Source organism: Pseudomonas vanderleydeniana (genome assembly GCF_014268755.2).
GTDB lineage: Bacteria > Pseudomonadota > Gammaproteobacteria > Pseudomonadales > Pseudomonadaceae > Aquipseudomonas > Aquipseudomonas vanderleydeniana.
In genome coordinates this window covers 5,674,658-5,729,915 of sequence record NZ_CP077093.1, presented here as the reverse complement: position 1 = coordinate 5,729,915, position 55,258 = coordinate 5,674,658, and the positions used below count along the sequence as shown (strand labels likewise).

At 63.2% G+C, this 55,258-nt stretch carries 53 protein-coding genes, 4 tRNA genes and 1 riboswitch (1 of these 58 only partly in view); of the genes, 36 read left to right on the top strand and 21 right to left on the bottom strand.

The window, feature by feature from the left end:
• Positions 1–220 precede the first annotated feature (220 nt).
• The 3 genes from HU752_RS25700 to HU752_RS25690 all read left to right on the top strand — a co-directional run bounded on the left by HU752_RS25700 (position 221) and on the right by HU752_RS25690 (position 2,316).
• Positions 221–856, top strand: coding sequence for a C40 family peptidase (locus tag HU752_RS25700; protein WP_026144897.1), 636 nt, complete (start codon positions 221–223; stop codon positions 854–856).
• Between the two features lie 233 nt (positions 857–1,089).
• The gene (locus tag HU752_RS25695; protein ID WP_186685173.1) at positions 1,090–1,626 is read left to right on the top strand and encodes a C40 family peptidase; all 537 of its coding nucleotides are present in this window, start codon (positions 1,090–1,092) and stop codon (positions 1,624–1,626) included.
• Positions 1,627–1,653: 27 nt separating this feature from the next.
• Complete coding sequence (locus tag HU752_RS25690) at positions 1,654–2,316, top strand: class I SAM-dependent methyltransferase (protein WP_186685175.1); 663 nt, start codon at positions 1,654–1,656, stop codon at positions 2,314–2,316.
• Here HU752_RS25690 and HU752_RS25685 read toward each other — a convergent pair.
• The 3 genes from HU752_RS25685 to HU752_RS25675 all read right to left on the bottom strand — a co-directional run bounded on the left by HU752_RS25685 (position 2,313) and on the right by HU752_RS25675 (position 5,540).
• The gene (locus HU752_RS25685) at positions 2,313–3,629 is read right to left on the bottom strand and encodes a PQQ-dependent sugar dehydrogenase (RefSeq protein ID WP_186685177.1); all 1,317 of its coding nucleotides are present in this window, start codon (positions 3,627–3,629) and stop codon (positions 2,313–2,315) included. The two genes, HU752_RS25690 and HU752_RS25685, sit on opposite strands and share 4 nt — an antisense overlap.
• A gap of 70 nt (positions 3,630–3,699) precedes the next feature.
• On the bottom strand, positions 3,700–4,551 hold the full coding sequence (locus HU752_RS25680) for a LysR family transcriptional regulator (RefSeq protein ID WP_186685179.1): 852 nt from the start codon (positions 4,549–4,551) through the stop codon (positions 3,700–3,702).
• 95 nt (positions 4,552–4,646) lie between these two features.
• Complete coding sequence (locus HU752_RS25675; RefSeq protein WP_186685181.1) at positions 4,647–5,540, bottom strand: DMT family transporter; 894 nt, start codon at positions 5,538–5,540, stop codon at positions 4,647–4,649.
• A gap of 173 nt (positions 5,541–5,713) precedes the next feature.
• Positions 5,714–5,933, top strand: a riboswitch (cobalamin riboswitch).
• An 83-nt stretch (positions 5,934–6,016) separates the two neighbouring features.
• Between HU752_RS25675 and cobO the strand changes: the two genes are divergently transcribed.
• From cobO to HU752_RS25610, 14 genes are all read left to right on the top strand, one after another.
• Positions 6,017–6,628, top strand: a complete 612-nt coding sequence (gene cobO, locus HU752_RS25670; RefSeq protein ID WP_186685183.1) for a cob(I)yrinic acid a,c-diamide adenosyltransferase — start codon at positions 6,017–6,019, stop codon at positions 6,626–6,628.
• The gene (locus tag HU752_RS25665; RefSeq protein WP_186685185.1) at positions 6,625–7,986 is read left to right on the top strand and encodes a cobyrinic acid a,c-diamide synthase CobB; all 1,362 of its coding nucleotides are present in this window, start codon (positions 6,625–6,627) and stop codon (positions 7,984–7,986) included. Before cobO ends, HU752_RS25665 begins: the two co-directional genes overlap by 4 nt.
• Before the next feature lie 5 nt (positions 7,987–7,991).
• On the top strand, positions 7,992–8,642 hold the full coding sequence (bluB, locus tag HU752_RS25660) for a 5,6-dimethylbenzimidazole synthase (RefSeq protein WP_186685192.1): 651 nt from the start codon (positions 7,992–7,994) through the stop codon (positions 8,640–8,642).
• Positions 8,639–9,547 (top strand): adenosylcobinamide-phosphate synthase CbiB, encoded by a 909-nt coding sequence (cbiB, locus tag HU752_RS25655; protein ID WP_186685194.1) that lies wholly within the window; start codon positions 8,639–8,641, stop codon positions 9,545–9,547. Before bluB ends, cbiB begins: the two co-directional genes overlap by 4 nt.
• Positions 9,540–10,532 (top strand): threonine-phosphate decarboxylase CobD, encoded by a 993-nt coding sequence (gene cobD / locus HU752_RS25650; protein ID WP_186685196.1) that lies wholly within the window; start codon positions 9,540–9,542, stop codon positions 10,530–10,532. Before cbiB ends, cobD begins: the two co-directional genes overlap by 8 nt.
• Complete coding sequence (locus HU752_RS25645; protein ID WP_186685198.1) at positions 10,529–11,983, top strand: cobyric acid synthase; 1,455 nt, start codon at positions 10,529–10,531, stop codon at positions 11,981–11,983. The genes cobD and HU752_RS25645 overlap by 4 nt, the downstream gene beginning before the upstream one ends.
• Positions 11,984–11,998: 15 nt before the next feature.
• Positions 11,999–12,520 (top strand): bifunctional adenosylcobinamide kinase/adenosylcobinamide-phosphate guanylyltransferase, encoded by a 522-nt coding sequence (gene cobU / locus HU752_RS25640; RefSeq protein ID WP_186685206.1) that lies wholly within the window; start codon positions 11,999–12,001, stop codon positions 12,518–12,520.
• Positions 12,517–13,572, top strand: coding sequence for a nicotinate-nucleotide--dimethylbenzimidazole phosphoribosyltransferase (cobT, locus tag HU752_RS25635; protein ID WP_186685208.1), 1,056 nt, complete (start codon positions 12,517–12,519; stop codon positions 13,570–13,572). Before cobU ends, cobT begins: the two co-directional genes overlap by 4 nt.
• Entirely contained in the window at positions 13,569–14,147 is a 579-nt protein-coding gene (cobC, locus tag HU752_RS25630; RefSeq protein WP_186685209.1) for an alpha-ribazole phosphatase family protein, read from the top strand. The genes cobT and cobC overlap by 4 nt, the downstream gene beginning before the upstream one ends.
• A 2-nt stretch (positions 14,148–14,149) precedes the next feature.
• Positions 14,150–14,881 carry an adenosylcobinamide-GDP ribazoletransferase gene (locus HU752_RS25625; RefSeq protein WP_186685281.1) on the top strand — a complete coding sequence of 244 codons (732 nt, stop codon included), beginning with the start codon at positions 14,150–14,152 and terminating at the stop codon, positions 14,879–14,881.
• 171 nt (positions 14,882–15,052) lie between these two features.
• Positions 15,053–15,466, top strand: coding sequence for a MarR family winged helix-turn-helix transcriptional regulator (locus HU752_RS25620; protein ID WP_186685211.1), 414 nt, complete (start codon positions 15,053–15,055; stop codon positions 15,464–15,466).
• 51 nt (positions 15,467–15,517) lie between these two features.
• Entirely contained in the window at positions 15,518–16,726 is a 1,209-nt protein-coding gene (locus HU752_RS25615) for an MFS transporter (RefSeq protein ID WP_186685213.1), read from the top strand.
• A complete protein-coding gene (locus tag HU752_RS31935) occupies positions 16,723–16,845 on the top strand; it encodes a hypothetical protein (protein WP_264083983.1) in 123 nt (40 codons plus the stop codon). Before HU752_RS25615 ends, HU752_RS31935 begins: the two co-directional genes overlap by 4 nt.
• A gap of 69 nt (positions 16,846–16,914) precedes the next feature.
• On the top strand, positions 16,915–17,466 hold the full coding sequence (locus HU752_RS25610; RefSeq protein ID WP_186685215.1) for a glutathione peroxidase: 552 nt from the start codon (positions 16,915–16,917) through the stop codon (positions 17,464–17,466).
• Between the two features lie 76 nt (positions 17,467–17,542).
• Here HU752_RS25610 and HU752_RS25605 read toward each other — a convergent pair whose 3' ends face one another.
• From HU752_RS25605 to HU752_RS25595, 3 genes are all read right to left on the bottom strand, one after another.
• The gene (locus HU752_RS25605; RefSeq protein ID WP_186685224.1) at positions 17,543–18,823 is read right to left on the bottom strand and encodes an OmpP1/FadL family transporter; all 1,281 of its coding nucleotides are present in this window, start codon (positions 18,821–18,823) and stop codon (positions 17,543–17,545) included.
• A 144-nt stretch (positions 18,824–18,967) separates the two neighbouring features.
• Positions 18,968–19,450 carry a hypothetical protein gene (locus tag HU752_RS25600; protein WP_186685226.1) on the bottom strand — a complete coding sequence of 161 codons (483 nt, stop codon included), beginning with the start codon at positions 19,448–19,450 and terminating at the stop codon, positions 18,968–18,970.
• A gap of 281 nt (positions 19,451–19,731) precedes the next feature.
• The gene (locus HU752_RS25595; protein WP_186685228.1) at positions 19,732–19,956 is read right to left on the bottom strand and encodes a hypothetical protein; all 225 of its coding nucleotides are present in this window, start codon (positions 19,954–19,956) and stop codon (positions 19,732–19,734) included.
• 939 nt (positions 19,957–20,895) lie between these two features.
• Here HU752_RS25595 and HU752_RS25590 point away from each other — a divergent pair.
• Positions 20,896–21,219, top strand: coding sequence for an SEL1-like repeat protein (locus tag HU752_RS25590; protein ID WP_186685230.1), 324 nt, complete (start codon positions 20,896–20,898; stop codon positions 21,217–21,219).
• A gap of 177 nt (positions 21,220–21,396) precedes the next feature.
• Positions 21,397–22,761: a DNA recombination protein RmuC gene (locus HU752_RS25585; protein ID WP_186685288.1), complete on the top strand. Its 1,365-nt coding sequence runs from the start codon at positions 21,397–21,399 to the stop codon at positions 22,759–22,761.
• 122 nt (positions 22,762–22,883) lie between these two features.
• Here HU752_RS25585 and HU752_RS25580 read toward each other — a convergent pair whose 3' ends face one another.
• Entirely contained in the window at positions 22,884–26,354 is a 3,471-nt protein-coding gene (locus HU752_RS25580; RefSeq protein ID WP_186685237.1) for a hybrid sensor histidine kinase/response regulator, read from the bottom strand.
• 121 nt (positions 26,355–26,475) lie between these two features.
• Entirely contained in the window at positions 26,476–27,024 is a 549-nt protein-coding gene (locus tag HU752_RS25575) for a TetR/AcrR family transcriptional regulator (protein ID WP_186685239.1), read from the bottom strand.
• Positions 27,025–27,115: 91 nt separating this feature from the next.
• Here HU752_RS25575 and HU752_RS25570 point away from each other — a divergent pair, with 91 nt between their 5' ends.
• Both HU752_RS25570 and HU752_RS25565 read left to right on the top strand, forming a co-directional pair.
• Positions 27,116–28,312: an MFS transporter gene (locus tag HU752_RS25570; RefSeq protein WP_186685241.1), complete on the top strand. Its 1,197-nt coding sequence runs from the start codon at positions 27,116–27,118 to the stop codon at positions 28,310–28,312.
• A gap of 121 nt (positions 28,313–28,433) precedes the next feature.
• Positions 28,434–29,174 carry a hypothetical protein gene (locus HU752_RS25565; RefSeq protein ID WP_186685243.1) on the top strand — a complete coding sequence of 247 codons (741 nt, stop codon included), beginning with the start codon at positions 28,434–28,436 and terminating at the stop codon, positions 29,172–29,174.
• Between the two features lies 1 nt (position 29,175).
• On the opposite strand, the gene HU752_RS25560 is transcribed toward HU752_RS25565, so the two are convergent.
• The gene (locus HU752_RS25560) at positions 29,176–30,132 is read right to left on the bottom strand and encodes a helix-turn-helix domain-containing protein (RefSeq protein WP_186685245.1); all 957 of its coding nucleotides are present in this window, start codon (positions 30,130–30,132) and stop codon (positions 29,176–29,178) included.
• Positions 30,133–30,254: 122 nt separating this feature from the next.
• On the opposite strand from HU752_RS25560, the gene HU752_RS25555 reads away from it, so the two are divergent.
• From HU752_RS25555 to HU752_RS25540, 4 genes are all read left to right on the top strand, one after another.
• Positions 30,255–30,881: a cysteine hydrolase family protein gene (locus tag HU752_RS25555; RefSeq protein ID WP_186685247.1), complete on the top strand. Its 627-nt coding sequence runs from the start codon at positions 30,255–30,257 to the stop codon at positions 30,879–30,881.
• Positions 30,878–31,189, top strand: coding sequence for a cupin domain-containing protein (locus HU752_RS25550; RefSeq protein WP_186685254.1), 312 nt, complete (start codon positions 30,878–30,880; stop codon positions 31,187–31,189). The genes HU752_RS25555 and HU752_RS25550 overlap by 4 nt, the downstream gene beginning before the upstream one ends.
• Before the next feature lie 104 nt (positions 31,190–31,293).
• Entirely contained in the window at positions 31,294–32,448 is a 1,155-nt protein-coding gene (locus HU752_RS25545) for a TDT family transporter (RefSeq protein ID WP_186685256.1), read from the top strand.
• A 90-nt stretch (positions 32,449–32,538) separates the two neighbouring features.
• Positions 32,539–34,416 (top strand): MFS transporter, encoded by a 1,878-nt coding sequence (locus HU752_RS25540; RefSeq protein WP_186685258.1) that lies wholly within the window; start codon positions 32,539–32,541, stop codon positions 34,414–34,416.
• Positions 34,417–34,548: 132 nt separating this feature from the next.
• On the opposite strand, the gene sugE is transcribed toward HU752_RS25540, so the two are convergent.
• The 3 genes from sugE to HU752_RS25525 form a co-directional block, all read right to left on the bottom strand.
• Complete coding sequence (gene sugE / locus HU752_RS25535; protein ID WP_017902200.1) at positions 34,549–34,866, bottom strand: quaternary ammonium compound efflux SMR transporter SugE; 318 nt, start codon at positions 34,864–34,866, stop codon at positions 34,549–34,551.
• 117 nt (positions 34,867–34,983) lie between these two features.
• On the bottom strand, positions 34,984–35,934 hold the full coding sequence (locus tag HU752_RS25530) for a bile acid:sodium symporter family protein (protein WP_186685260.1): 951 nt from the start codon (positions 35,932–35,934) through the stop codon (positions 34,984–34,986).
• 150 nt (positions 35,935–36,084) lie between these two features.
• Positions 36,085–37,347, bottom strand: coding sequence for an epoxide hydrolase family protein (locus HU752_RS25525; protein ID WP_186685262.1), 1,263 nt, complete (start codon positions 37,345–37,347; stop codon positions 36,085–36,087).
• 114 nt (positions 37,348–37,461) lie between these two features.
• Here HU752_RS25525 and HU752_RS25520 point away from each other — a divergent pair, with 114 nt between their 5' ends.
• A complete protein-coding gene (locus tag HU752_RS25520; protein WP_186685264.1) occupies positions 37,462–38,049 on the top strand; it encodes a TetR/AcrR family transcriptional regulator in 588 nt (195 codons plus the stop codon).
• A 41-nt stretch (positions 38,050–38,090) separates the two neighbouring features.
• Here the strand turns inward: HU752_RS25520 and rdgC are convergent, their stop codons facing one another.
• A complete protein-coding gene (rdgC, locus tag HU752_RS25515; protein ID WP_186685265.1) occupies positions 38,091–39,011 on the bottom strand; it encodes a recombination-associated protein RdgC in 921 nt (306 codons plus the stop codon).
• A 160-nt stretch (positions 39,012–39,171) separates the two neighbouring features.
• On the opposite strand from rdgC, the gene HU752_RS25510 reads away from it, so the two are divergent.
• The 4 genes from HU752_RS25510 (at position 39,172) to HU752_RS25495 (ending at position 39,679) form a co-directional block, all read left to right on the top strand.
• Positions 39,172–39,247: transfer RNA gene (locus HU752_RS25510), tRNA-Val, on the top strand.
• Positions 39,248–39,266: 19 nt separating this feature from the next.
• A tRNA-Asp gene (locus HU752_RS25505) sits at positions 39,267–39,343 on the top strand.
• 165 nt (positions 39,344–39,508) lie between these two features.
• Positions 39,509–39,584, top strand: a tRNA-Val gene (locus tag HU752_RS25500).
• Between the two features lie 18 nt (positions 39,585–39,602).
• A tRNA-Asp gene (locus HU752_RS25495) sits at positions 39,603–39,679 on the top strand.
• Positions 39,680–39,999: 320 nt separating this feature from the next.
• Here HU752_RS25495 and HU752_RS25490 read toward each other — a convergent pair.
• Both HU752_RS25490 and HU752_RS25485 read right to left on the bottom strand, forming a co-directional pair.
• Positions 40,000–41,136 carry a catalase family protein gene (locus tag HU752_RS25490; RefSeq protein WP_186682181.1) on the bottom strand — a complete coding sequence of 379 codons (1,137 nt, stop codon included), beginning with the start codon at positions 41,134–41,136 and terminating at the stop codon, positions 40,000–40,002.
• A 37-nt stretch (positions 41,137–41,173) separates the two neighbouring features.
• Positions 41,174–42,982, bottom strand: coding sequence for a di-heme-cytochrome C peroxidase (locus tag HU752_RS25485; protein ID WP_186682182.1), 1,809 nt, complete (start codon positions 42,980–42,982; stop codon positions 41,174–41,176).
• A gap of 267 nt (positions 42,983–43,249) precedes the next feature.
• Here HU752_RS25485 and bamJ point away from each other — a divergent pair, with 267 nt between their 5' ends.
• The 4 genes from bamJ to HU752_RS25465 all read left to right on the top strand — a co-directional run bounded on the left by bamJ (position 43,250) and on the right by HU752_RS25465 (position 45,588).
• Positions 43,250–44,011, top strand: coding sequence for a BamJ family beta-barrel-assembly machinery protein (gene bamJ, locus HU752_RS25480; RefSeq protein WP_186682184.1), 762 nt, complete (start codon positions 43,250–43,252; stop codon positions 44,009–44,011).
• Positions 44,012–44,309: 298 nt separating this feature from the next.
• Positions 44,310–44,765: a YkvA family protein gene (locus HU752_RS25475; RefSeq protein WP_186682186.1), complete on the top strand. Its 456-nt coding sequence runs from the start codon at positions 44,310–44,312 to the stop codon at positions 44,763–44,765.
• Between the two features lie 113 nt (positions 44,766–44,878).
• Positions 44,879–45,220, top strand: coding sequence for a helix-turn-helix domain-containing protein (locus tag HU752_RS25470; RefSeq protein ID WP_186682188.1), 342 nt, complete (start codon positions 44,879–44,881; stop codon positions 45,218–45,220).
• Complete coding sequence (locus HU752_RS25465; protein WP_186682190.1) at positions 45,217–45,588, top strand: hypothetical protein; 372 nt, start codon at positions 45,217–45,219, stop codon at positions 45,586–45,588. Before HU752_RS25470 ends, HU752_RS25465 begins: the two co-directional genes overlap by 4 nt.
• A gap of 15 nt (positions 45,589–45,603) precedes the next feature.
• Here HU752_RS25465 and HU752_RS25460 read toward each other — a convergent pair whose 3' ends face one another.
• Positions 45,604–47,379, bottom strand: coding sequence for a bifunctional diguanylate cyclase/phosphodiesterase (locus HU752_RS25460; RefSeq protein ID WP_186682192.1), 1,776 nt, complete (start codon positions 47,377–47,379; stop codon positions 45,604–45,606).
• A 136-nt stretch (positions 47,380–47,515) separates the two neighbouring features.
• Positions 47,516–49,600: a carboxy terminal-processing peptidase gene (locus tag HU752_RS25455; RefSeq protein WP_186682194.1), complete on the bottom strand. Its 2,085-nt coding sequence runs from the start codon at positions 49,598–49,600 to the stop codon at positions 47,516–47,518.
• Between the two features lie 182 nt (positions 49,601–49,782).
• On the opposite strand from HU752_RS25455, the gene HU752_RS25450 reads away from it, so the two are divergent.
• Positions 49,783–50,745, top strand: coding sequence for a zinc-binding dehydrogenase (locus HU752_RS25450; RefSeq protein WP_186682196.1), 963 nt, complete (start codon positions 49,783–49,785; stop codon positions 50,743–50,745).
• Between the two features lie 255 nt (positions 50,746–51,000).
• Complete coding sequence (locus HU752_RS25445; protein WP_186682198.1) at positions 51,001–51,921, top strand: hypothetical protein; 921 nt, start codon at positions 51,001–51,003, stop codon at positions 51,919–51,921.
• Between the two features lie 136 nt (positions 51,922–52,057).
• On the opposite strand, the gene HU752_RS25440 is transcribed toward HU752_RS25445, so the two are convergent.
• The 4 genes in view from HU752_RS25440 to HU752_RS25425 are tightly spaced (at most 43 nt apart) and all read right to left on the bottom strand, a layout consistent with a single transcriptional unit that may run on beyond the window.
• Complete coding sequence (locus HU752_RS25440) at positions 52,058–52,711, bottom strand: HAD family hydrolase (RefSeq protein WP_186682200.1); 654 nt, start codon at positions 52,709–52,711, stop codon at positions 52,058–52,060.
• Between the two features lie 43 nt (positions 52,712–52,754).
• Entirely contained in the window at positions 52,755–53,744 is a 990-nt protein-coding gene (locus HU752_RS25435; RefSeq protein ID WP_186682202.1) for an ABC transporter ATP-binding protein, read from the bottom strand.
• On the bottom strand, positions 53,741–54,541 hold the full coding sequence (locus HU752_RS25430) for an ABC transporter permease (RefSeq protein ID WP_186682204.1): 801 nt from the start codon (positions 54,539–54,541) through the stop codon (positions 53,741–53,743). The genes HU752_RS25435 and HU752_RS25430 overlap by 4 nt, the downstream gene beginning before the upstream one ends.
• Positions 54,528–55,258: the 3' portion of an ABC transporter permease gene (locus HU752_RS25425; RefSeq protein WP_186682220.1), read on the bottom strand. Its footprint extends 133 nt past the window's final position; 731 of the gene's 864 nt are visible here — the last part of the coding sequence; the start codon falls outside the window, past its right edge — the gene reads right to left on this strand; its stop codon occupies positions 54,528–54,530. The genes HU752_RS25430 and HU752_RS25425 overlap by 14 nt, the downstream gene beginning before the upstream one ends.

The following is a 55,258-nucleotide window of genomic DNA, read 5'->3' as shown; positions in this document are numbered from 1 at the left end:
GCCCCGTATTATCAAGGGCTGCAGGGTCTTTTTGTCAAAATTCAGGCGCAGCAAAATACACGCTGAAGTCAATTTTCAGGCGTGCGCGAGACGTTCGGGTATTAAGGCCTTAGATGTTTTCAAGATACGTCTGAGTCACAAATTGCCTCATAAAATTTGCAAATGAGGGTGATAGAAGGCATAGTCGCACCTTCTAACAAACTCAGCCACGGTCGTGCCCATGCTAAATCGCTTCGCACCCCTCGTGCCTCTCGCACTCGTTACCTTGCTTTTTGGTTGCGCGGCGCATACGCCAGTTTCGCAACAGCAGGTAGAAAATTCGGCCAAAACCGCTTCGGTTTCTGGCGTCAAATCCTCCACAGTGCTGGATGATGAACTGGCTACTGAAAAAGAACTCGCCGAGTTCTCCGACAGCAAGCCTTACCAGTTGCCCGTGCTGGCCGACAGCATTCTCGAGCGCGGTATGTCGCTGATCGGTACCCGTTACCGTTTCGGTGGTACCAACGAGAGTTCCGGCTTTGATTGCAGTGGCTTCATCGGCTACCTGTTCCGTGAGGAAGCCGGTCTGGACCTGCCACGCTCCACGCGTGAGATGATCAACGTGAAGGCGCCGCTGGTTGCTCGCAACAAGCTCAAGCCGGGCGATCTGCTGTTCTTCGCCACCAATGGTCGTCGCGGTCGCGTCAGCCATGCCGGTATCTACCTGGGTGATGACCAGTTCATCCACTCCAGCAGCCGTCGCAGTGGCGGTGTGCGGGTCGACAGCCTGGGTGACAGCTACTGGAGCAAGACCTTCATCGAGGCCAAGCGTGCCTTGGCGATGGCTCCTACCACCGTTACTGCCAGCAACAAGTAAACACTCGAACGTATCGGGGGCACCGCTGGTGGCCCGCGTGCAAGCTGCTAAGCTTCATGGGTAGCCGGATTGTACAAAAAACGTCCGAAGTTAAAGTGATACTTGAAGTTTGGCGCGTAAGCGCTAGAATCCTGACTTATTGTTGAGTGCCTGACCGTGCAAGTTCTGCTTGCGCGGTTTTGGTTTCTCCACGCCATGGCAGAGCAAGCCACATTCAGTCAGGATTTCTGCATATGTCGATCTCGGCCCGCATCGCCCTCGTTGCCCTCACCGCACTGCTCGGTGCCTGTGCCAGCCATCCACCGCCCGCGCCGGCCCCGGTGGCCCGTCCCGTGGTGTTCGCCTCGCCACAGCCCAGCTCGCAGGAAGCCGACGACGTGCTGTTCCGTGCGTTGGGTCTGGTCGGCACGCCCTATCGCTGGGGGGGCAATACCCCGGACTCCGGTTTTGATTGCAGCGGCCTGATCAGCTACGTGTACCGTGACATGGCCGGTATCAACCTGCCGCGTTCGACCCGTGAAATGATCGTGATGCGCGCCCCCGACGTGTCGCAGGACGCCTTGCAGACCGGCGACCTGATCTTCTTCGCCACCAATGGCGGCTCCCAGGTCAGTCACGCGGGGATCTACGTGGGTGAGGGGCGTTTCGTCCATGCCCCGGCCACGGGTGGCACGGTCAAGCTGGACAGCTTGTCCAAGGCCTATTGGCAACGCGCCTACCTGAATGCCAAGCGCGTGCTGCCGGCCGAACACCTGGCGCGAAATCCCTAACCCTCCGGCAGATTGCGCGAGGTTGTCATGACCGCTCGCACCCTGAAGCTCGACGATGCCCTCTACAGTTATCTGCTGGAGGTGTCCCTGCGCGAGACGCCGCTGTTGCGGCGCCTGCGCGAGGAAACCCAGGCGTTGCCCATGGCGCGCTGGCAGGTGGCCCCCGAGCAGGGCCAGTTCCTCGCCCTGCTGGTCAGCCTGACCGGCGCCCGGCGCGTGCTCGAGGTCGGCACCTTCACCGGCTACAGCGCCTTGTGCATGGCTTCGGCGCTGCCGGCCGAGGGCTCGCTGCTGTGCTGTGACATCCCTGGCGACTACAACGCCACGGCCCTGCGCTACTGGCGCGAGGCTGGATTGGCCGAGCGCATCGAGTTGCGCCTGGCGCCAGCCCTCGACACCCTGGCCGAGCTGGAGCGTCAGGGGCAGGGCGGATCCTTCGACCTGGTGTTCATCGATGCCGACAAGGCCAATTATCCGCATTACCTGGAGAGTGCCCTGCGCCTGCTGCGTACCGGTGGCCTGGCGATTTTCGACAATACCCTGTGGAGTGGACGGGTGTTGGAAGTGGCAGCGCAAAGCGAGGACACCCGGGCCATCCAGGCCCTGAACCGGGCCTTGAAGGATGACGCGCGGGTCGACCTGTCACTGCTGCCCGTGGGCGACGGCCTGACGCTTTGCCGCAAGCGCTAGCGCTTGGTTGGTGACACACGCCAGACCTTGTTGCCGACGTCGTCCGCCACCAGCAGGTCGCCCTGGCGATCGATCACCACGCCTACCGGTCGGCCCATGGCATTTTCATCCTTGTCGAGAAAACCGCTCAGTACGTCCACCGGTTGGCCGCTCGGCTTGCCGTCGGCGAACGGCACGAAGATCACCTTGTAGCCGCTGTGGGGCTTGCGGTTCCACGAGCCGTGCTGGCCGATGAAGGCACCCTGGGTGAACGGCGTCGGCAACCGGCTGCCCTGGGCGAACGTCAACCCGAGGGAGGCGGTATGCGGGCCGACGGCGTAGTCGGGGGCGATGGCCTTGGCGACCATCGCCGGATCCGCCGGCGACACCCGGACATCCACATGCTGCCCGTAGTAGCTGTAGGGCCAGCCATAGAAGGCGCCGTCCTTCACCGAGGTGATGTAGTCCGGCACCAGGTCGCTGCCGATCTCGTCGCGTTCGTTGACCGCTGTCCACAGCGCCCCGCTCTGCGGCTCCCAGGCCAGGCCATTGGGGTTGCGCAGGCCGGAGGCGAAGATCCGGTGCTTGCCGCTCGCCGGGTCGACCTCCCAGATCGCCGCGCGGCCCTCTTCCTTGTCCAGGCCATTTTCGCCGACGTTGCTGTTGGAGCCGACGGTGACGTAGAGCTTGCGACCATCGCGGCTGGCGATCACGTTCTTGGTCCAGTGATGGTTGAGGGTGCCGCCGGGCAGGTCGACGACCTTCTGCGGTGCAGTACCGATGGTGATGTCGCCTTCCTCGTAGTGGAAGCGCAGCAGGGCGTCGGTGTCGGCCACGTACAGGTCATTGCCGACCAGCGCCATGCCGAACGGGGAATTGAGGCCTTCGATGAACGTCGTGCGGGTTTCCGCGACCCCGTCGTGATTGGCGTCGCGCAGCAGGGTGATGCGATTGGCGCTGGGCACGCCGGCGCCGGCGCGGCTCATCACCTTGCTGGCGATCCAGCCGCGAATGCCCTGGCTGTCATCGGGCTTGGGCGGCGCATTGGTTTCGGCAACCAGCACATCGCCGTTGGGCAGGACGTACAGCCAGCGCGGGTGGTCCAGCTTCTCGGCAAACGCGTTGACCTGGGTGCCGGTGGCCGCCATGGGCCGGGTGCCGTCAGGCCAGCCGATGGCCGGGGCGATGTTCATCGTCGGGAGCAGGGTCTTGTTCGGTTCCGGGAGCTTCGGCGAGGGACCGGTGCCTTCGGCCACCGACAGGGTTGAGCTCTCGCCACAGGCAGCCAATCCGCTGGCGAGCAGAATGATCAGGGCGTATTTCTGCTGGAACATGCTGAATCTCCGTCAGTGCATGTGTGTCCAGCAGTAGAGAGGTCGATTCGGTGCAGGTTCAATCCTGATGTCAGGCAGTCAACCCCAGTGCCAGGATTCCGGTCATGTGGGCGGCGATTTTGTATACGGCCGGGCTGGCTTGGGACGAGACTTTGGTACACAGATGCAGCTGGGGGAGGGCTGGGAGCTCTCCGCTGTCGAGAATGCGCAGATCGCAGGGGACGCTACCGGTTGGCAGGACCCCGATGGCCTTGCCGGCGGCGATGGCGGCCTTCAGTGGGATGAGGTCGTGGGCGGTACAGAGGATACTGAAGTGCCTGCCCTGATCCTCCAGGGCCTTTTGTGCCGCCCGGCGAATGGCGCTGCCCGGAGCGGGCAGCGCCAGGGCAACGTTGTTGTCTAGGTGTAGTCGTGAATCGCGGGTCGACACCCAGCTCATGGGAATCTTGCCGATAGCCTGCTCGCCGTTCGGTTCGCTCCGCAGAAGGACGGCGATATCCAGCAGATGGCAGTCGACCATGTTCGATAAATTTTCGCTGCCGTCGCTCAGAAATGAGTACTGGGCATTGAATGAGTCGATGCTGTCGAGCATTTTCTCGATGAGCTGCTGATCATGCAGTTCGGGCAGGCCGATCCTGACGCGCAGCGGTATGTGCTCGTTGGCCACCGAGCTGATCAGCTCGTCATTGAGTTCGAGTATCTTCAAGGCGTACTCATGGACCTTCAGTCCGGCTGGTGTCAGGCGTATCTCTTTTCCTCGTTCCACTAATTGCCGGTCGGTGAGTCGCTCCAGTTTCTTTATCTGCAGGCTAATGGCCGATTGTGTGCGAAAAAGCTTCTTGGCGGCCTGGGTAAAGCCTCGGGTATCGCTGACGCATACCAGCGCCCTGAGCAGATCCATATCGATATTGATGAATTTCATCACGAGAGGTTTTCAGTGGATGAGAGGTTATCCTTCGCCACTCTTTTCCGATTGTCAGTGCTCGTTTGCCGGCATTCGTGTCGGGATATTCCTTTTCAGGCGCGCGTAGATCCCTGCTGTTTCGTTTGGCCGGAAGACAGGGAGCTGGCGGTGATGGCCAGCAATATGATTGTCATGCCTGATAGCTGGGTGGTCGTGAGCACTTCGTCGAGTAAGGACCAGGACAGCGCTGTAGCAACCACCGGCTGCAAGAGCAGTATCAACGAGCTGAACGAGGCCGCGAGTCTTTTCAGGGCCAGGGTCACTAGCAACTGTCCGAACACCTGACCACACAGTGCCAGGGCCAGCAGCAGCGCCCAAGTCGAGAGCTCATGGGGGAGCGGAGCGCCTGACATGATGAACAGCGGAAATAGCAGCAGGCTGCAGCCGGTCGTGATCAGCAGCATGATCGAGGTCGGCGTGCACTCGTATTGCCTGACTTTCTTGATGCTCACTATATAGGCTGCGTAAAAGAATGCGGCCAGCAGAGCAAGGGCTTCTCCCGCATGATCACGGCTTATGGGTTTTTCTTTGATGCACAGCACGTACAGGCCGGTGATGGCTAGCAACAGGCACAGCAATTCGATTTTCCTGGGTTTGTCGATAATACCGACCGTACCCATCAGTACGACAAAAAACGGTGCGCAATTGGTCAGCAGGCTAGCGATAGCGACATCGGTATATCTGATCGCCAGATGCATCACCGCCAGGTCGGCGCTAAAGAGCACTATTGCCAGCAGGGTCAGACTGTAGAAACGCCCGGTTCTGGGGAGGCGCGACAGTTGTGTGGGTGCCAGTGCACAGAACAGCAACATGAATGGGACTGCCAGCAGGACCCGATAGAACGCCGAAACCTCGGCTTCAAAGGGCAATGTCTTGACGATGACCGGTGCGACACCCAGCAGCGCGGCACCGCCCAGCAGTGACAGGATCGGAACGACTTCAGGCATGGCTGAGTCCTCATGCTGGCGCTCTTGTTTCTTTACTGTCGGGATACGTTATTCCCACGCGGACCATCGCGAGAAATGAGTTTTCCTCGCAGGCCCCATTTCGCCGGTTAATACCCCTGGCCATCGGGTACAGACGGTCGGCTTCAATTGACGCTCCACCCCCAACCCTCTAACCTTCGCGGTTTGTTTCAGGTGCTCTGTGACCTGGCGTCGACAGAGTGAAACAGGGAAGCCGGTGAGCCCTCAGGCAGGTGCGATCCCGGCACTGCCCCCGCAACGGTAAATGAGTCAAGGCTGCGCTTTTCGCCACTGTGCCGATGGCATGGGAAGGTGCGCGGTCCCGCGTTCGCGCCGCTCATGAGTCCGGAGACCGGCCTGATCCATTCCACAGCATCACGGTGGGCGATGCTGGACGGCCTTGGCCGTGCCTCCGTCTGCCCGCCGTTTGCCTTATCCAGCCCCAACGGAGAGCTGCCATGAACGAGTCCCCCGAACGCGACGAACGCCACCTGGCCCGCATGCAGCGCAAGAAGGCGGTGATCGACGAGCGTATCGCCAATGCCCCGAACGAATGCGGCCTGTTGCTGGTGCTGACCGGCAACGGCAAGGGCAAGAGCAGCTCGGCCTTCGGCATGCTCGCCCGGGCCATGGGCCACGGTATGCAGTGCGGCGTGGTGCAGTTCATCAAGGGCCGCAACAGTACCGGCGAGGAGCTGTTTTTCCGCCGCTTCCCCGAGCAGGTGCGTTTCCATGTGATGGGCGAGGGCTTTACCTGGGAGACCCAGGACCGCCAGCGTGACATCGCCGCCGCCGAAGCCGCCTGGGCGGTGTCCCGGGAAATGCTCGCCAATCCGGAGATCGGGCTGGTAGTGCTCGACGAGCTGAACATCGCCCTCAAGCACGGCTATCTGGATCTGGACCAGGTGCTGAGTGACCTGCAGGCCCGTCCGCCGATGCAGCATGTGCTGGTGACCGGTCGTGGCGCCAAGCCGGAGCTGATCGACCTGGCCGATACCGTCACCGAGATGGGCTTGCTCAAGCATGCGTTCCAGGCCGGGATCAAGGCACAGAAAGGCATCGAGCTATGAGTCAGGCGCGTCATTGCCCGGCGGTGCTGATTGCCGCGCCGGCTTCCGGCCAGGGCAAGACCACGGTGACGGCAGCCCTGGCGCGCCTGCACCGTAACCAGGGGCGCACGGTCCGGGTGTTCAAGTGTGGCCCGGACTTCCTCGACCCGATGATTCACGAACGCGCCAGTGGCGCGCCGGTGTACCAGCTCGACCTGTGGATGGTCGGTGCCGAGGAAAGCCGCCGGCTGCTCTGGGAAGCGGCGGGCGAGGCCGACCTGATCCTGATCGAAGGCGTCATGGGGCTGTTCGACGGGACGCCGTCGAGTGCCGACCTGGCGCGGCATTTCGGCGTGCCGGTATTGGCGGTGATCGACGGTACGGCCATGGCCCAGACCTTCGGTGCCCTGGCCCTGGGACTGGCGCGCTACCAGCCGGACCTGCCGTTTGCCGGGGTGCTGGCGAACCGGGTCGGTACCGTGCGCCATGCGCAATTGCTCGAAGGCAGCCTGACCGAAGGCCTGCGCTGGTACGGCGCGCTCTCCCGCGAAACCGGGATCGAGCTGCCGAGCCGCCACCTTGGGCTGGTCCAGGCCAGCGAGCTGAATGACCTCGATCGGCGCCTCGATGTCGCTGCCGAGGCCCTGGGGGCCAGTTGCGAAGTCGCGCTGCCGCCGCCAGTCGAATTTGCGGCACCGCCCTCTGCCAGCGTCGAACCGCTGTTGGCCGGCGTGCGTATCGCCGTCGCCCACGATGAGGCCTTTGCCTTCATCTACGGTGCCAACCTGGATCTGCTGCGGGCGCTGGGCGCCGAGCTGCATTTCTTCTCGCCGATCCACGACAGCGCGTTACCCGAGGTCGACAGCCTGTACCTGCCGGGTGGCTACCCGGAGCTGCACCACCTGGCGCTGGCGCAGAACCAGCCGATGCTGGCGGCGATCCGAGCGCACCACGCCGCGGGCAAGCCGCTGCTCGCCGAATGTGGCGGCATGCTCTACCTGCTCGAAGCGTTGACCGATGTCGACGGCCAGCGCGCCGAACTGCTCGGGCTGCTGGCGGGCGAGGCGGTGATGCAGAAGCGCCTGGCCGCGCTGGCCCTGCAGGCCGTGGAGTTGCCGGAAGGATCGCTGCGCGGCCATACGTATCACCATTCGTTGACCAGCACCGATCTGACGCCGATTGCCCGTGGGCAGAGCCCCAATGGTGGCCGAGGCGCCGAGGCGGTCTATCGTCAGGGGCGTACGACCGCTTCCTATGTGCATTTCTATTTTCCGTCCAATCCCCAGGCAGTTGCTGCGCTGTTGGCGCCGCAACTGCGGGATTGCACGCCTGATCATGCCAGGGCCGGCACTTTCGAAGTGGGCGCAGGCACTGCGTAGAGGCAATGACAGACAAGGTTTTTTCCCTAGAGGAACGCGAGGCCGTCTACCGGGCCATCGCCGAGCGGCGTGACATGCGCCATTTTGCCGGGGGCGCGGTGGCGCCAGAATTGCTGGCGCGGTTGCTGGAGGCGGCGCACCAGGCGCCCAGCGTCGGGCTGATGCAGCCCTGGCGGTTCATCCGGATCAGCGACCGTGCCCTGCGCGGGCGGATCCGGCAGTTGGTGGAAGAGGAGCGGGTGCGGACCGCCGAGGCCCTGGGCGAGCGCTCCGACGAATTCATGAAGTTGAAGGTCGAGGGCATCAATGATTGCGCCGAGGTGCTGGTGGCGGCGCTGATGGACGGGCGCGAGCGGCATATCTTCGGTCGCCGGACGTTGCCGGAGATGGACATGGCGTCGCTGTCCTGCGCGATCCAGAACCTCTGGCTGGCCTCCAGGGCCGAGGGGCTGGGCATGGGGTGGGTGTCGTTGTTCGAGCCGCAGGCGCTGGCCGACCTGCTGGGGCTGCCGGTGGGCGCCAAGCCGCTGGCCGTGCTGTGCCTGGGGCCGGTCAAGGAGTTCTACCCGGCACCCATGCTGGTACTGGAAGGCTGGGCGCAACCGCGTCCGTTGAATGAGTTGTTATATGAGAACTATTGGGGAGTGAGTCAATGAGTGTGGCGTTGTTGAGTGTCGCCGGGGTTGCGCTGGATGCGCTGCTGGGCGAACCCAGGCGCTGGCATCCGCTGGTGGCGTTCGGCCGCCTGGCCGATCGCATCGAACAACGTTTCAACTCCGGCGGCCGGGGCTGGCGCAGTCATGGCGTGACCGCCTGGGTGCTGGCGGTGGTGCCGCTGACGCTATTGGCCACGGCGCTGTCGTGGGCGCCCTATGTCGGCTGGGTCGTCGAGATCCTGTTCCTCTACTGTGCCCTCGGCATGCGCAGCCTGGGCGAGCACGTGGCTCCGGTGGCCCAGGCGCTGCGCAGTGGCGACCTGGAACTGGCGCGTCAGCGGGTGGGCTACCTGGTCAGCCGCCAGACCTCGGAGCTGGATGAGGCTGCGGTGGCTCGTGCGGCGACCGAGTCGGTGCTGGAGAACGGCAGCGATGCGATCTTCGCCGCGCTGTTCTGGTTTGCCGTCGCCGGTGTGCCTGGCGTGGTGCTGTACCGGCTGAGCAATACCCTCGACGCGATGTGGGGCTATCGTAACGAGCGCTTCGAGCGTTTCGGCTGGGCGGCGGCCAGGATCGACGATCTGCTCAACTATATCCCCGCCCGATTGGTGGCCTTGACCTACGCTCTGCTGGGCAAGACCCGGCTGGCGCTCAAGTGCTGGCGTACCCAGGGGCCGACCTGGGACAGCCCGAATGCCGGGCCGGTGATGGCCGCTGGCGCCGGGGCCCTAGGGGTCGAGCTGGGCGGCGCGGCGATCTACCATGGCGAGCTGCACCAGCGTCCGCAGTTGGGCGAGGGGCCGGTGGCCGATGCCGACGCGATCGATCGCGGCTGGCAATTGGTCCAGCGCGGGGTGTGGCTGTGGTTGCTGATTCTCTGTCTGGGAGCTGAGTTTTATGCTTGAGCACGGCGGGCGGTTGCGCAAGGCGGTGGAGCAATACGGGATTGCCGAGGCGGATTGGCTGGACCTGTCCAGCGGTCTCGCGCCCTGGCCCTGGCCGATTCCGGCGATTCCCGAGCGTGCCTGGGCGCGCCTGCCGGAAACCGACGATGGCCTGGAGCAGGCCGCCAGCGCCTACTACGGTGCACCGCTGGCCTTGCCGGTGCCCGGTTCCCAGGCCGCGATCCAGGCCCTGCCGCAACTGCGCCGGACCGGCAAGGTCGGCGTGCTTTCGCCCTGTTATGCCGAACATGCCGAAGCCTGGCGTCGCAATGGCTACATCGTGCGCGAAGTGCTGGAGCATGAGATCGACTTCTTTCTCGACAGCCTCGACGTACTGGTCGTGGTCAACCCGAACAACCCCACGGGCCTGCGGCTTTCAGCCGAACAGTTGCTGGAGTGGCATGCCCGGCTGGCCCAGCGTGGGGGGTGGCTGGTGGTCGATGAAGCGTTCATGGACAACACGCCGCAACAGAGCCTGGCGGCGTACACCCACAAGGTCGGTTTGATCGTGTTGCGTTCGTTCGGCAAGTTCTTCGGTCTGGCCGGTGTGCGCCTGGGATTCGTCCTGGCTGAGCGCAAGCTGCTCAAGCTGCTGGCCGAGCAGGTCGGACCCTGGGCCGTGGCCGGCCCGACGCGGGTGCTGGGGCAGGTGTGCCTGGCCGACCGTGATGGCCACGCCCGGCAGCGGCAGCGCACGGAGCAGGCCAGCCAGCGCCTGGTGGCCCTGCTGAGCGAACAGGGCTTCGCCCCGCAGGGCGGCTGTGCGTTGTTCCAGTGGTTGATCACCACCCGCGCCGAACACCTGCATGAATTCATGGCGCAACGCGGGATCCTGCTGCGCCTGTTCGTCCAGAACAGCAGCCTGCGTTTTGGCCTGCCACCCGACGAGGCTGGCTGGTTGCGTCTGGAGCAGGCATTCAAGGCCTATAACGAGGAGCACCCATGAGCACCCTGATGGTCCAGGGCACCACTTCGGACGCCGGCAAGAGTACGCTGGTGACAGCCCTGTGCCGCTGGCTGACCCGCCAGGGCGTTGGCGTCGTGCCGTTCAAGCCGCAGAACATGGCGCTCAACAGCGCCGTGACCGCCGACGGTGGCGAGATCGGCCGGGCCCAGGCGGTCCAGGCCCAGGCCGCGGGCCTGCAGCCGCATACCGACATGAACCCGGTGCTGCTCAAGCCCAACAGCGACACCGGGGTCCAGGTGATCGTCCATGGCCGTGCCGTGACCACCATGAACGCCGTCGCCTATCACGACTACAAGGCCATCGCCATGCAGGCGGTGCTGGCTTCGCACCAACGGCTGAGCCGCGATTACCCGGTGGTGATGGTCGAAGGTGCCGGTTCACCGGCGGAGATCAACCTGCGCGCCGGCGACATCGCCAACATGGGCTTCGCCGAGGCGGTGGACTGTCCGGTGCTGCTGATCGCGGACATCAACCGCGGCGGCGTGTTCGCTCATCTGGTGGGTACCCTGGAACTGCTGTCGCCGAGCGAGCAGGCGCGGGTCAAGGGTTTCATCATCAACCGTTTTCGCGGCGACATCGCCTTGTTGCAACCGGGGCTCGACTGGCTGGAGGCGCGCACCGGCAAACCGGTGATCGGCGTGTTGCCCTATGTCATGGATCTGCACCTGGAAGCCGAGGATGGCCTGGACCGGCGCCAGGTCGACAAACTCGACCAGGTGCTGAAAGTGGTGGTGCCGGTGCTGCCGCGCATCAGCAACCACACCGATTTCGATCCGCTGCGCCTGCATCCCCAGGTCGACCTGCAGTTCGTCGGCCCCGGCGAGGCGATTCCGCCGGCGGACCTGATCATCCTGCCCGGCTCGAAAAGCGTGCGCAGCGATCTCGCCTACCTGCGCCAGAACGGCTGGGAAACCGCAATCAATCGGCACCTGCGCTACGGCGGCAAGCTGCTGGGCATCTGTGGTGGCCTGCAAATGCTCGGCGACCAGGTGCATGATCCGTTGGGTCTGGAAGGGCCGGCGGGTTCCAGTGCCGGTCTTGGCCTGCTGGCGTTCAGCACCGAGCTCGAGCGCGAGAAGCAGTTGCGCAATGTGCGCGGTCACCTGGTGCTGGAGAACGCCGAGATCAGTGGCTACGAGATTCACGCCGGAGTGACCGCCGGGGTGGCTTTGGAGCGGCCGGCGGTGCAGCTCGATGATGGGCGTTGCGACGGTGCGTGCAGCGCCGACGGGCAAATCCTCGGGACCTATCTGCACGGCCTGTTCGAGTCGCCCCTGTCCTGTGCCGCGCTGCTGCGTTGGGCAGGGCTCGAAGCCGTACAGGAGGTGGACTATCACGCCCTGCGCGAGCGGGACATCGAACGCCTGGCCGATCTGGTCGAGCGGCACCTGGACACGGCTCGCCTGCGCGAGTTGTGCGGTCTTGATTAAGCAGGTCGAGCGAATATGCAGCAATTGATTCTGGGCGGTGCCCGTTCCGGCAAGAGCCGCCTGGCCGAGCGCCTCGCACAGGAGAGTGGGCGGCAGGTGATCTATGTCGCGACCAGCCAGCCCGTGGATGGCGAGTTGAACGAGCGGGTGGCCTTGCATCGTGCTCGGCGGCCGGACCATTGGGGACTGATCGAGGAGCCGCTGCAGCTGGCGCAGGTGTTGCGTGCTAACGCGACGGCCGGTACCTGCCTGCTGGTGGACTGCCTGACCCTGTGGCTGACCAACCTGTTGATGCTGGATGATGCCTTGCGCCTGCAAGCCGAGCGCGATGCCTTGCTGGACTGCCTGGCGCAACTGCCGGGCGAACTGATTTTTGTCAGCAACGAGACCGGTCTCGGTGTCGTGCCGCTGGGCGAATTGACTCGCCGTTATGTCGATGAAGCCGGTTGGCTGCATCAAGCCCTGGCCGAGCGCTGTCAGCGTGTCGTACTGACCGTTGCCGGCCTGCCCCTGACTCTGAAAGGACCTGCGTTATGAATCAATCGTGGTGGCTGGAACCCTGCAAGGCAATCGATGGCGAGGCGCGCAACGCAGCGTTCGAGCGTCAACAGCAATTGACCAAACCGACCGGTTCCCTGGGCTTGCTGGAGCAGGTGGCGGTGCAACTGGCCGGCCTGCAGGGACGGCTCAAGCCCCGGGTCGATCACCTGTGGATCGCGATTTTCGCCGGTGACCATGGCGTGGTCGCCGAAGGGGTATCGGCCTATCCCCAGGAAGTCACCGGGCAGATGCTGGCCAACTTCGTGGCGGGTGGCGCGGCGATCAGCGTGCTGGCCCGGCAGCTGGGCGCACAACTGGATGTGAATGATCTCGGCACGGTTACGCCGATGCTCAACCTGCCGGGCGTGCGTCATTGGCAGATCGGTGCAGGTACCGCGAACTTCACCCAGGCGCCGGCAATGACCGAGGCCCAGGGCCTGCAAGCTCTCGAAGCCGGGCGTGATAGCGTGCGCCGCGCCGTGGCGGCCGGTAGTGAACTGTTCATTGGTGGCGAGATGGGGATCGGCAATACCGCGGCGGCGAGCGCGGTGGCCTGTGCCTTGCTGGGATGCCCGGCCAGTCTGCTCGCCGGCCCGGGTACCGGCCTGGATCCGGCCGGTGTCAGTCGCAAGGCCCAGGTGATCGAGCGTGCGCTGGCGCTGCATGCCGAGCACACGAGTGATCCGTTGCAGGCCCTGTTCCGCCTGGGTGGTTTCGAGGTGGCGGCGTTGGCCGGTGCCTACCTGGCCTGTGCCCAGGAAGGTGTGGCGGCGCTGGTCGACGGCTTCATCTGCAGTGTGGCGGCGATGGTCGCGGTGCGGTTGAACCCCGATTGCCGCGACTGGTTGATCTTTGGCCACCGGGGTGCGGAGCTGGGGCATCGGCATGTTCTTGAGAGCCTGCTGGCCGAACCCCTGCTGGAGCTGGGCCTGCGCCTGGGCGAGGGCAGTGGTGCCGCGCTGGCCGTGCCTCTGGTGCGCCTGGCGTGTGACCTGCACGGGCAGATGGCGACCTTCGCCGAAGCGGCGGTGGCGGATCGACCGGCATGACCACGCTGCACCTGGAACTGTTGCGCCACGGTGAGACCGAACAGGGCGGCGGGCTGCGTGGCAGCCTGGATGATGCCCTGACCGACAAGGGCTGGGAGCAGATGCGCCAGGCGGTGTTGGCACGCGGTCCCTGGGACCGCCTGGTGAGTTCGCCGTTGCAGCGCTGTGCACGTTTTGCCACGGAGCTGGGCGAGCGGCTCGGCCTGCCCGTCGAGCTGGAAAGGGATCTGCAGGAACTGCATTTCGGTGCCTGGGAAGGGCAGAGTGCGGCGGCGTTGATGGAAACCGATGCCGAGGCCCTGGGGCGCTTCTGGAGCGATCCCTACGGTTTTACCCCGCCTGATGGCGAACCCGTCTCCAGATTTGACGAGCGGGTGCTGGCGGCAGTCGGGCGGCTGCAGGAGCGCCATGCCGGCGAGCGGGTGTTGCTGATCAGTCATGGCGGGGTGATGAAATTGCTGTTGGCCCGCGCACGTGGACTGCCGCGCGAGCAGCTGTTGCAGGTGGAGGTGGCCCATGGCGCCATGTTTGCCTTGCAGGTGTCGGCTGATGGTCAACTGAGGGAAGCGCCTTGAACCTGTTGCCGTTCCGGATTGCCCTGCAGTTTCTCAGCAGTTTGCCGATTCGTTTGCCGGGCATGCCGCGCCCCGAGGAGTTGGGGCGCTCACTGCTCTGGTATCCCCTGGTCGGCCTGCTGTTGGGAGGCTTGTTGTACGGTGTCGACGGCCTCCTGGCGAGCGCGCCGCTGTTGTTGCATGCGGCCCTGCTGCTGACTGCCTGGGTGTTGTTCAGTGGTGGTTTGCACCTTGATGGCCTGGCCGACAGCGCCGATGCCTGGCTGGGCGGATTTGGCGATCGCGAGCGTACCCTGACGATCATGAAGGACCCACGCAGTGGGCCGATTGCCGTGGTCACCCTGGTCCTGGTGCTGTTGCTGAAGTTCTGCGCCCTGTTGGCGCTGATCGAGCAGCACCAGAGTGCGGCCCTGGTCCTGGCCCCGGTGATCGGGCGTGGCGCGTTGCTGGGCCTGTTCCTGGTCACGCCCTATGTACGAGCCGGCGGCCTGGGACAGGCGCTGGCCGATCACCTGCCGCGACGAGTCGGTGGGTGGGTGCTGCTGCTGAGTGCCCTCGCTTGCCTGGCGCTGGCGGGTTGGCGGGGAGCGTTGGCGCTGCTGCTCGCAACGGCGGCTTTCTGCTGGTTGCGGCAATTGATGATGCGACGCCTGGGCGGAACTACCGGCGATACCGCCGGTGCCCTGCTCGAATTGCTGGAGATGACGGTGCTGGTGGGCTTGGCGCTGGCTTGAGCGCGCGCTTGAGGCCTGTTCGCGGTAAACCGGACCGCTGGCCCCACAGGGCCACATCAGGCCACTGGCTGGCTTGCTGTGGGAGCCCGATTTATCCGAGAACAGGCCCACCGCACAGCCAGTTTATTGATTAAACTTGTATTTGGAACATTACGGGTATATACACGCATCATGCTATCCACCGACTGCTTGTGCATCAGCCTGCGTCGCGCCGCTCGCGGCGTCAGCAGGCATTACGACGGCGCTCTCGACGGCTTCGGGATCAATGTTGCGCAGTATTCCTTGCTGTGCAATCTGCGACGCCTGGAGAGGCCGAGCATCTCCGGCCTGGCCGAGGCGATGGGCCTGGATCGCAGTACCCTGGGGCGCAACCTGAGGGTACTCGAAGGCGAGGGGCTGGTGAAGATGAGCGAGGGTGCCGACCAGCGCAACCGGCTGGTCTGCCTGACGGACACTGGTGCCCGGCGGTTGGAGGAAGCCTTCCCGGCCTGGGAGGCGGCGCAACAGCGTCTGGCCGAGCGTCTGGGTGAGGAAAAGCGCGCTGCCTTACTGGCGTTGCTGGATGAACTGGCGGATGGCGAGTAATCGCCTTTTTTTGAGTTAAAGCGGGTATATACCCGCTAACGGAGAACAATAATGACATCGCTCTGGCGTAGCAGCGGCTGGATTCTTCTCGGGAGTGCGCTGATTCTGGCGTTGTCGTTGGGGGTGCGGCACGGCTTTGGCCTGTTCCTGCCGCCGATGAGTGCACAGTTCGGCTGGGGGCGCGAGGTCTTTGCCTTCGCCATTGCCTTGCAGAACCTGATCTGGGGGCTGGCGCAGCCCTTCACCGGGGCCCTGGCCGATCGTTTCGGCGCGGCCCGGGTGGTGTTGATCGGCGGTGTGCTGTACGCCCTTGGCCTGGTCTTCATGGGCCTCTCCGATTCGGCCCTGAGCCTGTCGCTGAGTGCCGGTCTGCTGATCGGGGTTGGTCTGTCGGGGACGTCCTTCTCGGTGATTCTCGGCGTGGTCGGGCGGGCGGTTGCGCCGGAGAAACGCAGCATCGCCATGGGTATTGCCAGTGCTGCGGGCTCGTTTGGCCAGTTCGCGATGCTGCCGGGCACCCTGGGGCTGATTGGCTGGCTCGGCTGGTCAACGGCGTTGCTGGTGCTCGGTGTGCTGGTCGCGCTGATCGTGCCGCTGGTCGCGATGCTCAAGGACACGCCATTGCCGGTGCAGGCTGGCGAGCAGACCCTTGGCGAGGCGTTGCGCGAGGCCTGCGCGCACCCGGGCTTCTGGTTGCTGGCGTTCGGATTCTTTGTCTGCGGTTTCCAGGTGGTGTTCATCGGTGTGCACCTGCCGGCCTACCTGGTCGACCAGCACCTGCCGGCCAGTGTCGGCACCACGGTGCTGGCGCTGATCGGCCTGTTCAACATCTTCGGTACCTACACGGCCGGCTGGCTGGGCGGGCGGATGTCCAAGCCGCGTCTGCTGACCGCGCTGTACCTGGCCCGGGCGGCGGTGATCGGGTTGTTCCTCTGGCTGCCGGTGACCGAGACCAGTGCCTACCTGTTCGGCATGGCCATGGGCTTTCTCTGGCTGTCGACGGTCCCCTTGACCAACGGCACCGTGGCGACCCTGTTCGGTGTACGAAACCTCTCCATGCTGGGTGGGATCGTATTCCTGTTCCACCAGCTGGGTTCTTTCCTCGGCGGCTGGCTGGGGGGTGTGGTCTATGACCGCATGGGCAACTACGACCTGATCTGGCAGGTGGCGATCCTGCTGAGCCTGTTGGCGGCGGCCTTGAACTGGCCGGTTCGCGAGCGCCCTGTAGCGCGCTTGCAGACCCGGTTGGGGGCGGCGTGAGTTCCGGTTGGTCGCGGTGGCTGGCCCTGGCGGTTCTGGCGCTGCTGCTGGTACTGGCCTGGTGGGGCTGGCATCGTGGTGGTCTGGCGCTGATGCAACTGGGCATGGGCGTTTGCTAGCGGTTGCTTGCTAGGGGCGCTCACAGGCGAGTAAGTTCGTCCTGTGAGTTCTTTCTGAGGAGGCAGGATATGGCAATGCGCTGGTTGCTGGTGCCGATGGCTTTGCTGGCTTTTTCGGGGGCTGCGGCAGCGGCTGATTGTCCTGAGTTGCTGCAGGGCCAGTTGCCCAAGTTGCGCGCCAAGGAGTCCATCGATCTGTGCCAGAAGTTCGCCGGCAAGCCGCTGGTGATCGTCAATACCGCCAGCTTCTGTGGCTTCGCGCCTCAGTTCAAGGGATTGGAGGCGCTGTACCAGCGCTACAAGGGGCAGGGGCTGGAGCTGGTCGGCGTGCCGTCCAATGACTTCAAGCAGGAGTCCAAGGACGGCGCCGAGACGGCCAAGGTCTGCTACGTGAACTATGGCGTGACCTTCACCATGACCGAGCCGCAGGTGGTCAAGGGCGACAATGCCGTGCATCTGTTCAAGGTATTGGGTGAGCAGGGTGGGGCACCGAAGTGGAATTTCTACAAGTACGTGGTGGATCGCCAGGGCAAGGTGATCGCGCATTTTTCCAGCCTGACCAAGCCCGATAGCCCGGATCTGATCGAGGCGGTGGAAAAGGCGATTGCATCGAAACCTTGAGAACATGCCCATTAAAAAACCCCGCCTAGGCGGGGTTTTTTCGTTCAGCCGGTGAGCCGTTCAGGCTCGCTGCGGATCAGAACTTGTACGTTGCGCCCAGGCCATAGCCCCATGCGCTGTTTTCGTACTTGGCGCTGTAGTTGTTCAGCGTATTGCTCTTGTTGACGGTGACGTCTTCTTCTTTCAGGTAGGAGACGGCTGCGTCAATGGTCAGGTTATCGCTAACGGCATAGCCCAGACCAGCACTGATGATGGTACGGTCACCGGTAGGAATACGTGGCGAACGATCAGTGTTGTTGGTCGGCGATTGGTCGAAGGTCAGGCCTGTGCGAACGACCCACTGCTTGTTCAACTGGTACGAGGTACCCACGGCATAGGCCCAGGTGTCGTGCCAGTTTTGTGGCTCGGAGATTGAGCTGAACAGTGTTGGGGACAGAGCGCCACCACCAGCAGCAGTTACCCCTTCATTGTTGACAGTGATGTCCTTCAGGCGACTCCAGCGAGTCCAGGTAGCACCAGCGTAGAGTTTCCAGGCATCGTTAATGTCCTGGGTGACCGACAGATCGTAAGACTCAGGGGTCTCGATTTTCAGCGAGGCATCGTAGCGGCCACTGCGCAGTGCAACGCCTGGAGTACCAGCGCCAGCCGTCACATCGGTGTGACCTTCGAGCTTGTACTTCACTTTCGAGTGGTAGGTCAGGCCAACGCGGGTGGTATCGGTCGCCTGGACCAGGATACCGGCATTGAAGCCCATGGCGGTGTCATCGCCCTTGATCCTGACATTGGTGTCGCCAAATGCCGGGTTGATGGTTAGATCGGATTGCAGCTCACCGGAGATACGGTTGATGGTCGGACCGAAACCAATCGATACCTTGTCGTTGAAGGCGTAGCTGATGGTTGGCTGCAGAGTTATGACCTTGACTTCGCTCTTGCTACCAAAAGCACGGCCTTGGAAGTTGCTTTCGTAGTTGGTTACCAGGCCGAACGGTGCATATGCACCGAAACCGACTGCCCAGTTATCGTCGAGTCGGTTTGTGTAGAACAGCATCGGAACCGTAGTGAACGGAACCATGTCGCCCTTGTTGGTACCGCTGTAGCGGCCGCTGGCATCCTTGATATCGGTGGTTGCGTCGATGGACGCGGCGCCAACGGTGATTTGCTGCCCCTTCAGGCGGGACATGCCGGCAGGGTTGCCGTAAACAGTGCTTGCATCATCGGCAGAGGAGGATCGACCCGCAAAACCAGTACCCATCCCGCTGATGCTCTGTTCGTTGAGCGCGAAGCCGCTGGCGAACAATTGGGTGGATGCGAGGGTAACGGCGAGGCTGAGTGTGGTCTTGAGCATTACTTTTTTCATTATTAGAACTCCGTGGTGATCACCGAGGCGAAAACTACCAACATTTTTGCTTCGGCGCTATAGGCTGTATCGCAGGAGATAGAGCGGTTTTGTAGGACAATCCAACCAAAATCGTCAGATTTTTCTGAATTCGAAATCGCGTGACTAACAGGCGACAAAACTGACCGATGAGTCACAATTTTTCCAGGCGCGGGCAAAGTCCCGTAAGCGTCCCTGTGGCTGGAAAGTCTGTCGCCAGATGCGCGCCATTCCGAGCAGGTCGTCCACGGCTGGAAGGCGCAGTTGCTGTTGTTCGATCAGTAGCCAGGCAATGGCCGTGGCGTAGCGCAGGTTGACGGTCAGTTCGAGGTGCGGGCTGCTGAGAAAGGCGTGCTGGCTGGCCAGGCCACGAACCAGGCTGGCCAGTTCCGGGTCCAGGGCCAGGTAGTGGTCCCAGAGCTCGGCGTGGCGCCGTTCGCCGATCCGGTACAGGCCGTGGCCGCCACGGTTGTGCAGGGCCGAGCCCAGGTCCGATTGGCTGGCGGCGATGCCCAGCAACAGTGCTTCTGCACATTGGCTGTGACGGCCCAGATACAGCAACGTCGGGCGAATCACATAAAGGCGCAGTTCCCTCGCAGCAATACCCATGACACCCTCAAGACTGCTCGTCATCTTGTAATCGGCCGGCAAGACCTGGCGCTTGGCAGCGGTGGATCGATCAGGTCCGCCGGAAGCGACCCGGGCCGCTTGAGTTGAAGTGTAGTGTCATATCTTTGCTGTAAAGGACTGTTTTTAAATTATTTAAATCACGCACTTTCGCATTGATATATTTATTGGCGATTAGGCCGGGTGGCAAAATTGCGAAACTTCAGGCAATAAAAAGCCCCGCTGGTTGAGCGGGGCCGGGGGGGTTGCCGTTCGTTCCGGCTTCAGGCAACCAGGGCCTGGCGGGTGCGTTCGATCACCGCCTGCAAAGGCTCGGCACTGGAGTACTGTTCCGGGTAAAGGCGCTCGCTATGACGAGCGATACCGTGTTCGTTGACCAGTGTGAAACTGAAGCAGCCCTTGCGTGCGGCCATGATCAGGCAGTTCATCGGGGCAAAGGCGTTGGTCAGCGTGCGAATGGCTTCCTGGGTGTGGATTTGAGTCGACATATTATTGGTGTTCCTACAAATGACACGGTATCTGAACCGTGCAGCGTTAAAACGTTCCAGTAATGCCGTGCCACCATTGGCCGGAAAAAGAACCTGACTGGAACAAGGCAGCCAGTTTGCAGCGCTTTGAATATGAGTGGCGCTCGGGCTGGCAGGTAGGTACTCAGGAGGGCAGGCAATCACAACAGGGGCAAAGGTTCTGGGCCCGGGGTGAAGATCCTGATCAATTTGCAGGTTGGTTCGGTCAGCGTAGAAATTCTCGAAAACACCGCCTGCGTTCGCAGCAGGGGCTGTTTTTTGAGTTTTTTACCTAGAAACCATCGATGGGTCGTTCCCTGTTTTCAGTCGCCAGCTTCTTCGGAAGGGGCCACCAAGGGATGTTTTCGACCAGAATTGACTTTCAGCTTGGTACTAACGGCGCGAATACTAGCCTATCGAATGTTCGAAGGGAAGGTTTATTTGCAAAAAACATCAGCGATGCCCGGATGGCAGGCCTGGTATTTTCGACCCGCCCGATAGAGGGGCATTCGACGGTCGCATGGGCAGGGCCATCATGCTGAGCGCCAGGCCTTGCCTGGTCTGCTTGTGCAAAAAAGGTGCGTTGATATAACCATGCGAGTCCCACTTGTGCACATTATGGGTCCGGCTTGTCACCTTATTGTCATCTACCTGTTCGGGCCCGCGAATGCCTGTATCGGAAGTACAAGTCAATGAAAAATATCGTCTTTTTTTATTGGTGAAAAAATCGACAGTTTGACTGCGAGCCCCGTTCCATGGGGCTTTGCGGGGGTTAAAGGGGGGTTGTCCACTGAGTTATCCACAGCTTCTGTGGATTGTCCCAAGCGCTTGCTCTAGCCCGGGCATGTGACGTTTTTCGACTTTACCTTCGCGAAAAAAAGAGTAGAGTGGCGCGCCCTGCGATTTGCCCTGCTGCCTGATATGAAGTTTCGTTCGACCTCATCATCTCCATCTTCGTCCAATACGATTTCGACCGAGCCGAAGCGTTTTTCATTGCGGGTCGCTCTCTGGTTGCTGGACAGCCCGAGCCTGGGTCACAACCCCAATGTCAAGCATTTCGCCGGCCGCCTGTTGAAACAACCGGCACGCCAGGGCGTGGTTCTCGCCCAGCGACGCCTGGGGCAGTTGATGTGCCGTGATTGTGGTAGCTCCCGCGAGCGGCGTATCGGCCAGGACCTGTTGCGCCAGGCCGCGCGAGCGGGTGACCAGGTGGCCCGGCGGGAATTGGGGCTGCTCGAAGACTGAGTTGTCCCTGGCGTGGCGGGTTCGCTACCCTTGACCTTTTGAGTCCGGCTAGCGGGAGTCCTTATGGCATTGGATCTGACCAGCCTGTTGCTGGGTTTGGCGGGGGCGGCGCTGCCCTTGTTGGCGCTTGCCTGGCAACTGCAGCGCCGGGCGGCTGCGGCACAGGCCGAGCTGGCCTTGCAGGATGAACGCCTGGCCAACGCGCAACTGGCCCAAGATGGGCTCAATGCCCAGCTGGACGCCTGTCGCGACGAGGTCAGCGACCTCGGCCAGGCCAATGCCGCCAAGCAGGCGGAGCTGGCGGCGTTGCGCCGTGAAGTCGACTTGTTGCAGATCGAGCGCGACAACGCCCGGGACGCGGCGCACGCCTGGAATCTCGAACGCAACGGCAAGGAAACCGAGCTGCGGCGTCTCGATGCACAAGTGGCTTCGTTGAATGCCGCCCTGCGTGAACAGCAGGAAGGGCACCAGAAGCGGCTCGAAGACCTGCAAGGCTCGCGTGACGAACTGCGGGCACAGTTCGCCGAAATGGCCGGGAAGATCTTCGATGAACGTGAGGCGCGTTTCGCGCAAAGCAGCCAGGAACGCCTGGGGCAATTGCTCGACCCATTGAAGGAACGTATCCAGTCCTTCGAAAAGCGCGTCGAGGAAAGCTACCAGGCCGAGGCTCGCGAGCGGTTTTCCCTGGGCAAGGAACTCGAGCGCCTGCAGCAGTTGAACCTGCGCCTGAGCGATGAAGCCACCAACCTGACCCAGGCACTCAAGGGGCAGAAAACCCAGGGCAACTGGGGCGAACTGATCCTGGAGCGGGTGCTTGAGCACGCCGGCCTGGAAAAGGGCCGCGAGTACCAGACCCAGGTCAGCCTCAAGGGCCCCGATGGCGAGCGCTTCCAGCCGGATGTGCTGATCCTGCTGCCGGGGGACAAGCAGGTGGTGGTGGACTCCAAGGTCAGCCTGACGGCCTATCAGCAGTATGTCGGTGCGGCCGACGAGGTGATCGGCCAGGCGGCGCTCAAGCAGCATGTGCTGTCGTTGCGCAATCATGTCAAAGGGTTGTCCGGCAAGGACTACAAGCGTCTTGAAGGCCTGCACAGCCTGGATTTCGTCCTGCTGTTCGTGCCGATCGAGGCGGCGTTCTCGGCGGCCTTGCAGGCGGAGCCGAACCTGTTCCAGGAAGCCTTCGACCGGCAGATCGTGATCGTCAGCCCGACCACCCTGCTCGCGACCCTGCGAGTGATCGACAGCCTGTGGAAACAGGAGCGCCAGAGCCAGAACGCCCGGGAAATCGCCGAGCGTGCCGGCTGGCTGTACGACAAGTTCGTGCTGTTCATCCAGGACCTGGATGAAGTGGGCAACCGCCTCCAGCAACTGGACAAGGCCTACGCGGCGGCGCGCAATAAACTGACGGAAGGTCGTGGCAACCTGATCAGTCGCAGTGAGCAGCTCAAGCTGCTGGGGGCTCGTGCGAGCAAGAGCCTGCCGACCGACCTGCTGGAGCGGGCGATGACCGATGCGGATGGCGTGGTCGAGCTGCCTGAGTAAACCTGCGGCGGTTTTTGGTGGCATCTTCGCGGATAAATCCTGCTCCCACAGTTTGTGTTGATCACAAGATTTGTGTTCAGCACGGTACCGTGGGAGCCGGATTTATCCGCGAACAGGCTCACTCAAAGTGTCAGGTGTCTGCTCAGTAGTGCTCTGAGCGCCGCCGGCTTGACCGGCTTGGCCAGGTAATCCAGGCCGACGCCATGGACCTGCGCGACGGTTTCCGGTCGGCCATCGGCGCTGATCACCACGCCCGGCAAGGGCTCGTTCAGGCGGGCGCGCAGCCAGGCCATCAGGTCGGTGCCGGTCTCGCCGTCATCCAGGTGATAGTCCACCAGCGCCAGTTGCGGGCGAATGCCTTTCTGTAGAAGGGCTTCGCACTCCTCGCGGTTGCGTGCGGTCCACACCTGGCAGCCCCAGCGGCTGAGCAGGCTGTGCATGCCGATCAGGATGCTGTCTTCGTTATCGATGCACAGCACCTGCGCGCCGCTCATGGGCTGCGCATTGGTTGCCGGGCTGGTGCTGCTTGCCGACAGCGACTTGCGGGCCAGCGGCACGCTGACGCTGAAGACGCTGCCACGGCCCGGCCAGGAACGTACCTGCAACTGGTGCCCGAGTACCCGGCACAGGCCGTCGGCGATCGCCAGGCCCAGTCCCAGGCCTTTTTCCGCGCGGGTCTGGTGGCTGTCCAGGCGCTTGAACTCCTCGAAGATCACCTGGCGCTTGTCCTCCGGAATCCCCGGGCCGCGATCCCAGACCTCCAGCAGCAACTGCTCGTCACGCCGGCGTATGCCCAGCAGCACCGGTCCCTTGGCGTAGCGGAAGGCGTTGGTCAGGAAGTTCTGCAGGATCCGTCGCAGCAGCTTGATATCGCTGTCGATCTGCAGGCGGCTGCCGCGTACCCGGAACTTGAGGCCCTGTTCCTGGGCCAGCAGCTTGAACTCCGCACCGAGGGTGTCGAACAGTTCGTTGACGGCGAATGGCTTCGCGTCCGGGGTGATCTTGCCGTTTTCCAGGCGCGAGATATCCAGCAGGTCGCTGATCAGGTCTTCGGCCGAGCGCAGCGAGCTGTCCAGGTGCTGCACCAGTTGCTGCGCCTCTGCCGACAGGCCTTCCTCCTGGTGTGACAGCGCTGCGGAAAACAGCCGGGCGGCATTCAGCGGCTGCATCAGGTCGTGGCTGACCGCGGCGAGAAAACGGGTCTTGGACTGGTTCGCCGATTCGGCATTGCCCTTGGCCTCGGTCAGCGCCAGGTTGAGCTGCGACAGTTCGTGGGTGCGCTCGGCGACTCGCTGTTCCAGGCTTTCGTTGGCTTCGGTCAGGGCCTGCTCGGCTTCGCGGAACGGCGTGATATCGGTGAAACTCATGACAAAGCCACCGCCCGGCATCGGGTTGCCGATCAGTTCGATCACCCGACCGTTGGGAAACAGCCGTTCGGACGTGTGCGCACGGCCCTGGCGCATCCAGTGCAGGCGTCGGGCGACATGCACCTCGGCCTCGCCCGGGCCGCAGAGGCCGCGCTCGGCGTTGTAGCGAATGATGTCGGCGATCGGCCGGCCGACGCTGATCAGTCCGTCCGGGTAGTTGAACAGTTCCAGGTAGCGACGGTTCCAGGCCACCAGTTTCAGCGACTGGTCGACCACGCTGATGCCCTGGGTGATGTTCTCGATCGCACCCTGCAGCAGCGCGCGGTTGAACTGCAGCACTTCGGAGGCTTCGTCGGCGATGCGTACGACATCCTCGAGCTGCATGTCCCGGCCCTCGATGGCCGCCTTGACCACCGCACGGGTCGATGAGGCGCCGAGCACACCGGCCAGCAGGCGCTCGGTGTGGGCGATCCACTCGCTGTCGGCGTTCTGGTTCGGGTTGAAGCCCTTGCCCTGGCGATAGGCGAAGCGGATGAAACTCTGGCGTGCCCGCTCCTCGCCGACGAAGCGGGCGGCGAGGGTCAGCAGGTCTTCGATCTGTACCGCGAGCATCGGGCGGGCGCCCGGGCGGACGCTGATTTCCTGGCCGATGAAGCGCCCGGCCTGCCAGTGTTCGGAGACGCGGGTGCGCGACAGTACCGAAACCCAGGCGAACAGCGTGAAGTTGCCGGCCAGCGACAGCACCACGCCCTGGGTCAGTGGCGAAATGGGCAGGTTCAGCGGGTTGCCGTGCAGCCAGGCGAGGCCAGGGAAGCTGTTCAGCGACCAGCCCAGGCTGTGGGCGGCGATCGGCAGGATCAGGGTGTAGAACCAGATGAAGGTACCGCCGGCGATCCCGGCGAATACCCCACGACGGTTGGCCTGTTTCCAGTACAGCGCACCGAGCATCGCCGGTGCCAGCTGGGTGACGGCGGCAAAGGCGATCTGGCCGATGGTCGCCAGGCTGGCAGTGGAGCCCAGCAGGCGATAGCTGACGTAGGCCAGCAGGAGGATGGCGACGATACTGACCCGGCGCACCGACAGCATCCAGTGGCGGAACACTTCGAACGGCCGCTCGGAGTTGGTGCGGCGCAGCAGCCAGGGCAGCAGCATGTCGTTGGACACCATGGTCGACAGCGCGACGCTGGCGACGATCACCATCCCGGTGGCCGCCGAGGCGCCGCCGATGAAGGCCAGCAGCGCCAGGGACGGATGGGCCTGGGCCAGCGGCAGGCTGATCACATAGGAGTCGCGCAGGACCTCGGCCGGCAGCATCATCCGTCCGGCCAGGGCAATGGGCACCACGAACAGCGCAGCGAGAATCAGGTAGGTGGGGAATACCCACTTGGCCAGTCGCAGGTCCTGGGGCTCGATGTTTTCCACCACGGTGACATGGAACTGCCGGGGCAGGCAGATGATCGCCATCATCGCCACGCCGGTCTGCACCACCATGGACGGCCAGTTGACCGTTTCCTTCCAGTACTCGGCCAGCAGTGCCGAAGTGCGCGCCTGGTCGAACAGGTCGTCGAACCCGTCGTAGACGCCGTAGGTGATGTAGGCGCCGACCGCGAGGAAGGCGAGCAGCTTGACCAGCGATTCGAAGGCGATCGCCAGCACCATGCCACGGTGGTGTTCGGTGGCGTCGAGGTTGCGGGTACCGAAGAGAATGGTGAACAGCGCCAGCACCAGCGAGACGATCAACGCCGTGTCCTGGGCCCGCACGCCCATGGCGTCGGCTCCGGCGCCGATCAGCAGGTTCACGCCGAGGACGATGGCCTTGAGCTGCAGGGCGATGTAGGGCAGCACCCCGACCAGGCAGATCAGTGCCACCACCACCGCCAGCGATTGCGACTTGCCGTAGCGGGCGGCGATGAAGTCGGCGATCGAAGTGATGTTCTCCTGCTTGCTGATCAGCACCATCTTCTGCAGGACCCAGGGCGCGAACACCAGCAACAGCACCGGTCCCAGGTAGATCGGCAGGAACGCCCAGAGCTGGTCGGCGGCCTGGCCGACCGCGCCGAAGAAGGTCCAGCTGGTGCAATAGACCGCCAGCGACAGGCTGTACACCCAGGCGCGCACCCGTGGTGGCAACGGCGCGCTGCGACGGTCGCCATAGAAGGCGATGGCGAACATGATGGCCATATAGGCCAGGGCGACGGCGGCGATCAGCCCGCTGGACAGCGACATGGAAACTCCCGGCAAAAGACATCCCGAGGACAGTCCGGCCCCCGGGACCACAGTCTCGCACGATGGCCGGGCGGCGTCAGTGTCGACCAAGGTCGCAGCGTGGCCTGGTGTCGCAGCCTGCTCAGGTGTCCAGGGCGATGTCGATCAGGCGGTGCAGTTCTTCGACGGTCAGGGGCGCGCTGGAGAACAGCACGCGAAACACCGTCGGGGCGACGATCAGGTTGATCAGGTGGTCGATGGTGGGCCGTGGCGAGTCAGCGTGCGGGTAGCGCTCGAGGATGATCCGCAACTGCCCGCCGAGGATTTCCACGCAGTGGCAGGGGATCGATGCGCTGTTCTGTACGTCGCGCATCATGTTGCGGCCTGGCTCCGAGCTGATCTCGTCCAGATACTGCTCGGCCCAGGCGCGCAGGTCGCCAAGCAGGCTGCCGGTGTCCAGCGGTGGACGGTCCGGCTGCATGCGGGCGAGCGCGACATCGGCCAGCAGCTCGGACAGGTCGCCCCAGCGTCGATAGATGGTCGAGGGAGTGACACCGGCCCGGCCGGCGATCTGGGGCACGGTGATGCTGGCGCGATCCTGTTCTTCGAGGAGCGTACGAACGGCCGCGTGAATCGATTCCTGGACCCGGGCGCTGCGGCCACCGGGGCGGATGCTTTCTTTTATCGCCATGGATAAAACCTTAACACAAAGAATTTGCTTTAAGCGAAAACCGGTAGCACACTGCGCAAAAGCAAAACTTTAGCTTTTGTGGAGCGTGCCCATGTCCAACCGTGCCGAAGTACCTGTTTCAAATCGTTCCGGCCTGGTTTTCCTGTCGCTGACCTTGCTGACCTTTCTCGCCGCCTCCAGCGCGCCGACGCCCTTGTACCACCTGTATCAGGAAGCGATCGGGTTTTCCGCCGCGACCCTGACGCTGATTTTCGGGGTGTATGCCCTGAGCCTGCTGGCGGCCCTGCTGACGGTCGGTTCGTTGTCCGACTACCTGGGGCGGCGGCCAGTGATCTTCAGTGCATTGCTGCTGGAAATCATCGCCATGGGGTTGTTCATCGCCGCCGACAGCATACCGCTGTTGATTGCCGCCCGGGTGCTGCAGGGCTTTGCCACCGGCATGGCCACCAGCGTGCTCGGTGCGGCGCTGCTGGACCGCGACAACCGCAAGGGGCCGTTGGTCAACAGCCTGGCACCGTTGCTCGGCATGGCTTGCGGTGCCCTGGGAGCGAGCCTGCTGGCGGAGTACTGCCCGCGGCCGACGCAATTGGTGTACGAACTGCTGTTCGCCCTGCTGGTGCTCCAGGCCCTGTATGTCTGGCGCCTGTCCGAGAGTGTCAGCACGCAGCCGGGAGCGCTGGCGTCGCTGCGTCCGGCCCTGCATGTGCCGGCACAGGCCCGGCGCGCCTTGTGGCTGTCTCTGCCGGTCGACGTCGCGGTGTGGATGGTGGGTGGCTTCTATTCGTCGCTGGCGCCGTCACTGGTTCGGGCGGTGACCGGTTCGACCTCGAACCTGATCGGCGGGGGCCTGGTGGCGATCCTGACCCTGAGCGGCGCCGCGGCGATTTTCAGCCTGCGCGAGCGGGCGGCGGACAAGGTCCTGCAATTGGGGGCGGGGCTGTTGGCGGTCGGTGTGGCACTGGTGCTGGTTGCCGTACAGGAGGCGAGCCTGTGGCTGTTCTTCGTTGGCACCTTGATCACCGGCAGTGGCTTCGGTGCCGGTTTCCTGGGCGCCCTGCGCAGTGTCGTGCCACTGGCGCTGCCCCATGAGCGGGCGGGCCTGATGTCGACGTTCTACGTGCTCAGCTACCTGGCCTTCTGCATGCCGGCCTTTCTCGCCGGGAGCCTCAGCCGTAGCCTGGGCCTGGTCGTCACCACGCAGGGGTACGGTGGCGTATTGATCCTGTTGTCGCTGGGCGCGTTGCTGGCGCTGCGTTTGCAGCGTCCGGCCAGGACCTGCGCCGCCTGATGACGAACGAGTAGGGGGCTGCCTTCGCAGGCGAGACAACCTGCGGGCGCAAATTGAAAGCGGCAAGGATGGCGAGCGCGCAGTCTTGGGCGGATCGCTGACCCGGTTTTCAAGGACGATCATGTCTACCCCCGCTACCCGGCCGTTCCCCCTGAACGCCGATCACCTTGCGCGCCAGCTCGCTGGCGCTGATCTGGCGCAAGCCTTCAACGTCGTTCTCGACATTGCCGCACAACCGCTGTCGCGCCAGGCTGTACTGCTCCTGGGGGCCGGTGTGTTGCCCGGTATCGCCCGGCAACTGCGGCATGTGCTGCCCTCGGCGACGATGCGTCCACGCGGTGCGGTACCGTTGGCCTATGCCCTGCATGCCTTGCGCGAGGCCATGTTGCTGGAGCCGGACCCCAGGCGACGGGTCCTGCTGGCCCATGAGTGCATCGACTGCCTGCTCGCCGGTCGGCGCACAAGCAGGATTGGCCTGCGCATCGCCATACTCCACGGCCTGGAGTCCATGGACCTGGTCGTGCAGGGGTTTATTGCATTGGTGGAGGTCTGCGCCTCGATTCTCAGGGATCGCGCGTTCATCATGGCGCGCCTGGGGATCACTGCCGGCTGGTTCGGCGGCGACACCGGCGTCGCGGCAAAGCTGGGTCGGCCTGCCTGCTATGGTTCGGGCGGGCATATCAGCCGTGCGCGGTTCGCGATCATGCGCAACCTGTTGCGGCGTGGCGACGATATCCGGCGCCCGGCGCCGGGGATGGAACCGGTGCTGGATGCCTCCTGGCTGCGCCGTGAGTATCAGTTGGAGCTTTACCGAAGCCTGCCTTGCACGACGCAGGCGACGACAGAAACGGCCACCCCCTGAATCAGCGTCCGATGAACTGCGCCCGATAGGCCGACGGCGAAATATGCAGCGACGCGTTGAAGTGCTGCCGCAACGACAGGGCACTGTTGAATCCGGACTCCACGGCGATCGCCTCGATGCTCCGGGTGCTGCCTTCCAGCAGGCGCTGGGCGTGGCTCAGGCGCTGCCCCAGCAGCCATTGGCCAATGGTGGTTCCGGTCATTTGCCGGAAATGCCGGGTCAGTGAGCGGCGGCTCATGGCTGCGCGCTCCGCCAGTTCATCCAGGGAATGGTTGCGCGTGAAGTGTTGCCCCAGCCATTGCAGCAGTTGGCCGATGCGATCCTGCTCGCCGGCCGTGGCGATCGGCCGCTCGATGAACTGGGCCTGCCCGCCGGAGCGATGGGGCGCGATCACCAGGCGGCGGGCCACCTTGTGCGTGATTTCGGCACCGCACAGTTGCTGCATCAGGTACAGGCAGCAATCGAGGCCCGCGGCGGTGCCGGCCGAAGTCAGCAGATGCCCGGATTCGGCGTACAGCACATCGGCGTCGAGCTGCACCTTCGGGTAGCGTCGGGCGAAGGCCGTGGCCCAGTTCCAATGGGTGGTGGCCTTGTGCCCGTCCAGCAGGCCGGCCTCGGCCAGGACGAAGGAACCCAGGCACAGGCCGACGATCCGCTTGCCGCGTGCATGTGCCTGGCGCAGGGCCTGGAGCAGGGCTTCGGGCGGTCGCTCCTCGGTATCGCGCCAGGACGGCATGATGATCACGTCAGCCTGCTCCAGCACTTCCAGGCCATGGTGCACCTGGATGTCGAAACCGGCGCAGGTGCTCAGCGGGCCAGGCTCGAAACCACAGACCTCGAGGGAAAAGCGCGGCATGTCGATGCCTTCGCGCTGCTCGGCGAACACCAGGGTCGGCACGGACAGGTGGAACGGGCTGATGCCGTTGAAGGCGATCACGGCGATCCGGAGGGTGGTCATCGAGGTGGCCTCAACGGTGAATGGGTTGGCCTGATCTTATCGAATATTGTCTTTCAGGCCACTTATGCGTTTTGTCCCGGCAGGCAATCATGGGCACCCGAACCCGCTACAGGTACAGAGCCATGTCCCAAGCCCCCCGTCGTGCGCTGATCGTGATCGATGTGCAGAATGAGTACGTCAGCGGCAACCTGCTGATCGAATACCCGCCGGTCAGTGAATCGCTGGCCAACATCGGCAGGGCCATCGACGCGGCGAATACCGCCGGTATTCCGGTGGTGGTCGTGCAGAACGACGCCCCGGCGACGTCGCCCCTGTTCGCCATCGGCTCGCCGGGCTGGGAGCTGCATCCGGTGGTTGCCTCGCGCCGGCATGCTCATCGGGTGAACAAGACCCTGCCCAGCGCCTTTGCCGATACCGATCTGGCCCAATGGCTGGTGCAGCACGAGATCGATACCCTGAGCGTGGTCGGCTACATGACCCACAACTGCAATGCCTCGACGATCTTCGAAGCCACCCACCGCGGCCTGTCGGTCGAATTTCTCGACGACGCCACCGGCTCGTTGCCCTACGCCAACGAAGCGGGGCGGGCCAGCGCCGAGGAAATCCATCGGGTGTTCAGCGTGGTGTTCCATACCCGATTCGCCGCCGTATCCAGTACCGCGCAGTGGCTGTCGGCGGTGGAGCAGGGCGTGGCCCTGTCGCGCTCTTCGATCCCGGCCTCCAACCAACAGGCGCTGCAACAGCCATGACGGTCATCCGCAGTCGCGACTTCACCGGTGACCGGCCCTGGGCGGCGCTGGACATTGCCCGGATGAACGGCATCAGTACCCGCCTGCACTGGACCGACCAGCCCTATGTCTGGCACGTCAATGACGGGCAGGAAGTATTTGTGGTGCTGGATGGCCAGGTGCGCATGCGTTACCGCCTGGAGGGGGTCGAGCAGGCGGTGCTGTTGGAAAGCGGCGATATCTTCTACGCCGGCATCGGCTGCGAGCATCTGGCCGAGCCGCAAGGTCCGGCGCGGGTGCTGGTGATCGAGAGCGAGGGTAGTATCTGACGTATATCTTTAAAATAGATAAGTTATAGAGAAAATACCCGTTATATAGATATTCGATTGGGTTCTATGATGGCTGCAACCTCACCGGAGGACAGGAGCCAACCATGCAAACCTGCACCAACAGCGTCAAACCCGGGCTGCGGCCACTGAGCCATTTGCAGCACCCTCTCGAAGCCATTCGCCAGTTCACTCCCAACTGGTTCGCCGCGACCATGGGCACGGGGGTCCTGGCCCTGGCGCTGGCACAACTGCCGGTCGCGGTGCCGGGCCTGCGTGCCGTGGCCGAGGGCCTGTGGCTGTTCAACATCCTGCTGTTCAGCGTGTTCAGCCTGCTCTACGGCGCACGCTGGGTGTTGTTCTTCGATGAGGCACGGCGGATTTTCGGTCATTCCACCGTCTCGATGTTCTTCGGCACCATTCCCATGGGACTGGCGACCATCATCAATGGCTTCCTGGTGTTCGGCATACCGCATTGGGGCGATCACGCGGTGCGCATCGCCGAAACCTTGTGGTGGCTCGATGTAGCGATGTCCCTGGCCTGTGGTGTGCTGATTCCCTACATGATGTTCACGCGCCAGGCACACAGCATCGACCAGATGACCGCCGTCTGGCTGCTGCCGGTGGTCGCGGCCGAAGTGGCGGCTGCCAGCGGTGCGCTGCTGGCCCCGCACCTGGCGGACAATGGCATGCAGTTCAAGGTGCTGGTTACCAGCTACGTGCTCTGGGCTTTCTCGGTGCCCGTGGCGTTCAGCATCCTCGCCATCCTGCTGTTGCGCATGGCGCTGCACAAGCTGCCCCATGAAAACATGGCCGCGTCGAGCTGGCTGGCCCTGGGGCCGATCGGTACCGGTGCCTTGGGCATGCTGTTGCTGGGGGCGGACTCGCCGGCGGTATTGGCCGCCAACGGGCTGCCGGGTATCGGCGAGATCGCCAATGGACTGGGGCTGGTCGCCGGGATCATCCTCTGGGGCTTCGGCCTTTGGTGGATGCTGATGGCGGTGCTGATCACCCTGCGTTACCTGCGCAGCGGCATTCCGTTCAATCTTGGCTGGTGGGGGTTCACCTTCCCCCTGGGGGTCTATTCGTTGACCACATTAAAACTGGGCAGTGTGCTGCACCTGGGCTTTTTCAACGGCTTTGGCCTGTTGCTGGTCGGGTTGCTCACGGTCCTGTGGCTGATCATCGGCACCCGCACACTGCGCGGGGCCTACCGGGGAGAGCTGTTCGTTTCGCCCTGTATCGCAGGAATCGAGAAATAAATTCTCAGGATTAGGTAATGTTGTGGCCTGGAGCGGTGATCCGCATTCCAATAAGAAAGCCGCTCTCGGCGCCACTCAGGACCATGGAAGATGAGTCACCCCTCACAGTTCAGTCTGTTGCGCACACGGCGTTTCCTGCCGTTCTTCGTGACCCAGTCGCTTGGGGCGTTCAACGACAACGTGTTCAAGCAGTCGCTGATCCTCGCCATTCTCTACAAGCTGAGCATCGACGGTGAGCGTGGCATCTGGGTCAACCTCTGCGCCTTGCTGTTTATCCTGCCGTTCTTCCTGTTCTCGGCCCTGGCCGGGCAGTTTGGCGAGAAGTTCGCCAAGGACTCGCTGATCCGTGTGATCAAGCTCGCCGAGATCGCCATCATGGCGATCGGCGCGGTGGGGTTCGTGTTCGATCACCTGTCGCTGATGCTGGTGACGCTGTTCGCCATGGGCACCCACTCGGCGCTGTTCGGGCCGGTGAAGTATTCGATCCTGCCCCAGGCGCTGCGCGAGGATGAACTGGTGGGTGGCAACGGCCTGGTGGAGATGGGCACCTTCCTGGCGATCCTGGCCGGGACCATCAGCGCCGGCGTCATGATGTCTTCGGCGCACTACGCGACGATCGTCTCTGCCGCCATCGTGCTGGTGGCGGTACTCGGCTACCTGGCCAGCCGTGGCATCCCGCGGGCCGCCGCCGCCAGTCCGGAACTGCGGCTGGACTGGAACATCTTCAGCCAGTCCTGGGCCACCCTGCGCCTGGGCCTGGGGCAAACTCCGGCGGTGTCGCGCTCGATCGTCGGCAACTCGTGGTTCTGGTTCGTCGGGGCGATCTACCTGACCCAGATTCCCGCCTATGCCAAGGAGTGGATGTACGGTGATGAAAGCGTGGTGACGCTGATTCTCACCGTATTCTCGGTGGGTATCGCCGCTGGCTCCATGCTCTGCGAACGCCTGTCCGGGCGCAAGGTGGAGATCGGCCTGGTGCCGTTCGGCTCGTTCGGCCTGACGCTGTTCGGCCTGCTGCTGTGGTGGCATTCGGGTAATCTGCCACAGAACGTCCAGGCCAACGACTGGTTGGCCCTGCTGCACCACAGCCAGGCCTGGTGGGTGCTGCTCGACATTCTGGGCCTGGGGATCTTCGGCGGTTTCTACATCGTGCCGCTGTACGCGCTGATTCAGTCGCGCACCGCCGAAAACGAGCGGGCCCGGGTGATTGCCGCGAACAACATTCTCAACGCGCTGTTCATGGTGGTGTCGGCGATCGTGTCGATCCTGCTGCTGAGCGTGGCGAAACTGTCGATTCCGGAGCTGTTCCTGGTGGTGTCGCTGATGAACATCGCGGTCAACACCTACATCTTCAAGATCGTCCCCGAGTTCAGCATGCGCTTCATGATCTGGCTGCTCAGCCATTCCATGTACCGGGTCGAGCACCGCAACCTCGAGCTGATCCCCGATGAGGGGCCGGCGCTGCTGGTATGCAACCACGTGTCGTTCGTCGACGCGCTGTTGATCGGCGGCGCGGTGCGGCGGCCGATCCGTTTCGTCATGTACTACAAGATCTACCGGCTACCGGTGCTCAACTTCATTTTCCGTACCGCCGGCGCGATCCCGATTGCCGGGCGGGGTGAGGACCTGGAGATCTACGAGCAGGCCTTCCGCAAGATCGCCGAGTACCTCAGGGACGGTGAGCTGGTGTGTATCTTCCCCGAGGGCAAGTTGACCGGCGATGGCGAAATCAACGAGTTCAAGGGCGGCATGACCCGCGTGCTGGAGGAAACCCCGGTACCGGTGATCCCGCTGGCGCTGCAGGGACTGTGGGGCAGTTTCTTCAGTCGCGATCCGCAGAAGGGCTTCTTGCGCCGTCTGTGGTCGCGGGTGACGCTGCTTGCCGGGCCGGCCGTGGCTGCCGACGTAGCGTTGCCGTCGCGGCTACGCGAGCAGGTGTTGCAGTTGCGTGGGATGGAGCGCCGCTAGAAGGCGCCCCTTTTGGGGAGAGTGCACAAACTTGGCTGTTTGCGCAAATCTGTGGGAGCCGGCTTGCTGGCTCCCACAATGACCGAGTCGTGTCAGGCCCAGGTATGGGGGCAATCAGACAATCCACTTCAGTCAGGAGGCGGAGACCTTCAGGCCGATCAACCCGGCGATGATCAGGGCCACGCTCGCCAGTCGGACCAGGGCCATGGACTCGCCGAACAGGATGATCCCGGCAATGACCGTTCCCACCGCGCCGACACCGGTCCACACCGCATAGGCGGTACCCAGTGGCAGTTCCTTCACGGCAAGGCCGAGCAGGCCGATGCTGACGGCCATGGCGGCGACGGTCAGTACGGTAGGGAGTGGGCGGCTGAAGCCATCGGTGTATTTCAGGCCAACGGCCCAGCCGATTTCAAACAGACCGGCGCAGAACAGAATGATCCAGGACATGTGAACCTCCATCGGTGGATGGGGCCGTCCCCGGATTGATTGCTCGAACGAGCCGCAGGGTCGTCCCTGCCGTGCGCATTATCGTGCACATTATCCCTCCGGGGAGCAAGCTTTCGCTCAATCGGCCGCCTTGCGCTCCTGGTCGTCGGTCATCTTGCGGAACCAGGTCGAGAGCAGTGCGCCGGAAATGTTGTGCCAGACGCTGAACAGCGCACTCGGCACCGCCGCCAATGGCGAGAAGTGCGCGCTGGCCAGTGCCGCCCCCAGCCCTGAATTCTGCATGCCGACTTCCAGGGCCAGCGATTTGCGCTGGGCCAGCGGAAGCTTGAACAGGCGCCCGGTGAAGTAGCCGAGCAGGTAGCCGAAGCTGTTGTGCAGCATCACCACCGCCATGATCAGCAGGCCCGACTCGGCGATTTTCGCCTGGCTGGCGGCAACCACTGCCGCGACGATGATCACGATGCTGACCACCGACACCAGCGGCAGCACCTCGACCGCATGGCGGACCCGCTCACCCAGCAGGCGCTGGGCAACCACGCCGAGCACGATCGGCAGCAGCACCACCTGCAGGATCGACCAGAACAGGTCGGCGAACGAGACCGGCAACCAGGCCGAGGCCAGCAGCCAGATCAGCGCCGGAGTCAGCAGCGGGGCGAGCAGGGTGGTGACGGCGGCGATGGCCACCGACAGCGCCAGGTCGCCGCGAGCCAGCCAGGTCATCACGTTGGAGGCGGTACCGCTTGGGCAGCAGCCGACCAGGATCACTCCGACGGCGATTTCCGCCGGCAAGTGAAAGATCCGGCACAGCAACCAGGCCACGCCGGGCATGATCACGAAGTGGGCGACCACGCCGAGGGCCACGCGCCAGGGATGGCGCGCGACTTCGGCGAAGTCTTCGAGTTTCAGGGTCAGGCCCATGCCGAACATCACCAGACCGAGCAACGGCACGATGGCGACTTTCAGGCTGAGGAACCAGCCGGGCAGCAGGAACGCCAGCACGGCGAAAATCAGTACCCAGTAGGCGAAGGTGTTACCGACAAAACGACTCAATGCCGCCAGTGCACGCATGGCTTTTCCTTGTTGTATTCCCGCGCAGTCCGGGATCCCGATGAATGGATCGGGCATTCTCGCCGATGTCCCCGACTGCGGCCAGCCAACCCTGGCGTCGCTGTCCGGCAGCGTCATCGCCCACCGCCGTGCAGCGGCGAGCGATTCGGTTCATTGCCCTGCGGCCTGCTGGCGGAACGGCCTGAAGGCCTGCCACATCTCCTGCGCGAAGATCTGCGGTTGTTCGAACGCCGCGAAATGGCCGCCCTTGTCCACTTCATTCCAGTAGAACAGCTTGCTCCAGGCCGCCTCGGCCCAGGCGCGCGGTGGACGATAGGTCTCGGCGGGGAACAGGCTGGCACCCATCGGGACCTCGATGCGACCGCTACCGGCGCGACCGCCGGAGAAGAAGTCGGCTCCGCGGATCGTGCTGCCGACGCCTTCCCAGTACAGGCGGGCGCTGGACGTGCCGCTGGCGGTGAACCAGTAGAGCGAGATGTCATCGAGCATCTGGTCGCGGGTCAGTGCGTCTTCCGGCAAGCCATCGTTGTCCGTCCAGTTCCAGAATTTCTCGTACATCCAGGCCGCCAGGGCCAGCGGCGAGTCGTTCAGTGCATAGCCGATGGTCTGTGGCCGGGTGTTCATCTGGTCGGCATAGCCGGTGCCCTGGCTGACGAACAGCTCGATATCGTCCAGTGCCTGGCGTTCTTCCTCGGTCGGGTTCTCGGGCAATTGCGCCGGCACGACCATCGGCAGGTTCACATGGGCGGCCATCAGGCCCTGCGGAGCCTGGCTGGCCAATGCCGTGGTAATCGCCGAGCCCCAGTCGCCGCCCTGGGCGACCCAGTGCCGGTAGCCCAGGCGTTCGTTCATCAGCACTGTCCAGGCCCGTGCGATACGCGCCGGGTTCCAGCCCAGCTCCGTGGGCTTGTCGGAAAAGCCGTAGCCGGGAATGGCCGGGATCACCACATGGAAGGCGTTTTCGGGGTGGCCACCGAAGCGGGTCGGATCGGTCAGGCGATCGATCACGTTCAGGAACTCGGCGACTGAGCCGGGCCAGCCGTGGGTCAGCAGAATCGGCATGGCATTCGCGTGGGGGGAGCGGGCATGGATGAAGTAGATGCCCACGCCGTCGATTCGCGTGCGGAATTGCGGGTAGCTGTTCAGGCGGGCTTCGAACCTGCGCCAGTCGTAATGGTTGAGCCAATGGTCGACCAGCGACTGGGCAGCGGCCAGGGGAACGCCCTGGGACCAGTCGTCGACCAGTTCCCGATCCGGCCAGCGGGCCAGGCGCAGACGCAGGCGCAAATCGACGATGGCTGGCTCGGGGACGTGGACCTCGAACGGGGTCACGGCTTCGGTGGCAGGAGGGATGGTCAGTGTTGAACCGGTCGTTCGATTCTGGGCGATGGATGCGTGGGCGGGGGTGGACATGTCTGACTCCGATGATTGCAGATTTAATTGTAGCGACTGCTACAAATTTAGATCGGGCAAATCGGCGCTGTCAATGTTATTGTAGCGATCGCTACACTTTGCATGCGGAAGGCTATGGCACGAAGAATCGCATTCAACTACACGCAGGCCCTGGACAGGGCGACCACGCTGTTCTGGCAGCATGGCTACACCGAGACCGGATTGCGCGAGCTGCTCAAGACGATGGAGATCGGCGAGGGCTCGTTCTACAACACGCTCAAGAGCAAGAAGCACCTGTACTTGTCCTGCGTGGAGCATTATGGCGAGACGGTGGTGCGCCGGCGGCTGGAAGCCTTGGCGCAGGCGGCGACCGCAGCCGAGGGGATCCGGGCCTTCTTTCGGGTTTCGCTCGATTGCCTGGATGCTCCGGATACGCCATCGCGGTTGTGCCTGGTGGCGGCCATGGTGAGCGAGCAAGTGCTGGCCGAACCTGAGCTGCGCGAGTGTGTCCAGGGCGAGCTGGAGAAGGTGCGGGGGATTTTCCTGGCACGCCTGGAACAGGATCGCGAGCGCGGGCTGTTGCCGGCTTCATTGGACCCGCAGGTCACGGCGGCGATCATCACCACCTACCTGCAGGGTTTCTGGCGCATGGCGCTGGTCGGCTACGATCGGTCCGCATTCGAGCGACAGATCGACTCCTTCCTGAGCGCCATGGGACTCTAGCGGGGCACTCCCGCCGAAGACCGGCGGGCGTCGGGGGACGATCAGATCCCTTGCGGGATTTCCTCGCCGCCCAGGGCCTCGAACAGTTCCGGCAGGAACTCGCCGAAGGTCAGCATCATCAGGGTGAAGCTGGCATCCAGCTGGCCCAGGGCTTCGTCGCCACCGTCCTGTTCGGCCTGATCCTGCAGCAGGTCTTCGAACTTCAGGCGCTTGACCACCATCTTGTCGTCGAGCACGAAGGACAGCTTGTCCTGCCAGGCCAGGGCCAGTTGGGTGACCATCTTGCCGGTGCTCAGGTGCAGCTGGATCTCGTCGCCAGTCAGGTCCTGGCGCTTGCAGCGCACGATCCCGCCATCTTCCTGGACGTCGCGCAGTTCGCACTCGTCGAGTACGAAGAAGTTGTCGGCGGCCTTGAGAGTCTTGACCCAGTCGGTCATCACCGCGGTTGGCGCGATCTTCACGGTCAACGGACGAACCGGCAGGGTGCCGAGTACTTCGCGCAGGGTCGACAGCAGGTCTTCAGCGCGTTTCGGGCTGGCCGAGTTGACCAGGATCAGGCCCTGTTTCGGCGCGATCGCGGCGAAGGTCGCCGAACGGCGGATGAAGGCGCGTGGCAGGAAGGCCTGGATGATTTCATCCTTGAGCTGGTCGCGCTCCTTCTTGTAGACCTTGCGCATCTGCTCGGCCTCGATTTCCTCGACCTTTTCCTTCAGTGCGTCGCGTACCACGCTGCCTGGCAGGATGCGCTCTTCCTTGCGGGCCGAGACCAGCAGGAAATCGCCACTGACATGCACCAGCGGTGCATCTTCGCCCTTGCCGAATGGCGCGACGAAACCATAGGTGGTCAACTCCTGGCTTGCGCAGGGGCGGGCCGGTTTGGTCGCCAGCGCGGCCTCCAGGGCCTCGGCGTCAAAAGGCAGATCCTGGGTCAGGCGGTAGATCAGCAGGTTCTTGAACCACATGGGGCGAATCTCTCCTTTATACAAAGGTGGGCATTATTGTCTTCGTGGCCCGATAGGCCAACCCTCTGCTAAGTCTTTGGAAGGCCTGAAAAAAATATTGAAGAAAGTGCTTGCCAGAGTGGGGACTGCTCCGTAGAATGCGCGCCACACCGAAAGCGAAGGGTGATTAGCTCAGCCGGGAGAGCATCTGCCTTACAAGCAGAGGGTCGGCGGTTCGATCCCGTCATCACCCACCATTCGATATCAGTGTTTAGCGCAGCGGTAGTTCAGTCGGTTAGAATACCGGCCTGTCACGCCGGGGGTCGCGGGTTCGAGTCCCGTCCGCTGCGCCATATTCGATGTTCTGGACCACTGAACGCCAGAACATCACGGAAAGCCCGCCCAGTGCGGGCTTTTTGCTGTCTGGTGTGTAGAAAAATCCATGATTTAAAAATTTTTTATTTAAATCAGTGCTTTATGGATTTTTTGTGGCATAATGCGCTCACACCGGAAGCGAAGGGTGATTAGCTCAGCCGGGAGAGCATCTGCCTTACAAGCAGAGGGTCGGCGGTTCGATCCCGTCATCACCCACCATTCGTTTCAGTGTTTAGCGCAGCGGTAGTTCAGTCGGTTAGAATACCGGCCTGTCACGCCGGGGGTCGCGGGTTCGAGTCCCGTCCGCTGCGCCATATATCGATGTTCTGGACCACTGAACGCCAGAACATCACGCAAAGCCCGCCTAGTGCGGGCTTTTTTGTGCCCGTGGTTTTTAGACGCATCGGCTGGTGCCCCTGTGGCGAGCGGGCTTGCCCGCGCTCGGCGGCGCAGCCGTCGCAAAACCGCCGCCGGGTTCCGCCTGATGTATCGCAATCCCTGATTTTAGGGCTGCTTCGCAGCCCGGCGCGGGCAAGCCCGCTCGCCACAAGGGACGTGCGGCTGCTCTTGTCGCTCAGCGTTACGAAATCCTGTGGGATCCGGCTTGCTGGCGATAGCGCCCTGAAGGCTGCTGCTATCGCTCAGCGTTACGGCTGTGCCGGTAATCGCTGACCGCGTCATACACCGCCTTGCGCAGGCGGTTGATGCCGCCGATCGGGCGATGTGCCTCAAGACCGTGCCACGGACTGAATGACTGGTTGTCACAGGCGATGTTCTGTTCCAGCGTGTCGAAGTCCTGCGCCGGAATGCGGATGTGCGCCACGGTCTCGAACGGCGCGTCGCTTTCCTTCCATTCGATGCTGGTGTCCTCGATCGGCATGTACTTGTTGGCGTTCTGCCGCTGGACCTGCAGCACGAAGCAGGCCGGCACGCGGTCCGTGGACAGTTGCTGGACCAGCGCGCTGCGCAGGAAGTTCGGCAGGTCCTCGTTCTGCTTCGGCAACTCATATTCCGGGCAGCTCTGCGGGTCGGGAGCGACGCGGAACTTGGCGTTGGCGCTGCCGAACTTGTAGGGCGATACGGAAAAGTAGGTCGTCTGCATCGGAGTTTTCGGCGCCGGCGCCAGGGTAGCCAGGGCGATGAACAGATGGCGGATCTGCCAGCCGGTGGGATTCCAGCTGGGGAAGAAGGCCAGCACCTTCTTGCCGTCGGCCTGGGCGGCGATGTTCTGCTGGTACTCGGCGACATCGCTGACGAAGAAGTTCGGATGGTTGAACATCACGAAGTCCTGCTCGTGGCGCCCCTGTTGGCTTGGCAGCAACTGCTTGCCGGGCACGTCCAGCAGCTTGATGGCCATGCCGCGGGCATCGCGGATGCTGTCGAACTGGGGATAGGCGTTGCCATTGGACAGGCGGATCAGCGCCTGCCAGGTCTTGCCCGGCTCGGCGAACACGCCCTGGCGCAGGTCGCCGCCCAGGTCGCCGAGCACCTGCACTTCGGCATTCACGCAGCCATGGGCCTTGGCGTGGGCATCACGCAGGTAGCGGGTACCCTCGCGGTGCTGGTCGACGATGCGCACGGCGGTCTGGATGATGTCCTGGGTCCTGGCCGCCTCATCGCCCGGCACCTGCTCCACGGTCGGCACCGGGCCACTGTGGCGCCAGGCATACCAGCCGGTGGCCAGGGCCCAGCCGAGCAGGCCGAGACCGACCAGGAGCAGTAGGCTCTTGCCGAGAAATGCGCCAAGGCGCAGCCAGAGTCGCTTCAGCATGGGAGCTTCCTTTCAGTCTTGTCGTTGAGGCGTGGGGTCATGGCAACTGCTGCTCCAGTGGACCGCCCAGCACTTTCAGGTATTCGAGCAACGCCCAGCGTTCCTCCGGCTGCAGCAGTCGGCCGATTACGCCATTCCCACGCTTGCCGGCGCGGAATTCATGGCCGCTGTTGTGGTTGCCGCTGATTTTGGTGTCGAACAGGAAGCCGTTCTCGAAGGCTTTCTGGCGATAGCCCAGGTGGCGTGGATCGTATTCGAAGGTGCCCCGATAGAAGGTGGTGGAGCGTTCGTCCTGCGGCGACAGCAACTGGTAGAGGCTCGGCACCGAGCCGTTGTGCAGGTACGGCGGCGTGGCCCACACGCCGGCCAGTGGCCGGGCCTTGTAGGCCCGCTGTTCGAGCACGCCGATCGGCAGGCCGAAACCGTCCAGCTGCGGGCGCTCGGCGGGTGTCACGCCGGCATCGCGGTAGGCCTGTTCTTCGACGAAGGCCGTGACATAGGCCAGGCCCTTGGCCACTGACAATTGGCTCAGGTCCAGTGGCTGGTCGCTCTTTGGATGCAACTGCACCGGTAGCCTGGCCAGTTCCGCCGGGTCCCACTGCAGCGCGCTCAGGTCATAGCGCTGGTCGGCGATGTTGTTCGCGGTGTTCGGGTCGGTACCGATCGCGGCCAGGGGAATGCTGGTGAGTTGTTGTACCGGACGGCCGTTTTCCTCGTGCACGCTGGGCACGTGGCAACCGGCGCAGTTTTCGGCGAACAGCGCACGGCCCTGCGCCGCGCGAGCCAGGTCGACCTTGCCGAACAGCTCCTCCGGCCAGCTCGGAGGCTTGAGGCGTTGCAGGGTTTCCTCGATCTTGTGCAGGTCACGCACGCGTACGCTGGAGGGGTAGCGCTCGTCGCCGCGCAGCGGCTGGCCGTTGGCGTCGAAGAAGTTCAGCGTGGCGCCGACGCCCAGGGCCTCGCCGATATTGCGAGCCATGGGCTGCTGGGCCGAGGCGGTCCACTGGACCCAGTCGAAGGTCCAGATGTCCCACAGTTGCGGGTAGTCCACCGGCGCATTGGCGACCCGGTAGTTCTTGTCGGAGATGGCGTCGCCGAAGCTGGCGTTGGCGATCCGGCCGAACGCATCCGTGCGCCCCGGGCCTTCCAGCGTTGGGTAGAGGCCGCGATGGGTATCGTTCCAGGCGACGTGGAGGAAGGTGTCGAGGGACTGTTTCACCGCGACCTTCAACTCGGCGTGTCTGGCTTCGTAGTCGTTGCCCAGGACCCGGCGGGCGAAACGTTCGAATTTCCAGGGGTTGTAGTAGGTGGCGGCGAGGCTGGCGACGAGCGCCTGGCCGAAACTGCCGCCGCGTACCGTCGGCACGCTGGAGGGCAGCACATGCTGGGCCGAACCTCCGTCGATCCGCAGGGCCTGGCCCTTGTAGCGCAATTCGCCGGTGTGGCAGGCCGCGCAGGTGATATCCAGGTACTGCTCGGTGCTCCCGGCGTTCTGGTGACGGGTGAAGCCAACGGGCAGGTTGCCGGGGTTTTCCGCCGTGGCCCGTTGCTTGGGGTCGACCAGGAAGCCGAAGCGTGCGAGGTATTCCGGCGTGGCGAAGCGTTGTTCGGAGAAGGGCAGCTCCAGGGCCGTGAACCACTCGTAGCGCAGGCCCTTCACCTGGGTGCCCTGGGGGGTGTAGTAGAAGGTCTGGCGGTCGGCCGTGCTCCACTGATCCAGGTAGTGCACCTGCTCGGCCGGTATGTATGCCGGCAATTTCGGATTGGCGATGTAGTACAAGATCACCGCAAGACCGAGGCCAAGCAGCAGTATCAGAGCCAGTAACACACGGTAAAAAATGCGCAAGATAACGATCCTTGTCGGGTGGTGATGTTCTTATGCCTCAGCTGTTGCCAGGCATCAAGTGGCCGTGATGGCCGCCAATACTGGCCCTTGCGCCGAACAGGCGGTTCCATTGGACGTAAGCAGAATGTCAGCACTGTGTAAAATGCTTTGCTGGCCTGAACTTATCGGCTGTTTTCGGCTCTGATCCCGGTAGCCATTGGTCGCGGCCGCCTGATAAGCTCGCGACTTTATTCGAATGCCCCTTAGGCGCATGAACAAGGAAATAGCATGAAACAGCATCGGTTGGCGGCGGCGGTGGCCCTGGTTAGCCTGGTACTCGCGGGCTGCGACTCGCACTCCAGCGTAGAGCTGAAAACCCCGGCGCAAAAAGCTTCCTACGGTATCGGCCTGAACATGGGCAAGAGCCTGGCCCAGGAAGGCATGGATGACCTGGATTCCAAGGCCGTGGCCCAGGGCATCGAGGATGCTATCGGCAAGAAAGAGCAGAAGCTCAAGGATGAAGAGCTGGTCGAGGCATTCGCCGCGCTGCAGAAGCGTGCCGAAGAGCGCATGGCCAAGCTGAGCGAGGAGTCGGCCGCTGCCGGCAAGAAGTTCCTCGAGGAAAACGGCAAGAAGCCTGGCGTCGTGACCACTGCTTCCGGCCTGCAGTATGAAGTCGTGAAGAAAGCCGATGGCCCGCAGCCCAAGCCGACCGATGTCGTGACCGTTCACTACACCGGCAAGCTCACCAACGGCACCACTTTCGACAGTTCCGTGGATCGTGGCAGCCCGATCGACCTGCCGGTCAGCGGCGTGATTCCTGGCTGGGTCGAAGGCCTGCAACTGATGCACGTTGGCGAGAAGTACAAGCTGTACATCCCGTCCGACCTGGCCTACGGCGCCCAGAGCCCGAGCCCGGCGATCCCGGCCAACTCGGTGCTGGTGTTCGACCTGGAACTGCTGGCGATCAAGGACCCGGCCAAGGCCGACGACGCGGAAGCTCCAGCAGCCAAGCCTGCCGGCAAAGCCGCCGAGAAAGCAGCGAAGTAATCCTTCGACTGTCTTGCCACAACGCCCCGTTCTGCGGGGCGTTGTTGTTTCTGCGACATGCTGGGTTGCAACAAAGCGAACGTACACTGCCCACGACAGTCTTAACATTGAGCTAATCGGCCTGTCCCTAGACTGGCACCAAGTCAATGAAATGATGGGTTTTTTTAGTGAGTAAAAAACGCCCGATCTGACTCGGGCCCTTGTGTGACGGGGCTTTCAGCTGTGAAATACGGCTCTGTTCACAAGGTTATCCACAATTTGTGTGGATAACCTTGTGCGTCCGATCGTTGGAGTGAAGATGAAGGCACCTTGGAATTTCTCCCGCTTCCTGCCCCTGGCCCAACGGCTGCTGGCCCGTGGGCGGCTGCCCACTTTACTGTTCGCGGTGGCGAGCAAGGGCGCTCGCGAAGGCGGGCGGCTGGGCAAGCTCAAGGAAGACCTGAAGCTCCTGCAGGTTCTCTGCCTGGCCTACTGGCGGGGTGAGTACCGCGCGGTCAGCGCCAAGTCGATGGTCATCGTCGTGGCGGGCCTGATGTATTTCCTCAGTCCGATCGATGCGATCCCGGATTTCATCCCGGTGTTCGGCATGCTCGACGACATCGCGGTGCTGGCCTGGGTGATGAACGCCCTGGACCAGGAGTTGAATGCATTCCGCGCCTGGCGTGAGCGCCAGGTGCCGGAACACCTGGTGGTGGTCGAGCGTCTGCCGGACACCCCGGAGCAACTGCGGCTCGAACGCAACGATAAAAATTGATCCAAATCTCCCGGTTCGAAGATCAAGCACCCTAGCGACCCTGGTGGCTGTTAATATGAAGCTACTAGGAAAGCGCTGACTCGCTATGTGTAATCGTCCTACGGGGTGTAGTAATGGATCTTCAAATAATTACACGTGATGGCGAACCGGAGTATGCGGTTCTCCCCTGGGCTCAGTACCAAAGTCTTCTCAAGGCTGCCGGCTTGCGCAGCCAGCAACCCCCGCCAACGTCCCCTGAAGCGCCTGTGGAGCCGGTCGCCGAGCTGCCCGGTTTCGATCAATTGCGCGTGCTGCGTGAAGCCAAGGGCCTGGCGATCGAGGTATTGGCCCGGGCCGTCGGCATCAGCCCTTCGTACCTGGGGCTGATCGAGAGCGGTGAACGTGAGCCGGATGCTGCGATTCGCCGCAGCCTGGCCTGGGAGCTGGGTGTCGCCGGGTGGAGGGATGCATCGTGAGCGTGCGGATCAGTCGTCAGCATTGGGATGGCTTGTTGGTGGAACTCGACCAGGCCCGTCGGCAACGGCACCTGCTGACCTATCGGGCGTTGCTCGAGCGTCTGCAGTTGCCCAGCCCGGCCATGCAGACCCTGACGGCTGCGCTGGAGCACCTGGCGGCCCTCGATGCCCGGGCCGAGCAGCCGCTGCGCAGTTCACTGGTGATCAGCCAGGGAGCCAGCCGCCTGCCGCGCACCGGCTTCTTCGAGTGTGTCGAGCGCCTGGGGCGGTTCTCCGGCCCGTCCGACGGGGTGGCGGCAGCCTCCTGGCACGCCTCGGAAGTGGTGCGGGTGTTCGAATACGACTATCCCGAGTCGGCCGAGGCCTGAGATCCGCGATTCGGATCAGGCGCTGTCGTCGAGCGAGATGATTTCGCTGCTGTCGATGACATGAATGCTCGAACCCGGCACATTCTTGGCGTGATGCTTGGCCTGTGAGGCCAGCTCCGCCAACTGGCTGGCGTCCAGCAGCCCGCAGGATATCGGCTTCAGGTGCACCGCGCCGATGGACAGGGACAGCAGCGGAAACTCCTGGCGCTGGCCCTGGCGATTCGAGGCGATGAAACAGCCGGCTTCCAGGTGTTCGGCGCGATAGAAGCGTCGGCACTGGTTCTGGAAGTCATCGACCAGGTGATCCAGGCGTTTCTGCCAATCACCCGAACCCAGCACCAGCAGGAAGTCATCCCCACCGATGTGGCCGACGAAATCGCGGCTGGGATCGACCCGTTCGTTCAGGCACTGCGCCAGACACAACAGCACTTCATCACCGCGGCCGTAGCCGTAGATATCGTTGAAGGGCTTGAAACTGTCGATATCCACGTAGCAGATCATCGCTTCGCGTTGCTGTTGCAGCAGGCGCGTCAGGCACTGCTGGATCGGCACGTTGCCGGGCAGCAGGGTCAGGGGATTGGCGTAGCGGGCCTGCTGGATCTTCAGTTCGGTAATCAGTTTCAGCACGTCGATCACCCGCCCCAGTCCGACGTAGCAGCCATTGTGGGTGATGATGAAGTCTTCCTCGATACGCTGCCTTGCGCGGCTGGTCAGCAGCCGGCTGACTTGTTGCAGCGACTGGCTCGATTCCACCGCCAGGAAGTCATCGCTCATCAGCCGGCTGATCGGCTTGCGGGCGAACAGGTCGGTGGCGAACGGCTTGAGCAGTGCATCCGACAGCGAGTGCCGGTGGACGATGCCGCAGGGGCGGCCCTGTTCGTCCAGCACGGCCAGCGAGTTGAGGTTGGCCTGGCGCCGGAAGGCTTCCAGCACGGCGGCCGTGGCGGTGTCCTGGGCCACGGCCGGCTGCTCGATGAGCAGGGCACTGAGGTCGCTGCCGTCCTCGCTCAGGGCGATGGAGGTGTTTTCCAGCTTGGGCAGCAGGGCATGGGCGTCCAGCGGTGGGGTTTCCTGTGGCCGGCAGAGCAGGTAGCCCTGGACCAGGTCGACGCCCATCTCGGTCAATACCGCCAATTCCTCCGGCAGCTCGATGCCTTCGGCGATCACCTGGGCCCGCGAGGCCTTGGCGATCTGCAGGATGGAACCGACGAATTCGCGCTTGAGGCCATCCTGGTGGATGCCGTCGATGAAGTGCCGGTCGATCTTCACGTAGTCCGGACGCAGCTCCGACCACAGGCGCAGGCTGGAATAGCCTGCCCCGAGGTCATCCAGGGCAATCGAGAAGCCCATGTCGCGGTAGTGATGCAGGGCGTTCTGCAGCAGTTGGAAATCGTCGGTGGGGGTTTGTTCGGTCAGTTCGATGACCACGTTGCTGGGGTCGATGCCGAAGTCCTGCAGCCATTGCAGGGTTCGTCCCGGAGGGTGGCTCGGTTCCAGCAGGGATTCGGGGGAAACGTTGAGGAACAGCTTGCCGGGCAGCTTCTGCTCGCTGAACCGGCGACAGGCACTCAGCCGGCAGGCCATTTCCAGCTCGCTCAGGCGGCCGGCCTGGCGGGCCACCGCGAACAGGCTGATGGGCGAGTGCAGCGGGCTGTTGGACGGTCCGCGACTGAGCGCCTCATAGCCGACGATGCGTCTTTCGGACAGCGAAATGATGGGTTGGAACAGGCTGTGCAGACCATTCTGAGCCAGGATTGAACTCAAGGCGTTCAGCTGTTCGGTCATGGTCATGGCAGTCTCTGTCGAAAAAAAAGGACCGGAGGCGTTCCCCCGGTTCAGGAGACGCGTCCAGTCCTTTATTTCACGACAGAATGATGACTGTTTGATGACGCTCCGAAGAGCAATCACATTAAATTGCTATCACCTTTCAGTGCTTGGCCACCGCCGTATTCAGACGCAGGTAGTCCAGCAGGATACGCCCGGTTTCACTCAGGTAGGCGTCGTCTTCCGGCTTGGTTTTCTTGTCCGGGTCAGGTGGCAGCGCGTCCTCGTCCTCTTTCTTGAGTTCCTTGAGCGCGTCCTCGCCCTTGGCCTTGCGGCGGGCGTTTTCCATGGCCAGTTGCTTGGCGTCGATGTCGGCGCGCTGGGCGCGACGCTCGGCCTCGTTCAGGCTCACGGTCTTTTCCTTCAGCAGCTTCTCGGCCAGGGCCAGCTTGTCGCGGATGAAGATGAACTCCGCATCCTTCGCCGCGCGGGCCTCGTGGTCGGCCTTGAGCTGGGCCAGGAATGGCTTGAACGGGTCCACCGCCGGCTTGATCGAAGGACGGATGGTGTCCCACGGCATGGCTTCGGGCAGCGCGCTCTCGCCGATTTCCTTGGTGTCGATGATCGACGGGAAGTCCACGTCCGGCAGGACGCCCTGATGCTGGGTGCTCTGCCCGGAAACCCGGTAGAACTTGGCCAGGGTCAGCTTCAGTTCGCCATGGTTGAGCGGCTGGATGGTCTGCACGGTGCCCTTGCCGAAGGTCTGGCCCCCGATGATCAGCGCACGATGGTAGTCCTGCATGGCGCCGGCGAAAATCTCCGAGGCCGAGGCCGACAGGCGGTTGACCAGCAGCGCCATCGGGCCCTTGTAGAACGCGCCGGGGTTCTCGTCCTCGAGCACGTCGACCTTGCCGTCGGCGTTACGCACCAGCACGGTCGGGCCCTTGTCGATGAACAGGCTGGTCAGCTCGGTGGCTTCCTGCAGGGAACCGCCGCCGTTGTTGCGCAGATCGATGACCACGCCGTCGACGCCTTCCTTCTGCAGCTCGCCCAGCAGTTTCTTCACGTCGCGGGTGGTGCTCTTGTAGTTCGGATCGCCGGCGCGGAACGCCTTGAAGTCCAGGTAGAAGGCCGGGATATCGATCACTCCGAGCTTGTAGTCCTTGCCATCCTGTTTCAGGTGCAGGATCGACTTGCTCGCCGCCTGGTCTTCCAGCTTCACCGACTCGCGGGTGATGGAGACGATCTTGCTGGTCTGGTCGTTCGGCGCGTTGCTGGCCGGGATGACTTCCAGGCGGACCACGGAGCCCTTCGGACCACGGATCAGCTTGACCACTTCGTCCAGGCGCCAGCCGACCACGTCGACCATTTCCTTGTCGCCCTGGGCGACACCGATGATCTTGTCGGACGGGGCGACCTGCTTGGTCTTGTCGGCCGGGCCCGACGGCACCAGGCGTACGACCTTGACCTGGTCGTTGTCGCTTTGCAGCACGGCGCCGATGCCCTCGAGGGACAGGCTCATGTTGATGTCGAAGTTTTCCGCGCTATCAGGAGACAGATAGTTGGTGTGCGGGTCGTAGGACATCGCGAAGGTGTTGATGTAGGCCTGGAAAATATCCTCGGCGCGGGTCTGGTCCAGGCGGGCCAGCTGGTTCTTGTAGCGCTTGACCAGCAGTTCCTGGATCGCCTTGGGCTCCTTGCCGGCGATCTTCAGGCGCAGGACCTCGTCCTTGACGCGCTTGCGCCACAGGTCGTCGAGTTCGGCGGTGCTCTTGAGCCACGGTGCGTCCTTGCGATCGATCAGCAGGGTCTCGCGGGTGGTGAAGTCGATCTTGTCGACGCCCTTGTTCAGCTCGGCCAGGGCGAAGTCCAGGCGGCCCTTGACCCGATCCAGGTAGCGCTTGTAGATGGTGAAGCCGGCATTGAGGTCGCCGCTCTTGAGGAAGTCGCCGAACTGGGTCTTCCACTTGTCGAACTCGGCGATGTCGCTGGCCAGGAAGTAGCTGCGCGACGGGTCGAGCAGCTTGATGTAGCTGTCGTAGATGATCACCGAGCGCGCGTTGTCGAGCGGCGGCTTGCTGTAGTGGTGGCGCTTGAGCAACTCGACGACGTTCAGGCTGGCAATCACCTCGTCACGGTCGGGCTGAAGATTGTCCCAGCTGTTGGCTGCGAACGTGTTGCCCGAGAACGTGGAAACGCCAAGGCCGATGAAAAGGGCAAGTGCAGTGCCAGGGAACAAATGCTTCATGCTGAGTCGACGCGGGGACAATTGATCACGCATATTAGGCCGTCTTTAAAGTCGCCGGTTCCGTGGGACTGAGTGTCAAAACCGCCAGCTGGGGTTTCGCACGTGCCGCGGACCGGTCGCATAATGCAAGAAAGCCCGGTGCTACAGCTCCGGGCTCAGTCCAGACTCACTATGGAGGCACTGTGAAGGCATTGCAAGGCGTTGAAGGTCAAGTGGAGTGGCTGGAACAGCCGAATACGGTCTGTGACGTGGGGCAAGTGCGCATTCGCGTCGCCGCTGCCGGGCTCAACCGGGCCGATCTGTTGCAGAAGGCCGGGCTCTATCCGCCGCCGCCGGGAGCCAGCCAGGCGCTGGGCCTGGAGTGCTCCGGGGTGATCGTCGAAGTGGGCGCCGGTTCTTCCTGGCAGGTGGGTGACCGGGTCTGTGCGCTGCTCGCCGGTGGTGGCATGGCCGAGGAAGTGGTGGTCGACGGGCGCCATGTGTTGCCGGTGCCGGAAGGCTTGAGCCTGGTCGAAGCGGCCGCGCTGCCTGAGGTCTACGCCACGGCCTGGCTGAACCTGTTCCAGCTGGCGGGGCTCAAGCCGGGCGAAAAGGTGCTGCTGCATGCCGGAGCCAGTGGCGTTGGTTCGGCGGCGATCCAGCTGTGCAAGGCCTTCGGCAACCCCTGCTGGGTCAGTGTCGGTTCGGCGGATCGGCTGGCCTATTGCGAGGCCCTGGGTGCCCAGGGCGGGGCGATTCGTGGCGACGATATCGACAGCCTGAATGACTTCGGGCCCTTCGACGTGATCCTCGATCCGGTGGGTGCGAACTACGCGGCACTCAACGTGAAACTTTTGTCAGCTGACGGGCGGTGGGTGCTGATCGGCCTGATGGGCGGGCGCGAAACCCAGCTCGACCTGGCGAAGATTCTTGCCAAGCGGATCCAGTTGCTTGGTTCGACCCTGCGCAGCCGCGATGCGCAATTCAAGGCCGATCTGCTCAGCGACCTGAACCAGCATGTCTGGCCGCTGTTCGCCGACAAGCGCCTGAGCCCGCAACTGGCCAAGGTGTTCCCGATCAGCGATGCCGAATCGGCTTTCGTCGAATTGGCCGGTAACCAGGTGGCGGGCAAGTTGGTGCTGGTGATCGACGAAACGCTGGTCTAGTGCTGGCGGCGGCTTCCCTCTCCTCGATGAGCGCAGGTCCTGCGCTCATTTCTTTTTGTCCTTTGCGCAAGACTGTCCCGGCGTAAACCGACATACGGCCTCCAGACCTGTCATTTCTGACAGTAGGCAGGTATCCGAAACAGGCGTGCAATGGACTCACTCCGGGATCAGCGACGTTTCCATTCCCCGAGACGGGTTGCATTCAGTTTCTGCAATCCCCTGGTAAGACCATGAAAATCTTGCTGGAGGTGTGCAATGAGCAAAAGGGACAAGCCGGTAAGTGGCTGGTTCGTGAACAATCCCGGACCACTGGGCCGGGCCGTGCAGTTTTCCGAAGGTGAGCTGGATTACTACGAGTCGTACAGCGTACGGGTGGAAGGCGTTTTTTATACTGGCCTGATGACCGAGGCCGAGCAGAAGAAGGTCATCATTCCTGCACAAACCTTTGCTGACTGGGCGAGTAGAATCGAGCTTTATGGTGTTTCCAAGGGGCAGCAGGAGCTGGTTTTCTACCAGGAAGGCATCGGAGTGAACAAGCCGGGAAGTCCGGAGTGGATATGGCAGCCCAGGCCACCGCACAGGTCATACGTGAAATTCCACACGGGCAGTGTCAGTCGCTACTACATCTACTACATACAGCCTTTGCGTGGTGGTTATCTGAGGCATTCGGCGAGGGTCGACGTCGCCCAGAATACCCTGGCCGACAGCCTCAGTGGCAGGGTGCCGAACGTGACGGATGCCGAGGGGGCGTCCGTGGAGATGCCTTCGGCAGGGCGGGTGGTCTTTGGCTCACCGGATCCGAACAATTACCTTACGGCCGTGGTCTTTGCCAGGGGGGATACGTCGGCCTTCGAGTATTACAGCGCTTCGGCGGCACCCGAATATCCACAGATGCTGTTTCCGGGAGCCGAGGCGATCGCACCGAATATCGTGAAAATAGGCGATATGAACGGATACCCCAAGACGACCATCTCCATTTATGGCTCAAACACGCCGGGGTTTGGGGGCTTGCGATTATTCAGCGGCAAGTATGAGGCGGAACCCGGGCCTGATCCCGCTCCCAGCCCGAATGATTACCTGGAACCGGTTTTCCTCAATGCCAACGGGGTCAGGATCTATGCACTGGACTCCTATCAGGAGGAGATTGTTCTGTTTCGGCGCGAGCCATTGGCCTGAGTGGTTCTGCAGCCTTGGTTCTCGGCCCCTTCGCGGGCAAGCCCGGCTCCTGCAGGATGGCGTCGTAAACCAGTTCCGAATACGACGTGACTCTGTAGGCGACGGGTTTACCCGCGAAGAGGCCCAACGGCCTGCCTCAGTCCCAGGCGTGGATCGGCCAGCCGGCCTTTTCCGCCTGCTCACGCAACACCGGGTCCGGATTCACCACGTGCGGGTGGTCGACCTTGAGCAGCAGCGGCAAGTCGTTGCGCGAGTCGGAATAGAAACTTGCGCCCTCGAGGTTTTCCCCTTCGGCGTCGAGCCATTCCAGCAGGCGGGTGATCTTGCCTTCGCGGTAGGTCAGGATGCCAGTGGTCTGGCCGCTGTAGACGCCGTGCAGCACTTCCAACTCGATACCCAGTACCTCGTCGATGCCCAGGCGCTCGGCGATCGGCTTGACCAGGTGGGTGCCCGAGGCGGAGATCACCAGGATCCGGTCGCCGGCCGCACGGTGGTCGGCAATCGCCTTGCAGGCATCGCTGTAGATCAGCGGTTCGATCACGTCCTCGACCCACGGCTCGACCAGGTGCTCGATTTCCTCGGGAGTCCGTCCGGCCATGGGTTCCAGGCTGAACAGCATGAACTCCTCCATGGCCAGCTCGCCCCGGCTGTAGGCGTCCATCAGTTCGTTGTTGCGGCGCATGAACGATTCCGGATCGACCCAGCCCAGGCGCCCCATCTGCTCGCTCCAGAGCGTCGCGCAGTCGCCGTGAATCAGGGTTTCATCCAGATCAAAAATTGCCAGGGCCATCAGTGCAGCTCTCTCTTCAGAAGGACACGCTTCAAACGGGGCATCAGGCTACCTCACAAAGGGCCGCCGGATCGATGGACAGGGCCAGGCGCCGGCCATCGGGATGCAGGTCGGCGGCCGAGCGGTTGAGCACGTCCACCAGCAGTTCGACGCCACGGGCTTCGATCCGGTAGCGAATGACGTTGCCCAGCAGGCTGTGGCCGCGGATCAGCGCGTCCAGTTCGCCTTCGGTGTGCAGCACGATGGCTTCCGGGCGAATCGCGATGCGGCTGCTGACCGGCCGTTGCAGCAGGCGGCTGGCAGCTTCGGCATCGAGCAGGTTGTAGTTGCCGATGAACCCGGCGGCGAACACGTCCACCGGCGCGGTGTAGAGCGATTCGGCGTCGCCGCTTTGGACGATCTGGCCCTGGTTCATCAGGAAGATCCGGTCACTCATGGTCAGGGCTTCTTCCTGGTCGTGGGTGACGAAGATCGTGGTCAGTCCCAATTCGCGCTGGATCGCGCGGATCTGCTCGCGCAGGTGCTTGCGAATCCGTGCATCGAGGGCCGACAGCGGTTCGTCGAGCAGCAGCAGGCGCGGGCGGGTCACCAGCGAGCGGGCCAGGGCCACGCGCTGGCACTGGCCGCCGGACAACTGGTGCGGATAGCGGGCGGCGAAGTCATGCAGTTCCACCAGCCTGAGGGCTTCCATGACCCGCTTGTGGCTGTCGTCGGCATTGACCTTCTGCATCTTCAGGCCGAAGGCGACGTTCTGCTCCACGGTCATGTTGGGGAACAGTGCGTAGCTCTGGAACACCATGCCGATCGCGCGTTTCTGCGGGCTCAACGGCACGATGTCCTGGCCGTCGAGGAGGATCTTGCCGCTGTCCACCGGGGTCAGGCCGGCGATGCAGCGCAGCAGGGTGGATTTGCCGCAGCCGGAAGGGCCGAGCAGGGTGATGAACTCACCCTTGGCGATCTCGCAGTTGATGTCGCTGAACACCGTGGTGCCGGCGTAGGTCTTTTTCAGGTTCTGGACACTGATGAAGCTCATTGGCTTTTGTCCTTGTTCAAACGATTGGCGACCCAGGTCAGGACCAGGACGAAGAGGAAGTAGGAGATCACCAGGGCACTGGTGAAGTGGCCGCTGCTGTTGCGCATGTTGTTCAGGTACACCTGCAGGGTTTCGTAGCGGGTGCCGACCAGGATGTTGGCGAACACGAACTCGCCGAACAGGAACGAGAACGACAGCAGCAAGGCGACCATCAGGCCCTTGCGCAGGTTCGGCAGTACCACCAGGAACGCCGCCTGCCAGGTGCTCGCACCGAGCAGGTGGGCGGCGTCCATCAGGTCGCGCAGGTTGATCGCCTGCAGATTGTTGGTGATCGCCCGGTACATGAACGGCAGGGCCACGGTGAAGTAGCAGCCGATCAGGATCCACGGCGTGCCGACCATGGCGAACGGCCCGGAGCCGTACAGTTGCAGCAGCCCGACCGAGGACACCACCGGCGGTACGGCGAAGGGCAGCAGGATCAGGATGTTCATCAGCGCGTCGAGCCGAGGGAAATGGTAGTGCACCACGAACAGCAGCGGCAGGATCAGCACCACCGACAGCACCAGCGAGCCGATGCAGACGATCAGCGACTGGCCGAACGCGCTGAGAAAGCGCGGGTCGCTCCACAGTTGCAGGTACCACTTGAAGGTGAACCCGCTGGGCAGGACGGTCGCCGACCAGCTGCTGGCGATGGAGTAGACGAAGGTCCCGAGCAGTGGCAGCAGCAGGATCAGGAACAGCAGGTAGACCACCACGCGGTGGTAGAGGCTGGCGGAGCCGGTTTCAGCGCGCGACATGGTGGCTCCTTTTCAACAGCCATTGATGAATGATGGTGACGAAGGTCATCAGGCCGACCAGGATCACCGCCAGTGCACTGGCCATGTTCGGATCGAGGCTGATGTCGCCGGACACCATCGCCGCGATCCGGATCGGCAGCACGTTGAAGTTGCCGGTGGTCAGCGCGTACACCGTGGCGTAGGCGCCGAGGGCGTTGGCCAGCAGGATCACGAAGGTACCCAGCAGCGCCGGGGTCAGCACCGGCAGGCCGATGTGCCGCCAGAATTGCCAGGCATCGGCGCCGAGCAGCGCGGCGGATTCGCGCCAGTCTTCGCGCAGGGCGTCGAAGGCCGGGTAGAGCAGCAGCACGCCCAGGGGAATCTGGAAGTAGGTGTAGAGGATGATCAGCCCGGTCTTGGAGTACAGGTTGAAGTCCTGGATGATCCCGGCCTGTTTCAGCAGGAGGGTGATGGTGCCGTTGAAGCCCAGCAGGATGATGAACGCGAACGCCAGCGGCACGCCGGCGAAGTTGCTGGTCATGTTGGCGAAGGCGTTGACGAAGTCGCGCAGGCGCGAGTCGACCCGGCGCAGCGAATAGGCGCCGAGCAGGGCGATCAGCATGCCGAACACGCTCGACCAGAAACTGATCTCCAGGCTGTACTGGATCGCCTGCAGGTAGAACTTCGACGCGAAGATCTTGTTGAAGTTGGCCAGCCCCCAGCCGTCGTCTTCCGACT

What these genes read in the sequence shown, in the direction of transcription:
- HU752_RS25490 (WP_186682181.1), bottom strand. Translation starts at nt 41,136, where the DNA reads ATGCTGAAGCGACTCTGGCTGCGCCTTGGCGCATTTCTCGGCAAGAGC.
- HU752_RS25435 (WP_186682202.1), bottom strand. Translation starts at nt 53,744, where the DNA reads ATGAGCTTCATCAGTGTCCAGAACCTGAAAAAGACCTACGCCGGCACC.
- HU752_RS25600 (WP_186685226.1), bottom strand. Translation starts at nt 19,450, where the DNA reads ATGGGTATTGCTGCGAGGGAACTGCGCCTTTATGTGATTCGCCCGACG.
- HU752_RS25575 (WP_186685239.1), bottom strand. Translation starts at nt 27,024, where the DNA reads ATGGCGATAAAAGAAAGCATCCGCCCCGGTGGCCGCAGCGCCCGGGTC.
- HU752_RS25665 (WP_186685185.1), top strand. Translation starts at nt 6,625, where the DNA reads ATGAGTCAGGCGCGTCATTGCCCGGCGGTGCTGATTGCCGCGCCGGCT.
- bamJ (WP_186682184.1), top strand. Translation starts at nt 43,250, where the DNA reads ATGAAACAGCATCGGTTGGCGGCGGCGGTGGCCCTGGTTAGCCTGGTA.
- HU752_RS25550 (WP_186685254.1), top strand. Translation starts at nt 30,878, where the DNA reads ATGACGGTCATCCGCAGTCGCGACTTCACCGGTGACCGGCCCTGGGCG.
- cobT (WP_186685208.1), top strand. Translation starts at nt 12,517, where the DNA reads ATGAATCAATCGTGGTGGCTGGAACCCTGCAAGGCAATCGATGGCGAG.
- HU752_RS25520 (WP_186685264.1), top strand. Translation starts at nt 37,462, where the DNA reads ATGGCACGAAGAATCGCATTCAACTACACGCAGGCCCTGGACAGGGCG.
- HU752_RS25580 (WP_186685237.1), bottom strand. Translation starts at nt 26,354, where the DNA reads ATGTCGCTGTCCAGCGGGCTGATCGCCGCCGTCGCCCTGGCCTATATG.
- HU752_RS25565 (WP_186685243.1), top strand. Translation starts at nt 28,434, where the DNA reads ATGTCTACCCCCGCTACCCGGCCGTTCCCCCTGAACGCCGATCACCTT.
- HU752_RS25455 (WP_186682194.1), bottom strand. Translation starts at nt 49,600, where the DNA reads ATGAAGCATTTGTTCCCTGGCACTGCACTTGCCCTTTTCATCGGCCTT.
- HU752_RS25540 (WP_186685258.1), top strand. Translation starts at nt 32,539, where the DNA reads ATGAGTCACCCCTCACAGTTCAGTCTGTTGCGCACACGGCGTTTCCTG.
- HU752_RS25545 (WP_186685256.1), top strand. Translation starts at nt 31,294, where the DNA reads ATGCAAACCTGCACCAACAGCGTCAAACCCGGGCTGCGGCCACTGAGC.
- cobU (WP_186685206.1), top strand. Translation starts at nt 11,999, where the DNA reads ATGCAGCAATTGATTCTGGGCGGTGCCCGTTCCGGCAAGAGCCGCCTG.
- HU752_RS25615 (WP_186685213.1), top strand. Translation starts at nt 15,518, where the DNA reads ATGACATCGCTCTGGCGTAGCAGCGGCTGGATTCTTCTCGGGAGTGCG.
- HU752_RS25680 (WP_186685179.1), bottom strand. Translation starts at nt 4,551, where the DNA reads ATGAAATTCATCAATATCGATATGGATCTGCTCAGGGCGCTGGTATGC.
- cobO (WP_186685183.1), top strand. Translation starts at nt 6,017, where the DNA reads ATGAACGAGTCCCCCGAACGCGACGAACGCCACCTGGCCCGCATGCAG.
- cbiB (WP_186685194.1), top strand. Translation starts at nt 8,639, where the DNA reads ATGAGTGTGGCGTTGTTGAGTGTCGCCGGGGTTGCGCTGGATGCGCTG.
- HU752_RS25700 (WP_026144897.1), top strand. Translation starts at nt 221, where the DNA reads ATGCTAAATCGCTTCGCACCCCTCGTGCCTCTCGCACTCGTTACCTTG.
- HU752_RS25620 (WP_186685211.1), top strand. Translation starts at nt 15,053, where the DNA reads ATGCTATCCACCGACTGCTTGTGCATCAGCCTGCGTCGCGCCGCTCGC.
- HU752_RS25590 (WP_186685230.1), top strand. Translation starts at nt 20,896, where the DNA reads ATGAAGTTTCGTTCGACCTCATCATCTCCATCTTCGTCCAATACGATT.
- HU752_RS25440 (WP_186682200.1), bottom strand. Translation starts at nt 52,711, where the DNA reads ATGGCCCTGGCAATTTTTGATCTGGATGAAACCCTGATTCACGGCGAC.
- HU752_RS25470 (WP_186682188.1), top strand. Translation starts at nt 44,879, where the DNA reads ATGGATCTTCAAATAATTACACGTGATGGCGAACCGGAGTATGCGGTT.
- cobD (WP_186685196.1), top strand. Translation starts at nt 9,540, where the DNA reads ATGCTTGAGCACGGCGGGCGGTTGCGCAAGGCGGTGGAGCAATACGGG.
- HU752_RS25685 (WP_186685177.1), bottom strand. Translation starts at nt 3,629, where the DNA reads ATGTTCCAGCAGAAATACGCCCTGATCATTCTGCTCGCCAGCGGATTG.
- HU752_RS25430 (WP_186682204.1), bottom strand. Translation starts at nt 54,541, where the DNA reads ATGTCGCGCGCTGAAACCGGCTCCGCCAGCCTCTACCACCGCGTGGTG.
- HU752_RS25555 (WP_186685247.1), top strand. Translation starts at nt 30,255, where the DNA reads ATGTCCCAAGCCCCCCGTCGTGCGCTGATCGTGATCGATGTGCAGAAT.
- bluB (WP_186685192.1), top strand. Translation starts at nt 7,992, where the DNA reads ATGACAGACAAGGTTTTTTCCCTAGAGGAACGCGAGGCCGTCTACCGG.
- HU752_RS25690 (WP_186685175.1), top strand. Translation starts at nt 1,654, where the DNA reads ATGACCGCTCGCACCCTGAAGCTCGACGATGCCCTCTACAGTTATCTG.
- HU752_RS25445 (WP_186682198.1), top strand. Translation starts at nt 51,001, where the DNA reads ATGAGCAAAAGGGACAAGCCGGTAAGTGGCTGGTTCGTGAACAATCCC.
- HU752_RS25610 (WP_186685215.1), top strand. Translation starts at nt 16,915, where the DNA reads ATGGCAATGCGCTGGTTGCTGGTGCCGATGGCTTTGCTGGCTTTTTCG.
- cobC (WP_186685209.1), top strand. Translation starts at nt 13,569, where the DNA reads ATGACCACGCTGCACCTGGAACTGTTGCGCCACGGTGAGACCGAACAG.
- HU752_RS25460 (WP_186682192.1), bottom strand. Translation starts at nt 47,379, where the DNA reads ATGACCATGACCGAACAGCTGAACGCCTTGAGTTCAATCCTGGCTCAG.
- rdgC (WP_186685265.1), bottom strand. Translation starts at nt 39,011, where the DNA reads ATGTGGTTCAAGAACCTGCTGATCTACCGCCTGACCCAGGATCTGCCT.
- HU752_RS25605 (WP_186685224.1), bottom strand. Translation starts at nt 18,823, where the DNA reads ATGAAAAAAGTAATGCTCAAGACCACACTCAGCCTCGCCGTTACCCTC.
- sugE (WP_017902200.1), bottom strand. Translation starts at nt 34,866, where the DNA reads ATGTCCTGGATCATTCTGTTCTGCGCCGGTCTGTTTGAAATCGGCTGG.
- HU752_RS25570 (WP_186685241.1), top strand. Translation starts at nt 27,116, where the DNA reads ATGTCCAACCGTGCCGAAGTACCTGTTTCAAATCGTTCCGGCCTGGTT.
- HU752_RS25595 (WP_186685228.1), bottom strand. Translation starts at nt 19,956, where the DNA reads ATGTCGACTCAAATCCACACCCAGGAAGCCATTCGCACGCTGACCAAC.
- HU752_RS25530 (WP_186685260.1), bottom strand. Translation starts at nt 35,934, where the DNA reads ATGCGTGCACTGGCGGCATTGAGTCGTTTTGTCGGTAACACCTTCGCC.
- HU752_RS25675 (WP_186685181.1), bottom strand. Translation starts at nt 5,540, where the DNA reads ATGCCTGAAGTCGTTCCGATCCTGTCACTGCTGGGCGGTGCCGCGCTG.
- HU752_RS25645 (WP_186685198.1), top strand. Translation starts at nt 10,529, where the DNA reads ATGAGCACCCTGATGGTCCAGGGCACCACTTCGGACGCCGGCAAGAGT.
- HU752_RS25475 (WP_186682186.1), top strand. Translation starts at nt 44,310, where the DNA reads ATGAAGGCACCTTGGAATTTCTCCCGCTTCCTGCCCCTGGCCCAACGG.
- HU752_RS25525 (WP_186685262.1), bottom strand. Translation starts at nt 37,347, where the DNA reads ATGTCCACCCCCGCCCACGCATCCATCGCCCAGAATCGAACGACCGGT.
- HU752_RS25695 (WP_186685173.1), top strand. Translation starts at nt 1,090, where the DNA reads ATGTCGATCTCGGCCCGCATCGCCCTCGTTGCCCTCACCGCACTGCTC.
- HU752_RS25560 (WP_186685245.1), bottom strand. Translation starts at nt 30,132, where the DNA reads ATGACCACCCTCCGGATCGCCGTGATCGCCTTCAACGGCATCAGCCCG.